The organism is Dyadobacter frigoris (assembly GCF_005280585.1).
Taxonomy (GTDB): domain Bacteria; phylum Bacteroidota; class Bacteroidia; order Cytophagales; family Spirosomataceae; genus Dyadobacter; species Dyadobacter frigoris.
In genome coordinates this window covers 1-57,671 of sequence record NZ_SZVO01000026.1, presented here as the reverse complement: position 1 = coordinate 57,671, position 57,671 = coordinate 1, and the positions used below count along the sequence as shown (strand labels likewise).

Here is a 57,671-nt window from a genome sequence, read left to right as displayed (position 1 = left end):
GACTGTTTTTGGAGCTTTTCTTTTTCTCCGGACTGGCCAAAGGGCCATAATCTTCTAAATTCAATTTTTTCAACCCGTGAAGCAACGTGTGAAAATATACCGTCTTCAAACAGGTAAGTGCAGTAAGAACCCGATCCCAACGCTAAGGCAATTAATAATGCTTTGAGCCATTTATGTGGGAGTCTGCGTGCATACTTATCCATAATTGTGGCCCAATAGCACTGGACACGGCTTATGTTCCCGGCAATTTTTCTGGCGATGCTATCCGTTTTAGAGTCATTCGGTTGTGGTTTGGTGGCCCTGTGGGCATTGAATCTGTAAAACATATTTTGGCTGTTTAAAAGTGAAGAATCAAAAACAGGCGCGCCTGCTGTCAGCGGTTTTGTACACTGATATCCTTGTTTTCAGTGGTCTCCCACTTTTCGATCAGAAACCCGTGCGGATTGTTATCGCTGCGGGAAATGGTGCGCAGGTATCCTTCGGTGATGAGCCTGCGTGAAACGATACTGGTAGGCCGGATGATGCGCTGCACCCCAATGCACTTAAAGTAATAGGGATAGACAGAGATATCCACTTCAACACTGTCGATCTGCACCTGCTGGCTGATGTTACCTGAAATGATTCCGGTGTAATACCCCGACTCTTTCAGGTTGTCATACTGCTTCTTTGCTGAGGCGTCAGCCAGGTAAAGTGCTTTGGAAACATTGGCGGCAATAGTCTTGTCGTCGGGGTCCAGGGTGAAAAACAGACGGTGGAAGGTGGCAACATGATCGCGTGCCTCGACTGGGATGTTCTCACGGCGCTGGGAGGCATAAGCGTCCAGTACCTTGCCCTCTGCAAGAATATAAACAGTCCCCTGCGCAGTCTGTACGAGCTGGTAGCTTTTGTAAAGGGCAAAACAGCAGAAGACCATGCTGCCACAGACCACCACTAGTGTAAAAAGCCGGATATGTCTGAATGCCGTATCAATATTTTTGGCTTTGGTAAACATGAGTTGGATGGTTTTATTAAATAATCAAAATCAGGGCCTCTTGGCAGGGGCAGGTAATCTGCCGAAACCACCCCCGGCCGGAAATGCGTAGTTACCAACGCCAGTTACCGTATTTCCCAAAAGTGCAGTGGTTTTATGCAGCAGCGCATTGCCTCCACCTGCCTGGATAATGTAACCTGCGACGGACGGGACTGAGAGATATCCTACAATCCCTATGATCAGAAATATCAGATAAGCCATATCGTTGGCACTAAAAAACGTGTCACCACTTTCCTGTACCTGCCGGATATCGAGTGCAATCATTTTCTCCTGGATTTTTCCAATGATGGCCCCGAAAATATTGGCAACAGGAAGCCAAAGGAAAATATTGATGTAGCGCGCAATCCATGCTGTCAGTGTATGTTGAAAACCATCAAATACAGCAATGCCAAAAGCAATGGGGCCGATGATGGCCATCACGATCAGATAAAAGGTCCTGATGGTATTGATGCAAAGCGCAGCTGCTTCAAAAAGAAGTCTTAGCACCTCACTGATCATGGCTTTGATCGAATTGCGGAAGTTGTATGATTGTTTGGCCATAAAAAACTTGATATCGTTGGGGATTCCTTCTCCAAAACCTTCCGAATAATTTTCGCCATACGTGTATTTCAGCCACATTTCCCGGCTGCCTTTACTGTCATCGCCCACATACATCTGCCAGAAATCGGATTGCTTAATTGCTTCTTCTTTCTTTTTTAACAGTACTGCGATCGCCTTATCGGAATCTTTGACCATCCCGGCAGTGCCACGGACAGTTGGCGATAGCACGGCATTGATCATAGCGATCACCGAAGGGAAAATCAGGATCGCAAAACCGAGAACAAACGGACGGAATAGCGGATAAAAATCAATAGTTTCGGCGTTAGATAAATGTCGCCACACCCGGTGAGCAATGTACCAGATGGCTGCAAAACCGGCAATACCGCGGCCGACGTTAATCAGTTTGCTGCAAAGCGGTAGCATCTCCTGATAGAGCGAGTCAAGTACACTGTTTAATCCCCGGATCTGCTCTGGAAACCCCTGGGCCATGCATAGGCCGGGCAATACAGCCGCTGCGATCACCAGTAGGATGATCCTGAATAACTTGTCCATACATGTTCGTTGTTTAAGGTTCTATATCGTACATTTTTTTTCTGAGCTCAATATCCGCTTTTTCAGAGGCTCTCTGAGCCCCCAGTACGGCGCTGTTGCTGTTAAAATGGCGCAGGAAGGTCAGCTTATCTGTCATGTCCTCGTAGATGCTGTCAATAAGCCGCAGCCTTTCGTCATCGGATGCCCTGAGTTTTTTGGCGGTTAGAACGGTTGTCAGCGCATCAAGATTTTTTACACTTCCCTGGATCAGATCCGTGTAAACGTCCTCCATATACGCGAGCTCATCCTGTGTAAAATTGTCTGTCGAAGAGAGCTTTTGGTAGGCTGTCCTGTATTCTTTTACCAGCGCGAGCTGACACTGAATAATGTCTTGTACCCTGGAATATTTTTTGACTGCTGGGCTGACCTGCAACAGGCCATCCAAAAAAGCTTCATGCAGCTTGAAGTTCCCGCGGGAAAGATCGCGTATCGTATTATACCCTTTGAAAAGAATCTCATAACCCGCTTTGAGTTCTTTGAGGATCTTTCGAAGCTGATTGAGCTTTTCAATGTTCAGGATCAGTTGAGTTACCTCAGCGGTCTGGGCCTCGGCCCTGGTGACTGGTACCAGCAAGAAAGCGAGAAGTAATAATGTCAATGATATTTTCATGTCGTTTCAGTTTATGCCATGCAGTGCACGGCTATTGTCAATATTATCTTGTTCTGATCTGCGCTGCGTTGAGAGAGTAGTAGCTTGCTCAAAGATTTGCCTGGCAAAAAGGTAAATTTGTTGCGACTGCCTGTAAAGCATTTCAATGCGCTGGACCCTTGCGTCGTCGGTCATTTTTAGTTTACGGTCTTTGGTCACTTCATCCAAATTATCCAGCACATCGACCCCGTCCCAAGCCAGCTGATCAAAAACGGATTTGATGTAGCGTTTTTCCTGCGAGGACAACCAGTCATTTGCCGCAAGCAGATCACCCAGCTGGTAATAAAGCCTGATCGTGTAGACGATTTGATATACCGCTGCTGAGGCCACCGGATGTTTGCTAATCGCTGGCTTGACAATACTTAGGGAATCAAACCTGTTTTTGTGTAATTTGAACTCGCCACGTCTAATATCACCAATCGTCGTTAGCCCCTCTTTTGCTATTTTATATCCTTTTTTAGTCAGTTCCAGATAGATTTTAAGCTGCGCGATCTGCTCGATCAGATACTGCTTCTGCGTCTTTTTCTGACGAAACCATTCCTTGAATTTCTGACAATACCCCGTATTGGATATCAATAGGAATGCCAATATGATCAGTCCCTTTTTCATTGCATATCATTTCAAAAGAAATCTTATTCTATCCCGTAGAGCTCTTTGACCACCTTGGCATCAAATTCGTCTTTTGCCCTGGAAAGACTCAGCCGCTTGTTTTCATTATTGAAAGTGCTAAGCTCGTCGTATACTTTATCAACCTGCTTTGCCGCCTGGTCTATGATCTCCAGCCTTTTAACATCACTCATCTGTGTAGTAAAGGATTTGACTACAAGCGTGAGAAGGTCAACGTTTTTGGTAGTCTCTTCCATAATTCCCGTATATACCTTCTGCATGTACAGCAGCTCAGAAGCGGTGAAATGCTTATCGTTTTGAAACAGAGACCAGGCCTTTTGATACTGCTCGACGATCATGGCTTCTTTCTGAGCAATTTCCTTAATACGGAAATAGTAAGAGATGACCGCTTTTACTTTTTTGAGCTCCTCGTAATATTTCCGGTACAGGTCCCGCTGTTTTTTAACCCAGTCGGCAATCTGCTCGAGCTTTAGTTTGGCCATCGTGTTTTCCAGTGCCTTCTGTGCGTTCTGCAATTTGATGACCTTATTCTGTCTTCGCTGGATCATCAAATCCACTGCCTTTACGACTTTTTTGATCGCTGCTTTGATGATCGCAGCCCAGGGATTTACCGCATGAGCTTCCGGAATTGGTCCTAACGTGGCACTGATCAGCACCAGCGTGAAAATGAATCGCTTTAACATGGGTGAGATACTGTTTGGTGAAATAATTGCTTATCCGCTCTGGAGCGCATTTCTTCTGCCAGAACCCTGATCCCGTTCTCGATACTGCCATACTTTTTAGAATACTCGGCTACCTTGATCTTTTCGGTCTGCTCAGTCGTGTAGGCCAGATATTCGCTCGGACTCACCTCGGTCCGGTAAACCCTGGATAATGTGCCGCCCAGGCTGATGAAAACTTCCTTGTATTTTCGAAGCGGGTCATTGGCTTTGTTAACCGACAGCACGAGCGCTTTTTCTTTTTCGGTCAGTCCTAGCAGTTCTTGAATCTGATCGAATTTGTTTTGATATTTGGACTGGTCCAAAAGGATCTTGCAATCCGAGTTATTGATAATGGCCTGCTTGACAATAGGAGAAGAGATAATATCTTCAACTTCCTGTGTGACTACAATCGCCTCGCCAAAAAACTTACGGACGGTTTTAAAGAGGTATTTGATGTATTCCGCCATGCCTTCTTTTGCAATCGCTTTCCAGGCTTCTTCTATTAATATAATCTTACGGATACCTTCCAGTTTTCTCATCTTGGAGATGAATACTTCCATAATGATGATGGTAACAATGGGGAATAAAATTGGATGCTCTTTTATATTATCTAGTTCAAAGACGATAAACCGCTCACCCAAAAGATCTAAATTCTCGGTAGCATTTAACAGATAATCAAACTCGCCGCCTTTGTAATAGGGCATGAGCACGTACAGAAAATTATTGATATCGAAATCCTGATCCTTGACTTTGTCTTGTTTGAGTATAATGGTGAACTCGTCTCGGACGAACTCGTAAAACGAATTGAAACTGGGGGGCATCGCCGCCTTTTTGTTAACGTTTGCGTAGTATAGCGAAAGCGCATTCGAAAGCGCCACATACTCAGAACGCCTGAAAACCTCATCATCCTTTTTCCAAAGTGCCAAAAGCAGCGTTTTAATACTTTCTTTTTTCTCGGTATCCAGTTGCCCGGTCGGTCCTAAATAAAAGGGGTTGAATTTGATGGGATTGTTTTCGTCATAAGTGAAATAATATCCGCCTACCATATCACAAAGACCTTTGTAGCTGTGGCCTACATCCACCAGAACAATATGTGCTCCTGATTCATAATAGCTTCTGACCATGTGGTTGGTAAAAAAGCTCTTACCACTGCCCGAAGGCCCAAGGATAAACTTATTCCGGTTTGTGCATATACCCATCCGGATAGGTTCATCGGATATGTCCACATGCACAGGCTTTCCGGTAAGCCGATCCCCAAGCCGCATACCCACCGGGCTGTCAGAGCTCCGGTACCCGCTTTCCAAATTCAGAAAACAGGCTGCCTGCTCGGCAAATGTGTCAAAGGTCTCGTTGATCGGAAAATCAGCGGCATTCCCAGGGATGCCCGCCCAGAAAATCTGAGCTGCACCTGTGGTTTCCACTTTGGCTGCAATATCCATCTGAGCCAGCGCAGACGATACCGTGCTTTTCAGTTCTTTGAGCCCGCTTTGTGAATCGGTCCAGGCCAGCACATTGAAGTGCGCTTTGACCGGAAGGCGCTGCTGGCTGATTGCCTCGTTTAAAAACTCGTTGGTAGCATCCAGGGCCAGCGAATTTTCCCTGGCATAAACCGAAAGGGATTGGAGTCTGAGCCTTTTGCTTTCGAGCCGTTTGAGGGTTTTGTCAGCATCCTCTATGAAAATAAACTGATTGAAAATGTGGTTGCAGTTCAGTAGTTGTCCCAGCTGTGATGCAAAACCGGTGCTGAACTTGGTTTTATCAGTTGAATACCGCTCGTAGGTAACTGATGGACTGCATAGTCCTGGCAGATCTGCCGCATCTGCCAAACTGTAAAGCTGGCAAAACCGGTCGCCGATCTGTATGCCTTTATCAAAGTGCATATCGCGGATTAGCCTTCCCTTATCCCCGGCAGTCAGATAGCAGTACTTCTCAATAAGCCCGGATGTATGCGCCTGACTGAAAAGCTCCTGCTCTTTAAGCTGACGCATCTTTACAAACCCAGAATCTTCCATGATCCTTCTGAACTGCCCGGCTGAGTCAAGAAAATCGTGCAACGACTGGGTGCTTAATGTCTGCTGCGGCACCAAGCTCGGCCGGATCAGATTGGAAAATAGCGAGCTCGATAGCTTACGATCAAGTGGCTTTTTGGTCAGCATGACATAGCAGCTGTGGTCCAAAAAAGGCCGTCCTGTAAAAAAGTCTTCGCTGCTGCGGCTCAGAAAACTGGCATCTGTTCTGGTTAAATCAGGTGAATACCTGCTATCAATAAACCAATCCTGTTTTTGAAAGACACTGCCTACGGGCAACATTCTCAAAGCTTTGACCCAGGTCTGGTGAAAGGCGCCGTACTGCGGATCAGATAGCGTAAATATCTCGGGCAGCTCAGCCTGGAAAACCATGGTCATGTCTCCTTGTTTGGAAAGGATACAGCCATGCTCAATATCAAGGACCGGTAATAAATCATCCAGCAACTTTTCCATCTCTACACTTGATTTATCTTGAAAAAAATGAAATTATTTGGCTGCGTAAGCCGGCTGGTCAATGCGCATCTGTCTTTCTGCCAGACTTGAAAACCTTGCGAGACCTGGATTTTAAGACCATGGGAACGCTGCGTTTAGCCAGGGCTTTGGTCAGTCCATGCTCTCCATATGTGGCGCTTAAATGGTAGATGCCCATGATCATCGCAGCACCCAGACACAGCGTAATACCCAGACAGATATAAGTATTGACTTTGACCATGTACATGACTGCATACAGGATTAAAAGTGCGAACATGCCGGCTCCCATGTACCATATGTACTGCGCGCGCAGACCCTTAAACACAATACTTTTGTTAATTCCTTTATTGATCTGGTAGGTGCTGTTTGCCATGGCTGTTACATTTTAAGTCCCTTTCGCCGGGGTGAATCGATTTCCTGCTGCTGATTTAGCGGCACCACATTCGTCTCTTTGATTTCTTTATCATTGTTTTCCTGCGGGATTGTGCCATCAAGCTTTTTTAGCTGGATCTTGATAGCGATCTCCCTTTCCAGATTTGAGAGCTGGTTTTTAAGATCTGCAAGCTCCTGCTCTTTTTCAAAAGGTTTTTTGGAAAGCTTCTCAAGGCCCACAGTACTTTTGTCCAGCTCAGCCAACTGTTTTTCGGTTTGCTCACGGGCACTGGTTACGCGGTCGATGGCATTTAGAAAGTACCGTGCGCTTAGTTTTGGATTTTCCGTATTGGGATGGCCTTTATTAAAGGTGTACTTTATCTCGCTACCATCCCGCTGGGCATAAAGACTATTATAACTCTCAAAGCGAAGTTTTCCTCTTTCATCTTCCCAGTGCTGTTGGTTCGTGCGGATAAAAAGATCAAATCCGTATAGCTTACCAATTCGCTGGTTATCCTGGTTGGCAGCCCGTGGCTTCCAATTTTGATACAGTGATAGAATATGATTGCCGGTTGCCTCGGATGTTTTTTCTCTCAATCCACTTAATTCGAGCGAGTTAGCCTTGGTGCCATCTTTTTCGAATTTCAGATTCCCCTTGTAAACTGCTTCGTCCGCTTTCAGTATCCTGAGTGTTTCCATGGTTTCAATCTTCTCTTTGACTAACCTGTCAAGCTGGAACCTGCTACGAGTAGATTCTTTGTAATGGGCTGATTTCAAGCTTTCGAGCACCGCCACTTTCTTTTCAAGTTTTGATTTTTCCAGAAGTGATGTGTCTCCTGAGAGCAGCGCGATGTATTCTGAAAAGTTCATCCCGCTTTTTTCATCCCCAGCGCCCTCGTCAATCGTGCGTACATGCAGTGAGGAGTTTTTCATCTGGGAAATAAAAGTCTGCTTGTTTTTTAAAAGGTTGAACTTGTAATTGTCAAGACTCTGTTCAACTGCATAAATGAAATTCTGGACCTTGTTTTCGTAGAACTCTTTTGCGATCATGTTACCCTGCCGGGCGCCGCGGCCATTGCGCTGCTCAAGATCTGAGGGCCGCCAGGGTATATCCATATGATGCATGGCGACGATCCGTTTTTGTACATTCAAACCTGTGCCTGCCTTTTCGGTACTGCCGATCAGGATCCTGATATCACCACTATTCATCCGTTTAAATAGTTCTGGCTTGCTCTTATCCGTCCAGTCATGGATGTAGCTGATCTGATGCTGAGGGATATTATAGTCTTTCGTTAATTTTTGTTTTAATGCGTCGTAAATGTTAAATCCTTCCTTGGTTTGTCCGGACGGGGGAGTCCCTATATCAGAAAATATAATTTGTGTACCCCTGTTCATGCTGCTTTGATGGTAGATTTGAGCAACCTTTTCTGCGCAGGTATTAACTTTGTTACCAGGGTGGTCTTCATATCTGGCATCATCGACCAGCCGCAAATCTGCCGCCATTTTCTTGGCATAGTTTGTAGCGATCAGCATCCTTCCTTTATCTTCCTGTGGCGAAAGTCTGCCACGCCCGATCCTTGTGCCGTCACCCGTCTGCGCAAAATGCATCAGGTTTTTAATGAAAACCTCCTGATCCGGTGTGGGTTTGATGTTCACCAGCTTTTCATCCAGTTCTGGCTTGTCCAGATTGATGTGTTTAGCTGTTTTGTAATCAGTGATCTCATTGTAAAAAAGAGCAAGCTCCGGGACTTTGATAAAATGGCGAAACCGCTCTTTAGCAATAATTTCATTGGTTACCGAGAACTCAAAATCAACGGTTTTACGGGCGAATACCGCTGCCCAGCCGTCAAAATTCTCAATGCGTTGCCGCTGCATTTCTTTTGGCCTGAGGTATTTAAAAAGTAAATACATTTCCGTCAGACTGTTTGAGATCGGCGTGCCCGATAAAAATGTGACACACTGATCCGCATCAAATTTTTCCTGGAGTGTGCGAACCGCAAAAAGCATGTTCAGCGCCTTTTGACTTCCTTCCATATTACCGAGACCTGCCACCCGGTTGTGACGCGTGGTAAAGGTCAGGTTCTTAAATTTATGGGACTCGTCCACAAAAAGGTGGTCGACACCCATTGATTTAAAATCAATACCTGTATCCTTTTTCTCTTCAATGTTTTTTTCAAGTTCCAGTAGCCTTACGCCCAGATTTTTCTTTCTGATTTCAAGGCCTTTGAGCATGCTCTTGGAGATGTCCCCACCAAGGTTTGTTACCGTTTTTAAATCTTTTTCTACGTGATCAAGCTCAGTTTGGAAAATCTCGCGCTGCAGCTCAGGCGACTGTGGGATCTTGCCAAACTGGTCATGAGTCAATACCACGCAGTCCCAATCGTTGTTTTTGATCTCATGAAACAATCTCTGGCGTTTGTCAGGGCTAAAATCGTTTTCACCTGGGGCGAGCACACGTGCTGACGGATAGGCTTTGCGGTAGGTTTCTGTGATCTGGTTGACGTTTGCTTTCAGCGCCAAAATCATGGGTTTACTGGCAATGCCGAGCCGTTTCATTTCATGGGCTGCTATGATCATCGTTAGCGTTTTACCAAGGCCTACTTCATGATCGATCAATGCGCCCCGGTTTTGAATGATGCGCCAGGCCGCATTTTTCTGAGAACTATACAGATCGTCAATACCCAGCGCTTTCTTGTCAAGACCCGGAAATCTCAGATGGCTGCCATCATATTCGCGCAGTACGAAACAGTTAAAGGTATCATTGTAAAGCTTTTCAAGATGCTTTTTATCTTCCAACGGGAGTTCTTTGAGCCAGTTTTGAAAAGCTGACCTGATGCTTTCAATTTTCTGGTTAGCCAGCTGTATGGCTTCATTATCCGGTATCCGTGCCTTGCTTCCATCGATTCTTTCCACTTCATAGGTAAAGAAGGGAGCCGTGTTTTCAAGCGCATGTTCCAGAATGGTTTCGCCATACATGCTGCGGCCGCTTTTTGGTGAGACCGCATACTCGCGCTGGGTTTTCAGACTGAACCCCTTGCTCTCTACTTTGAAAGTATCGAGTGAATCAAAATAGCTGATCTTGGTTTCCTTATCAAAAAGATTACTGGCAAACCGGTCATAGAAGTTGAGTGGTATCCAGCGCTCACCCAGATTGAAATCTAGCAGCTCAAAGGGGATCTTTTCGGGTTGAACCCTGCTGATTGCTTCCAGGCTCTTTTGAAGCTGGGCATCATTGAGATGCGCTTGTGTCTGAGCACTTCGAAGCTTTTCAACTACGTTTCCACTCAGATACTGATCACGTGTTTCCCAGCCAAAGGTTGCAGGGTTTAAAAAAATATGGCCTTCCAAACGTTTGATGACCTGTGCGCTATCCATATCTGTTGCCAGCGCGATAAAGGGCATATCCACTTTTCCCTTGTCGTTCAGACACCTTGCCAGGGCCTCGATCACATCATCAGTGCGAAATGCTTCCGGTTTTTTAAACTGGCTTCTCGTCAGTATATCTGCTTTCGCAAAGTGCTGATCTTGCTGCAGTTCCACAGAAGAGAGTATGGTTAAACCCATGCTATCTTCCAAAATAAGTTTCCGGTTCGAAGGGCTGTTAAGCTGGCCATACGCCAATACGAAATCCTCATATTGACTGTTTAGGCTTTCGCGGATAGTATGCTGGGGCTCTTTAAGTGCCGCTTCCTTTTCGATCAGCTCCAGATAAGCATCACGGATTCCGATATACCCTTTGTAAATATCCCTGTTTTTTAATAGATACTCAATAGGCTCAAACTGTGCTTCTCCCAGATTTTCGTTTATTCTGCCTAGCTTTCCGGCGCGTTCGCCATCGAAAACCAACGTACCTTCCTTGTAAAATGGTTTTGCCAGTTTGATGCTGCTGGCCGTATCAGAGTTCAGATTGAAGTTTGTTTGCAGTGTTTTATCACCTTCATAAAGGTAGTTGTACTGATACTTTTTAAGCTCGATAGCCAGCTGTTTTAAAGCCAGGTTCAAAGAAGCCCCGTTCATCCAACGCTGCGGCAGGCTGATTTCGGCAACATTCGAATACAGTTTGTAATTGTAAAAGGGTTTGTTAACCGCTTTGGCAGTCAGAAGTACAATGCTTTCATGGTCAGGTCGCTCTTTGGTTTTGACAACAGCTATGATCCTGGCCGTTTTCTTATCGACGAGTTTGGCGTCAGTTTCAGAAAGATAGTCCGCACCTCTGCTGCTGCTTTGAACAGGAAGTGTATCAAACAGTCCCATTTGGACGGGCAGCGCTTGAGTCAATACTGCCGGAACCGGCAGAAAAGTAAAGGTCTTGCCAGTCGGTGCAACTGGTATTATTTTCAGAGCTGGTTTTAAAAGCGCCGGGTTGTAGCGTGCCGCGAGATCGCCGGTTATCAGCTGGGTCAGTTTCTGCTCTATCCCACCAATATCTCCGTTTTGCCATACCACTTGATGCGCTTTTCCATACTGGTCAGTGCCTTCCTTAATCTGGTTGCCGACCAGGATTTCCGGGTGGTGTTTTACGTAACGGTTCACGTGATACGTACCGTAGGAATTGGAATCGGATACCGTCTGGGTCAGCAATCCTTCATCTTCTGAAAGAGCGGTTTTTGAGGAATTTTTCTGAACGATGAGAAGATGGCTTGGCGCCTGAGTTCCCCCGGTTTCATGCATCAAATTATCGGGCATGACCGAAAGACTTATAAAATCGGCCCGATCAAAAAGGTAGTCTCTGGCTTGTGAGTTAGACGGACTGTTCAAAAATCCATCCGTGGTGATATAAGCCAGTAGCCCGCCATCGGACAGCTTATCAAGGCCTTTGGCAAAAAAGTAATTATGGATCTTACCACTAAGCTCCCTGTTGGCAAAGTCCGGATCGTAGACGGCAAAATTCCCAAAAGGGATGTTGCTGACGATCAGATTATACTTTCCGTTATCACCTGTTGGAGTTTCTTCAAACCCTTTGATATGGACCTTGACAGGTATTTCACCTTGGCTTGTCAGTGCCTGTAATACTTTACCTGTCAGTAAATCCTTTTCAACGGCTGTGACCTGACTAACTGTTGGAAAGGTTTTTAATGCATGATTGATAAAAATTCCTACTCCCGCGCTTGGTTCATAAATATTTACGGGGCTTATTTCTTGTCGTTTCAACGCTCCAAAGAGGGTAGAGGGAATCACCTCAGGCGTGTAAAATGCCGTCAAAATACTGCTTCTCAGCGACTGGGTTATCTCTTTATACTGCTTTTGGCCAAGGTGCTTTCTTAGCAGATCATAAAACTTTTGCATCGGTGCATACAGTCTTATATCTGCCTGGCTGGCACCTTGCCGGATCCAGCTTTGCTCACTACCGTCCCCGTAAAGAATGGCTTTGATGCCTCCAAAACCCGAATACTTTTCCAGGCTGATCCGATCAGACGCATTTATTGTGCTTCGCCCGTCCCATTCCAGCGCAATCCGGATTGCCTCGGTGTTCGATTCGAGTTTATGAAGTGCATTGTAAGCCATTTCTTAAGTTGTTTAATGGTTTTTGCTGCTTAATCCGCTTGGCTTGACGGTTCAGTATTGCTGCCGAAGGTATTCGTCTATCATGCCTGTTATCGCATTATACACCTGATCCTCGTAAGCGTCATCCATGGTAAAGCCCAGCGCGTCAAAGGTGTCTTTGCAGTGCTGCTGCAGATTGATGAGCTCAAAGGTCAGTATGCCGTCTTGCTCCCAACTCTTAAAAAATGGACTGAATTCCTGTTCAAGCACATTCCACAGATAATTGAAGCGGTAGGGCCTCATCTCTGCTACAAGCGCATGAATACAGAGTTCTTCGATGATGTAGTCAGCTTTGCCTTCGCTGGTGAGCTGATCAAGCAGTGGCAGCACCGATTCGATTTTACTTTCCAGATAGGCGTTCAGATGATCCTGCTGCTCTAACTCAATGATGAGCCCTGGATTATTGACAAGAATATGTGCCCAGAATTTTTGTTTTAATCGCTGCTGCATGACGCTGTTTTTTAGATCCTGAAAAGAATTAAATTTTGTAGGCTCCACTGCGGGGTGGATGGGAGCCAGGGGCTGATAACCTAGTTTATTGACTGGTCCGCTCATTACTGTAACAGGTTTGGTACTAATAATTTTTTAGGTGTTTTAAACCGGCAGGAGACTTCGCATCTCCTTACCGGTTGCTCCATTTGTAACTTTGCGGCGCTCACAGACCCGTCGTGTGCTTTTTTGAAATCAAATAACAGCAACCTTCAAAGCTTGGCCTGATGCTTCAGGGGCAGGTAAATAAGGTGATGTGCTGCTGATTGCTTTCAAATGAAAGCTTTGGGATATATATCCGATGGCCTGGCCCGCATGTTAAAATGGAATTTCATTACTGGACATGCAGAACTATATTCCAAAGAAGGATTGAAGTACTGTCGCCACCACAACCAGGAATATACAGCTGCCAAACCAGGCGGCAGCTACCTTACCTGTATCCTGGTCGCCAGCATTCCACTTTTGGAAAACCTTAATGGCTCCGACCAGGCCCAGCACCGCTCCGATGGCATACATCAGGTTTGTACCGGGTTCAAAATACTCCCGGACTTTTGAATCCGCTTCTTCGATGCCCGCCGCACCATCTTGAGACCACGCTACAAGGCTTGCTGTCACCCCGGCTAGTGTCAATAGCAAACGATGTTTGCCTTTTAAAATCAATCGCCTCGCTCTCATACACACACTATTTAAAAGTTGAACATAATTTGCTCGGTTGTTTCCAGGCCGGCTTCCCGTCAAATAAGTCGGGAAGCCGTTCACCGGGAAGTCGCACTCCATCATCAGCCCTGCTTCCATATCACCACTTTATCTTCTTCACGCAGGTGGATGGAGCCGTATTTAGCACATTCCGTTTCGATCAGATTGTTGATCGCAGTCTGAAATGGTGCTCCCTGAAGAGCGGGGTATTCTTTTAATGTCATTTGTAGTAGCAGAATAAAATCCTGTTTGCCGTATTCTTTTTCGTGAGCCTCTTCTATTGCCTCTTTCAAATGGGCAGCAAGCCGCTCAACCTGATCGAAGAGTTCTTCATTCTGCCAGGCTGCTGGCTTCTGATCCGACTTATCGTTATCTTCCAAACTTGAAACCACAGTTTCTCCCTGTTCCGCTGAAAGCGAACTAGGTATAGGTGGATCCGGAACGTCGAGACCCTGCTGTGGTCTGGGCCCACTTGCCGAATCGATTCTCTTTCGGGCAATCTTTGCTTTTAAGTCGCGACCGTAGAATCTTAGGCCGATAAATAAGTAGTAACCTGCGATCAAAGGGGCGAGTATAGTGACATAATCACCCCAGGGGTTAGAAGTAAACATAAAGCATCAATTTTTACGGTTAAGAATTTTTCATTGCTGAGAGTTAAGACCAGCGACATAACTAATGATGGTTACAAAGTAAATGCGCGGACAGGGTTGCAAAAAAGTGGCGACTTTTTTGCAACCCTTCAGCAACCTTTCATTAATATTTGATTATCAGTGTATTGTGCATTTTCTCAGCGGGAAGCGAATTTGAAATTTTGCTGAGTTCGCCTTAAACTTGGGCGACAGTATATTTTGGATCTGGTACCGTGTCGGGCATAATACATAATGAGTCAAAGTAGCTTTTACACTGAGAAGTTGAAGTAATTGATAACCACCAGTTGATTTAATAATCTTCGGGGTATGCAGCCAGTAGCCTATTAATTATCTGCCGAAGATTTAGATCTTGATTTTTTTCAATACTTTGTCATGTGTCTTCAGTTAATGCACCTATTTCTAAGCCGGTGATTTATTGAAGTATATATTTTACGGAGATCTTTTCTACTTGTCATCTGATAGATATCTAGATATAAAGAACTACCAATAAAAAATGAGATTTATAATACTAACCGTGGTTAACTAAGAGGGTATATAAGAATGAATTTATTGCATATTTCAGGTGATGATATTGCTCTTTTAGAAGATAATGATTTTCGTGACCTGATCGGTTTACTGTGCGAAGCTGACTTGCGATGCTATCGTTTGTCTACAAGAAATGTTCTTTGGGGAGGGCATCAGGATGCGAAAGATGGTGGATTAGATGTTGTCGTTAGAGCTAATGGGATTTTGACAAATAATGAATTTCTTACGAACAGCGTAACGAGTTTCCAGGTCAAAGTACCGGATATGCCGCCGGCTGAAATTATCAAGGAAATGATGCCAGGTGGCAAATTAAGAGATGAGATTACGAACCTGGCGGTCGACAAAGGAGCATATATTATTGTTTCTGCAAAAGGATCTACATCGTTAACAGCCTTAAAAGTAAGACTTGCCGCAATGAGAAAAAGCATTGCAGATCTGCCGATAGAAGTGGACTTTCTGGACAGGGTACGGGTGGCTAGCTGGGTAAGAAAGCATCTGTTTTTAGTTTTATGGGTCAGAAATAAAATAGGGCGCCCCTTAAATGGCTGGCAACCATTCGGAAACTGGGCCTATGGTAATGCAGAGACAAAATATTTTCTCGATGAAAATATCAGGTTGATCGACAGAGCTAATCCTAATCAACAGGGTTTATCAGCAGAAGCAGGTATCGATAAATTACGGAGTATACTGCATGTTCCCGGAAGCTGCATCAGGTTGACAGGGCTTTCAGGTGTAGGCAAAACAAAATTGGTTCAAACGCTATTTGACGTTACCGTGGGAAATAACGCTTTAAATCCTGCTGACGCGATTTATACAGATTTTTCAGACTACGTGCTTCCCGATCCAAAAGCGATGGCAGAGCAAATCAATCTGCTAAAAGCACGTACTATCCTAATTATTGACAATTGTTCGTCCGCACTTCATAATGAGCTTGTCAAGGTATGCCACACTCCCGAAAGTTCAATTAGTTTAATAACCATTGAATATGATGTTCGTGAAGATGAACCGGAAGATACCAACGTATTTTTGCTGGAACCAGCTAATGATGAGCTTATTACGAAATTGATTTTATCCCGCTTTTCAAATATAAATCAGGTGGATGCTGGAACAATTTCCAAATTTTCCGGGGGGAATGCACGGATTGCCATGGTTCTTGCCAAAACGATTAGAGTTGGTGAAACGATAAGAGGACTGACAGATGAAAACTTGTTTAATCGCTTATTTTATCAAAGGAGTGAGGTAGATGCGGATCTGCTACTTTCTGCGCAAATTCTGTCGCTGGTGTATTCTTTTGAAGGAGAAGATGTCGATTCTGATCACTCTGAGCTCAAAATTTTATCTTCTTTGCTATCAAATAATGTTGATCAGTTGTACCGGCATATTCAAGAGTTGCATCGAAGAGATTTAATCCAGTCCAGGGGAGTTTGGCGCGCTGTTCTGCCGCATGCGATAGCTAATAGATTGGCACAGCGTGGACTAGAAATTATCCCCAAAAATAAGTTGTTTACGACTATGTTTCAGCCAGGCATGAAACGCCTGACAATTTCATTTACCCGCCGTTTAAGCTACTTACACGATTCAATACCAGCGCAGGACATTGTATTGCGATTGCTTGCAGAGGATGGATTACTTGGAGATATTTTATCCTTTGATGATTTAAAAATGTCCATGTTTGAGAATATTGCGAGCGTTCTTCCTGAGCAAGCACTTGAGGTTATCGAAAAATCCGGTGAGAAATTGATCGAAAAATTTGGACTCAGGAAAGACATGTATCATGATAGACTTGTCCGGTTGTTAAGGCTAATTGCTTATGATCCCAATTTATTTACCCGCAGTACATTTTTAATGGTATCTCTGAGTATGTCGGTAAATGTATCCGATAAGAGAAATGCTAGTTATGATCTACTCAAATCATTGTTTCCCATAAAACTATCAGGAACTTGGGCGGAGATAGATGCACGGTTGTTTGTAATAAAAAATTTGTGGGAATCAGGATTAGAGCAAAAGCAAGAAGTATCTCTACTGCTTTTAAGTGCTTGTTTAGAAACGATGCGTTTTGGGTCTGTTTCTAGCTTTTCGTTCGGTTCGCGGTCAAGAAATTACGGTTACTTTCCTAAAAGTGATAATGACATTGTCGACTGGTTTACCAAGACGATTCAACTGGGGACAGAATTCGCCCTTTCACCTTTTGGCAAGGCAGAGAACGCTAAAACACTGTTGGCTGACAAATTGCGAGGATTATGGGGCCAAAGGCTATTACAGGATGTGGTAGAACAGACTTGCTTAAATATCATGTCTAAGATAGGTTACTGGCGTGAGGGCTGGCTTGCCGTTGGCAAAACCATCATGTTTAATAAGATGAAGGGTGATTCAGAGGACTGGGAACGTCTGGAATCCTTACATGCAAAAATGAAATACGGTAATTTAGTAGAAAAGGTGCGAACCTATTTGTCGATCCATCCAGCTGAACGCACTATCAGCGAGTTAGAAGGGAATGATTCTTCTGCTTTGGATTTTTTTGAAACAGTGGTTGAGCTGGGAGAACGACTTGCAAATGACGATCCTGCATTTGCAATTTTACTGCCGGAGTTGGTTTCTGGTAGCAGCTTTTCTGTTTTTCATCTAGGCCGTGGACTTTTTAACGGCTCGAAAGAAAAAGAAATAATTTGGCAGAAACTTGAGGAGCAATTTTGTTTTACCAATCAGGAGTATAGAAATGTGGATATTTTACAAGGATGGCTACGCTCAGCTAACGAGTATGATACAAACCTTTTGGAAGAAAAGCTTGATTATATTCTTGCCAGCAAACATTTAAACCGATATTTTGTAAAACTTCAATGTGCAGTTCCGATAAAAAAATCAGGTTATTTAAGGGTGTGCCAATCACTACAAGAACATTTCGTTGATGTAAACGATTATGACCAGATTACATGGATGCTCGATTTTTCATCCGTTTCCTATAATGATTTGGCAGAATTATTGGTCAAAATTGCCGGTAGAGAAGGTGGTGGCATAGTTGCTCTTGAGATTTTACATAGGCACTTAAGAGGAAGTGAACCGCCATTAGACGAATCGATTAAACGTGTGTTAATTTCAGCTGCAAGAGGGATATTGGCACAATTGGAATGGGAAAATTCCAAATATTCGCAAAATTCTTTTGACTATAATTTAAGTCAGATTGTTGCAGATTGCCTAAATGGTGAAGAAGCATCTGCGGTAGCAGAAAATTTTGTCACGAATCTGATTTTCGCACTAAAACAAGAGCATATTTACATGCATGATTTTAATTATACTGTAAAAGAAATTATAAACAGTCAGCCAGCTGTGGTATTGGATATTTTTTTACTGAATGTGGCGAATTTTGACTGGGTGCAACAGAAAACAGACGGTTTTGGATTTTACGAAGACCGTAGCATCTTAGAAAGCTTTGACGATGGCGAACTTATTCTGTGGTGTGACCAAGAGCCATCAAATCGTTGTGAACTTGTACTTAAAATTATCTCGTTTTTCTATCTCGACAAGTTCGAAAAGGTGGCGTTCCGACATTTTTTCTGGTATCTAATTGAGAATATTGTTGATGTCAGCAAGGTGTTTGCCGCTGTTGAGAGCCAAATTGAACCGATGTCTTATTCTGGAAATTTAGCTGATATTTTAGAGGTGAGACTTTCTCTGTTTGCACAGCTATGCAAAAGTACTAATCAGGCTGTATCGGTTTGGGCTACCGGGATTTGCTCCCGCCTGCAAGCTAAAATCCTTGTTGAAAGAAAAAGAGATTTGAGCAATAGACGAGTATTTAATGGGTCTTTTGAATAGTATCACTGAATTCGAGAAGGATTGGGTACTTTATTTTTTATTTATTACTATCGCCGTTCCTGTTATGTTTGTTTGGGGAATTTCTGTGTAAAACAATAATCCCAGACAAAAACTTGCCTGGGATTAATCAATTAGCGTACTTATAAAATCGTATTATTCGACCAGGGCTCCCTCTTTAACCTGGTTGACAAATTCCTTGGATGGTTTGAAAAACGGAATGTTGTGAGCCGGAACGATGATTGTGGAATTAAGGGCAATATTTCTTGCCGTTTTCTGAGCCCGCTGTTTAATGATGAAACTTCCGAAACCGCGCACATAGATGTTTTCTGCCTGAGACAGCGAATCTTTGACGGTTACAAAAAATGCCTCGATTACCTTTTCAACCTCTTCTTTCTGTATTCCGGTCTTATCGGCAATTTTTGAAATGGTTTCTGCTTTTGTCATAACTTACCGGATTATGTATTAAATCTAAACGGCAAAGCTACGAGCTTTGGTTAAAAATCAGCGAAATTTCATCCGCACCTGGTGTGTCCTCACCGAAGTTACTATTACTTTTCATAGAACTGTAAGCCTATGTATACGAAGTGAATAAGCCGCATTAAATTTTTTCATTTTGGCGGTTTGGGTAAAGTCTGTCAAAATACAAATCTTATCCATAAACACTCGTAATAGTTGCTTTTTACCTGAGACATGTTATTACGAAGGGTTTGGTCGCATCCATGACGTTGAGTATCCCTCTTATAATGGCATGTTTATCTAGTATTTGTGTAGCTCCGTATAAAATATCCGACGCTTCGTATAAAACTTTTGTTCTTTACAATTCCTGATCCGAGCTTTGATGATAGCATCGTACCAGATCAATGAAATTGGTATAATATATCTTGAATTCAACCGTCTAAGCTTGTTAAAATCCGACTTTCGCGGATGTCTAAAAGTAGATATTTTTTGGCCCGTAAACCTTCAGAAGTATACAGTTTCCACTGATATGAGCCAAGAAATTACAGTTTAACTCAGGAAATGTTTCTCGTAATAAATTATCAACCTAATGCTATGGATATAATTTTCAGCGAAGTTAAAATGGTACTAAGTTTTAAATGATGGATTGGTAACTATTATTTATTGTGTGCCGTCCATCGGTAAATTACTCATCGTTATGAAAAGAATCTATACGGTAAAGCTGCCGACATCAATCGCCTCGGCGGTGGACACAACCCGAACAATTCCGTCCAACTGTTTTTATCCAATCAATTACGGAGACATTAAACACATGCAGTGGGCAGCAGGAAACATCCTAAGGCAGCGTGTTATCACATATGATTTTCTGATGGAGTGTTTTGAAATCCACTTGCAAGAGGATCTTGGTATCGAAGTAGCTTTTACTAAACCATCTTTGGTATTTTATTATGGATTTAGCGGGGCCATGGTATGTGAAAATCAAGAAAGCGGCAGCTCATTTACTTTATCTGCGGGTCAATATGGAGCAATCAATGTCCCCTTGGGAAAATATCGGTTGATATTAGCGCGGGGGCTGATGGCAGGCCTTCTGTATATTTTTGACACAAAATACCTTGACAATGTTTTAAAGATGGCTCCGTCTGATTTTCGGGCAGGAAGCCATTTCAGAATTGGTTCTCCGGATTGCCATAAGTTCCCATTTTTTGTGATTGAAAGCATTGATCAAATATTGGAGCAACTCCGGAGTACTAGCCTCGAGCAGAAGTCACTATCAATTAAGATGATATTAATTGTACTCCTGAAACAGTACGGAGAACAATTAGCCAGATATAAGAACAGACTGATCGGAGAGGCTTTTGACAAGACAATGTCTGCAAAAAAATTCATAGAAACAGACATCAAAAGCGGCCCTTTGCCAGCAGTGTCTGAAATAAGTCGACGGTTTCGCATCCATCCTGATACCTTAAACAGGGCTTTTAAAAGCAATTTCGGGGTCGGTATACAAAAGTATATTAATCAGTTAAAGATGCAGCAGGCGTTTCTGCTTTTGAGCCAGGACAAACAGCCGATCGTAATTGTATCAGAAATAATGGGCTACAACAGTACATCCAGTTTTAGTACGCAATTTCGCTCATACTACGGATTTTCACCCGGTCAGGTGGCTGCTAAAAACAAGAGGTAGCTGAACTGGTTACCTTCTTTCAAATTCGACACTTCCGCTACCATCTCGTGAAAGTCGGAAAATCGAACAAATCAAGTCGGAAATTCGAACAAATAATCTTAAAATAACTTGCGAACTTTGTTTCGGTCCTCCTAAACACATCAAAGATTTCATGGGGGCCATTGTGAATTTGTTTTAGGCTGATTATTTGCCGCATAACCGAACCAGCCAACGTTGCCGCAAATCCATGCGGAGTAAAGTTACTAATGAAGATTTCAAGCATACCGGTTACTAGTAACCTACGGTATTAATAAATTAAGTATTGCAGCACGAATCGCCATTCAGTCATAGGAGAGTAAAGACCATTTTTTATTCGAACTGATTGAAAGGAAAAGTTAGTTAACTGTAAAAATATCCTGCGTACAAGTGTTTCTCACCGGGTAAACGATAACCTATACCTAGGAGCGTTAGCTTGTTTGTGCTGGGTTTTAACTCGGCAGAGAGTTCATAAAGAGTGCTTACAAAGACTGACATTTTCTTTTCAGATTATAGATTTAGCCGCTGATTGTAAGATTTAAGCACCAGATCCCGCATTGTGGGTGGAAGGAATAATGTTGCTCATTAAAAAATTCAACCGTCATGAACTTTTCTATTTTCACTACCAAACGTATTACTTTTATTTTAGCAGCAGTGCTTATCATCCTGTTTTTCTACACGGCTGCAAGCAAGCTGGTAAATACGGAGGAATTCCATAGGCAACTCGCCAACCAAACGCTGCCCGTATGGTCTATCAGCTGGCTGCTGTGGCTGATCCCGATCACTGAGCTAGTTGTCAGTTTGCTTCTGATTACCGAGAAAACCCGGCGAGTCGGATTTTACGGCTCAGCTATACTGATGTTACTTTTTACTGGATACATCGGTCTGGTACTACTAAATGTTTTTGACCGGGTTCCGTGCTCCTGTAGCAGTGTCATTCGTCACATGGGATTTCCAGCTCACTTCTTATTCAACCTGTTTTTTCTGACCCTATCGATTGTAGGAATATATCTGTTACATCATCAAAGGAAAGGAGGATACGTGGCAGCGAGTGATTTATGAACAAAAGTCGGAAGGAAACGGCCAAGGGTTTTTTCTTTCTGCCAGGTAATACCTACTGCTACTGAAAACGGTGTAGGTGAAAAGTTATTTCATTTCAAATTTCAACGCTTCAAAGAAGCACAAATGCTCTATGAAATCTATTTTTAAATTGAAGTATTTACCCGTGTTTGCACTGGTAATGGGTGGTGGTTTGGCTTTGGCAGAGAATACCTTTAGGCCAACTGTGGCACCTCAATATTATTTTAATGGAGAAGCGTGGCAGGAATTAGGTTCAATACAACCTGGAACAACTACTGGTACTTACCGTTGCCAAAGCTCTCCAACAGAGCAGTGCACTGCGGAAACGTTAATTGCCGGTGTGCCAGGAGGAGTTACCCCCGGTGCATTTACCATCAATCCGTAGAAAATATGAAGTTAGTACCAAGGAGCTGTCACAAATTTGTGGCAGCTCCTTATTAGCTCTAGAACTTATTCTCTTGGATTTTGTTGCAGACCATTCATTAATATCTCGTTATCTGGAATCGGAAATACATATTTAACGTCATTGGGCGACAAAGAACTCGTGTGACCTCCAATCCTCCTCGTATGTGTTTTGGCGAATCGGGCATCTAAATTGAGTCTTCGCAAATCCGTCCAGCGCAATCCTCGTCCAACCAATTCCTTTCTCCTCTCATTTATTATTCGAAGCAAAAGTGCATCTTGTGAATCTTCCTTTACAGGTGTAAAGCTTCCTTTTTTCCATCTTGAGGCTAATAGAAAATTGAGATCGTCCTGAGCCTCTGCTATTTTTCCAGACCGTGTAAAGCATTCAGCCCTTATCAAGTAAATTTCATCGGTCGCCAGACCAGCAAAGCCGTTATTAAATGAATTATAGGATCCCTTAAAAGTAATGATACCGTTTCCCCGATTATTAAAAAATAAAACACGCCGAAGATCCTCATGCGCGAATGACGAAAATACCAAAGGGTCAACAACGACAGTGGGTATTGTCTCGAACAGATATGGCGTCTTTGCAGTGTGAAAGAGAACTTCCACGTTACCGTTTGGCAAGGCTGAGGGAAAAGGACTTAACGAAGTTGAATCCAGTAGCGAATAGTCCATTAATTGACTATTAATTTTTAAGCTAGAATCTGCATAAACCAAAGATTTCTCAAAATTCCCCATAGTCAGATACAACCGGCTAAGCAAGGCAAAAGCAGCCGCCTTGGAGGGACGGCTTTTATAGTTTGTCCTTTCAGGAAGCAACTCGACTGCCATTAACAGGTCCTTTTCGATTTGATCATAACTCTCTTTCAGACTTGACCTTGTTGATTTCTTTTCAATACCCTGGTCTAATCTAAGTGGGATACCTGGTTGGCTTGCCTGATCGCCGGAGCCATATGGACTGGCAAATATCTGGACCAGATGGTAAAAAGCAATGGCTCGGTAAAACAAAGCGCTGCCATGTAGATTCTGCCATCGGGAAATTTGTGCCATATCCGGTTTTAAAGCGGAAAGGCCATTTAAGACAATGTTAGCATAGAATACCTGTTGATAAGGATAGTTCCATTCGACTGATGGCTGGGATCCGAAAAGATCCGGTTGCCATATGTAACAATTTTTCTCAACTTCAGATAAGACTCCCCAGGCAGCTTCGGTTGCCAAGAAATCATCCGCTGAGACTTCATTCAACCCAGGGGCTACATTCATAACCGAAGTGTTATCCAAAATCGCTTGAAAGTCGTCCAGCGTTTGCGGGACCACCAAAGCCTTATCGGGTCGAACATCTAAAAATTCGTTCTCACAGGACATTAACACGCACAGGCAAATAAGGTACACGAAGGGTTTTAAGGTAATATTGATCTGCTTCATAAAAGTGTTTATTTGAATGATCATCGTTTTGAACACAGCACAACATGCTATAAATCGATTTTAACACCAAATGCCAGGGTCATCTGCGGTGGGCCGTCCGGATAATCAGGGTCTAACCCAGAATTGTTAGATTTCCAGATCAGACCGAGATTATTAGCATAAAGGTATAGCTGCATATGACTGAAGGGCATCTGTTTCCACTGACTTTTAAGGATGTTATAACTTAAATTTAAATCCTGAAACCTTGCATGGTCACCTTTTTCCATTAAGGTGGACGAGAATAGGTAAAATGTATTCCTGCTGGTATTAATGGCAGGCGGGATGGAAGGTACGTTGGTACTGAGTTCATCGCCCGGACGCTGCCATCTGCGGGTATAATCTGCGTGTCCCCCCTGTCCCCTGAGCACCGAGTTGTAGCTCACCGATGAGCGCCGGAAATAATACCCCAGGCGGTAACTCATATTAATTGAAAGCGAAATATTCTTCCATGAAAAACTATTTCGGAAAGCCCCGAAAACCGCAGGTCTTGCAGGGCCGGAATAAATCATGCTTTCGGTTGTAGTCCCAGCTATTATTCTTGAGTAATTATTGCTGGGTTGCCCTTCAAGCACGCCCATGGGATCGCCGGTATTCGGGTCGAGGCCTGCCCATTTGTAGCTGTAAAAGGCATACATAGGACGTCCCTCAAGTGGGTAGGTGCCCGCACCTGCTCCTGATGTGATGTAGATATTGGGACTGGTTTTGACAGGGTAGTCAATGACCTTTTCTGAAACGTAGCTAAAAAAAAGATTGGAATTCCAATTAAACTCTCCCTTTACATTATGTGTATTAAATACCAGATCTATTCCTTTTCCCTTGGTGCCAGCGGTATTGCCTGTGTATGTTTCTATTCCTGTTGAGGGGGCCAGAGCAATGTTGCCAATCAGATCTTTACCGTTTTTTTGATAGAATTCTAAGCTTCCCCCAATTCGGTCGTTAAGAAATTCGAAATCAATCCCAAAATTCAACATCTGTACTTTTTCCCATTTTAAAGTTGGATTGGGCGGATTGATGATGGTGGTATAAGGTAAACGCGTGAGGTAATCAACACTGCTACCAAACCGTGCGGTAGTCAAAGCACTCACACTTTTGTTTATGTTACCGTTGAAACCATAGGTAAGCCTTAATTTGAGATAAGGCAGTGATGAGACATGGTAAAAAGATTCTTTGCTTAAATTCCAACTACCGCCCGCCGACCACAGAGGCGCCCCTTTCTGATTTGTTTCTACCCCAAACAGATTACTCTGATCCAGGCGCGCACTTCCCGTCAGCGTGTACCGCTGATAGAGCGTGTAGGAAAAGTTAGCGTAGTAAGACAGATAATGATCTGTCAATTCAGACTGAGTATCATTATTCAGGATGGTATTGTTTGTGGAAGTGGGGTTTATATAAGATGGGAAGGTGGATATATAATCTACCTGTTTACTGGCTGCGTGAGTATTATCGTAACCATACAGTCGATAACCGTTGGTTGAGCTGTGATAATCCCGTGCCTCAAATCCGGCCAAAGCCACAAAGCGCTGATTGGAACTCCATTGTTTTTCATACGCAACCTGACTTCTTAGGCTTTTGTTAATAGACAATCCTGAATTTTCATCTTTGATGCCACCCAGTGGTATGGGACGTATAAGTGAGCCGCCGCTTCCCGGTTGAGTGAATCGGTTGATCAGATTCCTTGCATAATAACTATCCTGACTCTGCAGGTTTCGGGTGCGTGTTGTGCTCCGCGCATGCTGATAGAGAATTTCAAACCTAAAAGCGTCCGTTATTTTGTACCCCATAGTTGCGTTGAAGCGGTAATCGGTTAGCCCTGACTTGTTATCTGCAATCCTGATTTCGTCAAGAGGCTTGTAGTCCCAGTTCAGCAGCCCTTTCTGCATGGCTTGCTGAGTAAAATTGTCCCGATAATCTTTTGCTATTGCCAGGGGATTGCCCATGTCATCGGCCAAGCGGGCGTAAGGATACAAAGGGGATGTACCAGTTACGCTGCTTAGGCTAATCGCACCGGGCCCAGGATTATTCTGCCGGTTGGAATTTTCCGTATAATAAATACCGAGATTTAATTCCAGTTTCTTTCTGTAAAAGGTGAAGCCATTTGTGAAATTCAGGGTGGTACGGTATTGCTGGTTCCCAATCAAATTACTCAGATTTCGGTCATGACCGGCGGAAACCAGAAACTGATGATTGTCGGATCCTCCGGTCAGATTCAATGCATATTGCTGACTAATACTTTTTCGATAAAAGAACTTCTCGATGTCCTGGCGAACATCTTGATTTTTAAGGCTTTCGATTTTATTTTGGGCCGTTTCTTCACTTATTATCCCGTCCCGTTGAGCCACAAGAAGTTCTACCACAGGAGTGAGGGGATATTTATTTACCGATAATTCACTGCTACGGTAATATCCCGTTGAAAAAAGCCTCTGCTCTATGTCGATAAAGTCAGCAACCGGCATTTGCTGTCTGTAAAATGGATCAGGCTTATTCCCAATCTGAACATTGCTGTTAAAACTGACCTTAAAAACTTGGTTTTGCCTGCCCTTCTTCATGGTGATGACAATAACCCCGTTACCTGCCCTACTTCCCCAAATAGATGCTGCCGCTGCATCCTTTAAGACAGTTATACTTTCGACATCGTTGGGATTAAGGTTACTTATATCTCCTTCGTATGGGAAGTTATCAATAACGATTAAAGGTTTCGCATTTCCGAAAATGGTGCTTTGCCCACGGATACTTACTGGGTTAGCCCCTGCGCCTGTATTGCGGTTGAAAACTAACCCTGGGGTGACATCTGCCAGTCTGTCCAAAATTCCAGCGCCTGTCCTGCGGTTCAATAGTTCGTTATCAATAAACACAAATGATCCTGTTGCTCTATCTTTGGGAATCATTTGATAGCCCGTAGCTACTACCTCACCAAGTTGGTTTGCATTTTCGCTCAACTCGATTTGCTGTACTCCTGCGGTAAATGTGTTGACTGGTATTTGTATCGATAAATACCCTAAATAGGTTACTAAAAGCGTATCCTGGCTCGCAGGTCCAGAAATACTAAAACGTCCTACAGGGTCGCTTATGGTAGCAGCACCATTACTTTTCAACTGAATGGTTGCTCCAGGTAGCGGTTGCCTTCCCAGTTTGGAAACTACTGACCCTGTTAGTGTTTCACGGTTTTGGGCGATCGTACCAAAGCAAATAGCAATGCAGATCACTCCGAAAAATAGACTTTTTCTTATCATGTGGATTAAATTTTAAGCTCACAATTATTCTGGATCATGATCGGCTGAACCGGCTTCACAAGATTCTATTCTCAATGACCAGCATAGGTATTTCACCTTCCTGCTCCACAATTTTCAGGTCATATTTTTCTAGTGCCTGATTTAAAGATTCAACGCTTGACATATTGGCTTGGATCTCCATATCTACATTTTCATTATAATCGGTCAGATTTAGGAAAGGATATGGCAGGCGCTGCAGGTAAATAACATTGAGCTGGCCGCTAAACTGGCTAAGTGGTTCATTGCGTAACTTGCATCCCATGCCATCGAAGTTACTCTGGGAAGGCCCTCCGGCACTTTTAAGAAGATCCCTGGCCGAAGTCCGTATAAGTGCGTAGAACTTCGTTTTGCGGAGTTTCATTTCTGCTTTGTAGGGTCTTATGAGCCTATCCAGGTCTTGCTGCATCATCTTGTATATTTCCTTTTTTAAAAAGGGCGGGGCGATGACCTCGTAACAAAAAGTATGATTGCTTCGCCATTCACGGTAATGTTGATCATTGTCCGCAAGCGCGCCGGTTAGAGATAAAGAATCCGCAGTTTCAAAAATTAATCTATTCTTTCCCAGGTATGTTTTTCCTTCTCCATAGGCAAGGCAATATATTTGTGGTAAAGAGAGGTTGCGTACCGAAATTTTGGATGTGAGATAGTTATCTTCTTTATTTCGGGTTAAATTGTAGCCATTGCTTAGGCCTTCTGTGAATCCGGTAAAGGCTGCATGGAAGATCAGATTTTCCCCCTTTCCGCCATTCCCATCAATCAGAAAGGGCTTGTCTCGATTGTAGGGTATGGCCATATCATCCTTTTTTTCGGCCATGGATGCCTGGCGGGCTTTAAGAAACGATTCAATATTTTGGTTGTTTACTTCCTTCATCCCCGTCACAGCCTTAACTATGCCATCCTGATCAATCCATATATAGTGTGGAAGCGCATTATGATAAAAAAGCTGGTTTAAGATTTTGTCTCCGACAACTTCCGGTATAGGTATACGTTCACCCCGCCTGCTGGCAAGTTTGGTCATAAATGCAGCGACTTCCTTTTCACTTTGGTAGGCCACTGATAGAAACTGAACCTTCCCTTCAAATTGCTTTTGAAGCGAATCCATCTTTGGGATCATCGCCACACACGGGGTGCACCAGGTGGCCCAAAAGTCAAGAATCAGAAGCTTCCCCTTAAAATCAGAGAGTTTAGCCGTTGGCGTTTTGTAATGCAGGATGTTGTTGATTGTTACATCAGGGACCGTATCACCGATCTGCAGCGGTTTGTAAGCTGCAACACTTTGCCCCCGCGCCGGTTTCCAGCACCAGAGCAGAAGATAAAATAGCGAAAAATAGAATAGATAGGGCAGTATTCTGCCTGGGGAGCAAAAACGTGAGTTCATTGCAACTGTTATTTAAGGAGTGAAAAAGAAATCGAAAAACTTGGCGATTTGTAAAAAGTAGGCAATAGGATTCCATAGGCCAGTTCTGCTGCGCGACAGAGCTGGGATTACTTTACCAATGCTCGAGGGGAACATGAAAGCAGAAGAATTATTCCGGTTTACGAATAATTAAGCGAAAAATGAGATTCGGATATTGGTTCATTAGACATATTGATTATTTGAATAATCTCAATCAATCTAATGGCGAGTTAAACAAAAAAGGCACAGGCCTCTACTCGCCATCCGCACCTGCCAGGATTGGAATATAGCAAGTGAGCATCCTGCGCCTTTTTCATTTATACAAATATACAAATGAGGACGCAGGGCTTCACTCGTCGTTTCTGGATTCCGTAAACTTGGCAGGTGCGGCCAGAAACAATCTTGAAAGCCATAAAAAAGGCTACAATTCTTAAAAAATGTAACTATTCATATAATATTATCGTAAATCGTTATACCTCAGCAAACTAGGTAAACCTGTTATAAGAGTATTACATGTCAAAGATAAAACATATTTTACATGCAGACAAATATAAAGATACAAAAGACAACTAATAACATCCTATTTTATGGGGGTTTAGCAGTTACGAAGTGGAATATTTGCTCTATGACAAAACGGATTGGGCAATTGATAAAGAGCGTTGCCGAAGGTCAAGGGCTTTCGCAACAAGGTTTCGGTGAAAAAATCAATAAAACTAAACAAGGTATTGCAAGTATTTATAAACGGGGCACAATTGATACCAATCTGTTGAAAGAGATATCGATAGTTCTTAATTATGACTTTTTTGTGCATTTGTATGATGACCCTGATTTGAGGAAATTTAAGGAAGCAGAGTACTCAATATGGCAAAATAAAATTGACATACTTGCTGAAAAACTTGATTATAGTATTAAACTAACTGCCTCGAAAGAAGAAACATTAGCCACTCAACGAAAGTTAATTGCCCAACTTGAAGAAAAAATACGAATGTACGAAGATGAAACTGAATAAGTTTATTTCTATTCGGATATGGGATACGAAATCCTCGGCTACACCTACCAATTGAGCAATTTTTGCGTTATCAAAAGTTGTTTATTTAAGAAGAGATTGTGTAAAAGCTAGATTCTTTTCGTATTCTTCGAGACAAGTGATTATAGATTTGGTTATAGTATTTAAACCGGAAATGAAAACTATTCAACTCCACCCATCTTTGCAGGATTATAGCGGGAAAAAAGTAAAAACTCCTTAGAGTTTTCATCAGTCAAGTTCACCCCGATCATATATGCCAAGGCTTGCTTTTTATCTCTGGCCTGATCATAATAACTTTTACAAATCTTGTAACCAACGTAGTAGCCCAGATCCCGACAGCTCTTGCCAGAAATTTCCTTTTCAGCGTAAAGCCACCCTTGTGTATTACCCATATCCTGGTACATATCTTTCTGGAATGCTTTCCATACATCTCTTTCATATTTTTCACCAAAAGCAGTGTGTCCATCAGGGAACCGCTCAGCTAAGCGTTGACCTAATACCAGTTCTGATACAAAATCGGCCATTCCTTCTCCAAGACATTGGCCTAACAGACTTTTATGAGAATCCATGTATACTTTGGCTGCTTGCTCGTCTTTGATAAGTTCTTTAATATTTCGCTGGGTCCATTGCTGGGTATGAACAAATTCGTGAAGAACAAGGGGAACAGCCCAGTCCCCGCTTTGGTTTGCCGAAATTTCTGTACCAATGTAGACAGTGTTATCCCGGATTGTTCCGCCGGAGTTGTTAATGCCAACACAAAAGTAAATGTCACCGTCCCGAAAATCAGGATAGATAATTTTAAACTTTTTGATTTTTTTTGATATCCTGGATTCCTGGTTAATAGCGGATAAAATATACGGTCTCTTTTCGAGTAGAGTGGATCTGCTGTTAGTCATAAATTTAAGCCATTCCTGCGTGTTGCCGCCCCGTAATTGCATAAATTCGACAAGCCCTTTACTGGCCTTGTCGACATATAGTTTTTGAACGAATGAAGCCTGTTTTATTGTGTCCGTCGTAGTCATTACGCTATCTAACGCCTGGTAAAACCGGGGAAGATCTTCTGTATGCAACCTGATCTGGGAATAAGTATCTTGTGGCGCCAAAAGTAGGAATGTAAAATATATTGATAAGGTAATTTTTAAAAGCTCTGATTTCATGTTTACGGGCTTGGATTTATGATTTTTGGAATGTCAAACAATGGTGCCATAGACAAAATATCTAATTTGCCGCTGTAAAGCGCACTTATAGTTGAAATGGATGTACGGTAGTGAACAATTAGTGTTCGATTTTGTATGTAATATTTCACTAAACCTGGGGGATAGCCAGTTATTGGAAGCTTAAAAGCTCAGTCACAAATTACCATAGTAATCACGTATATCGATTTTAATATGCGGATTGTCTGTTGTAACCTCTTTTTCGTACATATTAGCAAAGTCGGTGTTTTAACGGTGCTTGTATTCCCTGATCCATTCAATCATGGACTCTAGCATCTTAATCACGACTTGTTTATCACGCTCCTCGAAATTATAGGACTTGTTGCGTAAGCTTTCAGCGGAAAGCTGTGGTGCGCGCGGTGTGGACAAAAACGGAACAATGCTTTCAAATACCAGGGTAAGCGAACGCGCCTGAACTATTCTCAGACCATCGAGCGTACGCAGCAGCAGGCCGATTTGGTCAACAGAAAGAAAACACATGACTTTGAACGGTTCTGGTTTGCTTTCTTTAATATGTTCAGCAGCCGAAGTAAGCGGGCTTACATCCCATTGGTGCTTTTTTTCCAGGTAGGAGATTTCCTGCGCAAACCAGTTACCCACAACCTTTTTGATGTCTCCATAATGCGGGTTCAGCCTGATGCCCGGTTTTCGGTGCATTTGGTTAAACTCCTTATAAAAAAACAGCAGTAAGTCGACTTTGTCCTTTAACGGTCCTGGTGCATTTACTTTTTGGGCAATCTTACGGGTATAGTAGTTCATAAACGCCCTGCTGTTAAAATTTAAATAGATCAGTTGTTCAATCACAGCATCATGCACCCGTGACGGGTCTGTAATCTCACTTACCTTTTCCAGTTCACGGACTAGTTCTTTTTTGTAGAAAATCTCCCGGAATGTGACAATCCTTTTTTGAATCTCGTTTGTGAAATTATACAGTGCGTGTAGTAGGATGTCAGTCAGGTTCTTATTGCCGACGTTGCTGACTAAGCTTATTTTCAAGTTGTCTATGCGGCCTTTAAGGTCTTTTTTCGTTTCAGAAAGGTAAGCTGCAGGGGCTCTTTCATCCAGTCCAATATATTCCCCAAAGCGCTGCTCAATAAAAGAGAGCAGCTCGTGAATGCATTCAAGCACGGCTTCGCAGGTGGTTGCCACTACTGTATTTCGCCCGTCTACCTGTGCAACATTTTCATATGCTTTGTCCAGTAGCACTACCAGGGTGCCATGATATTGTTTGATCAGAAGCTGGATCTTCCTTCGGTCGAAAAGGCCGAAACTAAGGTCCTGGATAAGGGTTTTATGCTTTTCCTTTTCCTGAACGGCCTTTTTGACAATGAGTTTGGATTGTTCAGCACTGAAAGAAGTAAGGTCGGTTTTTGAAGCGTTTAGCGTAACGGTGACGATAAAATCCAACCATGCGAGAGTATATTTTTGCTCCATATCACGTTGAGTTTATTGTAACTGGGAGTCAGCGGGGGGAGTATGAACCGTGCTGAGAATCAGTACATTTAAATGTTTTAGGCTAATTTCCTAAGCAGGATTGAGATCAGCAAAAGTTTTATACAAACGTGCCGAAAATTTATATAAAGACCATTCGTTGGATATTCCGTTGATGCTGACCCCGTACCGGGCATACTGACCCCCTTAATTTAGGTTCTGATCTGAGAGATTCTGATGGGCTGACAATTTTACCGTTTTTTTCTTAAACTTTCACCTTTTAGTTCGATCCGGTATGAAGTATGGACTAATCGATCTAATATCGCGTCGGCAACCGTTTCCTCCCCAATTACATCATACCAGTTTGCAACCGGTAATTGACTTGCAATAATGGTGGACCTTTTCGCGTGGCGATCCTCAATAATTTCCATCAGGTCCATGCGCTGCTGCTGTTCTAGCCGGGTGAGTCCAAAGTCATCCAGAATAAGGAGTTCAGAACGTGATAGTCTTTCCATGAGCTTGTAAATGCTTCCGTCGACCCGGCTTAGTTTCGTTTTCAACAACAGCTTTTGCAGGTTGTAGTATTGGACTTTATAGCCCTGCGCACAGGCCTGGTGGCCAAGAGCCGATGCTAAAAAGCTCTTTCCTGCGCCTGAAGCGCCACTGATCAGGATGGCTTCGCCTTTGGAAAGATAATTGCCGGTAGCCAGTTCTGTGACCAGCGAACGGTCAAGTCCTCTGGAGCTATCCATATTTAATTCTTCGACGGAAGCCTGGTAGCGGAACTGCGCGTTCTTCTGTAACCGTTCAAAACGCTGGTCACTACGCTGCTGGTGTTCTGCTTGCAGAAGGAGTTCAAGACCTTCGGCAAGATTGAGCTCATGATGTCTTCGGGTTTCCAGCAATGCCTGCCAGCTGCTGCACATACCATGCAGACGTAGTTCTTTAAGTTGCACTTCAATTTTCATTTTGTAAAAAGTTAATGGTAGACTGTATGTAATAATCTTTGCCCCGGATGTTGTGATGTGCCGGTAGTGTTTGCGGCTGGGTTATCTCGTCCTGATGATCGGTCATGTTATTTTCCAGGATCTTCTGAATGAAGCGGTAAGAGTAAATTCCGTTATCAATGGCAATCTGGCAGGCCTTTGCGAACTTATCCGGATTACTATCGCGGTGCAGACGAAAAAGACCGTCGCAGCTGCGGTAGAGCTGCTCAGGATAACGGTCCTGCTGGAAGATCTGCTCGACCAGAAGATATAAGTCTTCGGATTTACTTCTGGCCTTTTGAAGGTAATAAGCAGGGCTACGGTCCAGATAGGCCTGATTCTGAGAACTCAGATGTTCTTTTACAGAAGAATATCCTCCCTTTAAATAGCTGCGGATATGGACAGCGACCATCTTGCCGTGCGCATAAATGTTGACCATATTACGGGTATAAACAACCTTTACCTTTATGCCTGTCAGCGCGTAGGGAACACTGTAAAAGTGCTTCATGATACAGACGTGACCACTATGGGCAACCTTGGGTTCACAGTAGTACTTCAGCTCAAAGTGCTGCTCAGGCAATGGTAACAACAGAGGTTTTTCTACGGCCAGGAATCGTTCCTGACGGCAGTAATCCTTGCGCTGCATGCGTGTCTGGTTATGCTCGTTGATCTTTTCTTTTATCGCTTCATTTAAGGAAGTGATATCAAAAAACTGACGGTTACGAAGCTTGGCATAAACCCGGGTGTATAAAAGCTTGACCTGGTTCTCAACTTTACTTTTGTCTTTAGGTTTGCCCGCTCTTGCCGGTACCACCGACATATTATAGTGATTGGCAAAGTCGTCCAGGCTCTGGTTAATCTGGGGTTCATAACGGTCAGCTCTTATCACGGCAGACTTTAAATTATCAGGGACCAAAGCTTTTGGTACACCACCCAATTCGTTCAGGCAACAGGAAAGAGCGTACAGGAAGTCGCTGATCCGCTGGCTGGGAACCGCCATAGCAAAGGCATAATCCGAGAAAGGTAAACAGGCAACAAACACCTGACAGGCAATCACTTCACCAGTCTGCTTATCAATATAATGCATCGCTTTGCCCGCAAAGTCGACCATGAGTTTATCTGCGGGCTGGAAAACAAGAACCGAAGACGACCTGGCAGCCACAAGCTGCTGGTGTAAATGGAAGCAAAACTGAGAGTAGCCATATCCTTGCGGAAAGGTCTGAATGTATTCTTCCCAAAGTAATTTTTTGGTTACCCCGACCTTTTCAAGCTGGCTCCGGAAGTAATCAAGCTTACCCTTCAGATGCACATACCTTGGATCTTTATAAGCGGGATTGCCTGCATGAAACTTGTTTTCCAGTGCAGGATCTTCCAGCTGCAATAAGTCTTGCGGCTGGATATTGACGGATTCCAGTTTGCTTAAATACGACTTCACAGTATTCTTGCTAATACCGAGCGTACGGGCGATAGCCTTAATGGAATAGCCTTGAGAATGTAATCGTAAAAGTTGTTTAATCTGGCTCATAGGTCTTGGTTTTCCAGCCATCAGTGATCTGCTTTTAGTCATTAAAAGATCACTAAATAAACCAAAACCAACGCTAAGAGGGGGTCAGTATGCTCCGGTACACCATGTCGAAATCCGTTTTAGAGGGGTCAACATGCTCCGGTACGTTCCGTTCTCAACTTTTAAGGGGGTCAATATGTGCCGGAATGGCAGGCGATTCCAGCGAATCAGGCTACTTTAACATTCCAAAACATTCCGGCTTTTATGGGGTCAACATGCTCCGGAATATCCAATTCGTCGAATAACAGAAGGGGATTTGCAGCCTGATAATGCGTACTTTTTCATCTCGTCCGCTCATTTATAAGGCAGTAATAGAGATGCGTTACACCAACAGCATCAGTGTAAACAGTAACACATAATGTCATGCGGCACGATAAAGACATTTTTAATTAATAATTGCGAATGGTCGGTTGGTGCTGGAAACTGGAGAATTCGGTGTAATTGACCACCTAAATACTTTTATGCTGGGCTTTCCATCAATTTGGTAAACAATATGCGAGCATAATTACTTCATTGAAGTGAAATCAGTCCTGCTGTAGTTTTTCTTTTAATGGTTTTCATGAGAAATACCGCCAAGCCCAATAGTCCGCCAAGCTTTAATGCAAAGCAAACGTGTGATTTATTGTGCGAAATATTTCACTTCTTAAATATGGGCAATGGGTTTGTGGGATGTTTTAATAAATTCTTCAACGATTCTTTTACAAGGAATGTATGAAAGCCCAGGTTTGGAAACCTTTTTCTGTTTTCACTGATTTTCTTCTTGTCAGATTTGAAAGTCAGTAGCCCTAATGATACATCTATCCAGTCCGCTTTTCTGAATGTTTCTACCATGTGTTCGTGTGTACCTTGGTATTTACTCATTTTATGGTGCCAATAGATCATCAGGGAAATTTCGGCTATCCAGTCTGTCCTATCGATTTCAGTCAAATGAATTCTGGCCTGCTCTATCGAAGGATATAAATAGTCAAAGGTATGGTCAGTCCAAATGCCTACGTCATGCAATACTGCTGCAATGGCATACTTATCCTCATTATCTTTTTTATTATCGATTAAAGTGCAGTTCAAAAAAACACGGTATACGTGGTTTTTGTACCTTTCATAATCTACACCCATGAGCGACTTGAATTTCGACATGAGATCTTCAATAATTTTATTTGAATACTCCATCGGTCAATAACACAACTTTTGATGCTTAGTAGTGCCTGGTCACTGTAACTGGAATTCTTGCAGGCCGGAATTAGTAATTGATCGTCCTGCCGTTCTTGCCAGTTGCACTGTTTGTTTGCAATCTCACAAGGACTGATACCACTCCAGGATATAATCAGCCACCTTTTCCCAGCCTGGTTCCCCGCAAATGAAATGACTCTTGCCTTCAAATATTTTGACATCAACCTGGCTACTTACGTCCTTGTATCTACCCGCAATTGTCCTTGTAAGGTCAGGAGGGAAAATGTGATCGCTGCCGCCACCAACAAACAAAACCGGAACGTGCGCTTTCTTAAAGTCTATATTTGAAAAGGAGTCAAGGACCAATTGACGACTTACTTTATAACTTTCGGGTACCGCAAATTTTTCGAACGCTCTTGCTTTTTCTGCATCAGGGATCGTATTGAAAAAGGAATTGTCGTACCATTTACGACTACCCATAAAGTACTTATTGAACGAGAAAAATCCAAAAGCCGGTAATACTGTTTTAAGCGTTTGAATTGGTGGAAAGACATTTTTTGGCGGTGCTCCGTCAATACTTACAGCCGCAGTTGCCCTTCCCATTTCCATCAATTTCAATGCCGCCATTCCCGCCATCGAGTGGCCAATAATCAATGGTTTTTCCGGTAGAGTATTGATTAATTCGGAGATGTTATTTACAACATCAATAAACCCGGTTTTAACAAGATCAGGATGAACTTTTGCTCTTAGATCAGCAGGATTGCCATCGTGTCCAGGGTTTGCGGGCGTGTAAACCTTATAGCCCTTTTGCTCATAATAACTTTTCCATTCTGCCCAACTGGTGTTGTTTACGAAGTTTCCGTGAATAAGTATAATAGTCTTAGATTTTTCCATATTAATTAATGTTAAAAAATTAGGAATTGACATTATGGATTTTGACGGTTCAATTGAAACCTACATTAATTGACTTTCTGATATAAGTTCGATTAAGGATGACTGGATCAACCTATTTCTGAAATCGGATTAAGAATTGCCCGGCAATTACTCCCTGGTGGTGGTATTTTAGATACCACCACTAAGGTATATTATTTGAATTCAATATAAAGATTATTCTTTAAAGTAAAACGGTGTTGGGTATACTATTCGCCATATTACTATTGAATGTGAGGTTTTCCTTTGAAATTTGGATGAGCCCAAATTCAAACATTGAGAATCAAACCCAACTTTCCCGGTTTGGCTGTATGAGAGTTGGCTGGCTATTAAGAACAGCAGATTATATGCCCTATGTAATAGTGGGCAAAAGATGTATTTTGTGATCTCCGTCAAACTTCGGCTACTATGAAAAGTGATAAGGTTTTACTGTAGATACTCACCTTCAAACAGCATTGAAAAAGCAACGCTGATCGATTTTAAAATAGCGTAGGATTGACAATAAGCTTCGGTAATCAAGGGCTGCCTTCAGGCCAGCATGCTAATGATGTGTAGAATCTCCTGATTAATAATTCTTTCCTCGAGAAAAATGATCTGCTCTGCATAAAAAAACCTTTCGCTACTTGCTTTGTCGTCGCTTGCTGACATAGCAATTCGTTATGAACCTGAAGAGCTGCCGAAGTACTTTTCCCTGGATTTCGCTGGCATCACTTTACCTTTCCTCAACATAAAAGCGGTATCACAGATTAGCCATGATACCGCTTTAAGAATGACAGGGTTGTCTCGTCTTAGATAACCGCCCGGCCAGTTACCATCCCTGGGTGCAGGTAGTACCACTGGTGGTCATCGTTGTTTCCCTGGGCTTTTGAGTAGCCGCTCCTTTGGCTTTCTCCAGGCGGGAAATCGTAAATTTTTTAAACGGAGTTTCCTGGCTTTTTACCGTAGGTTTCATAAGCATTGTTTTAAGTGATTTAACATTGATACTTATCAAAGCAAATCAATAGACAAATGCGCCGCAAATTTATTATACCAGCCGCCGGAAGATTTATATTAGTTGTCGGTTTTTTTCGATAAGGGGGTTTTCAGGATTACCGAAAAAGTTTCCTCATTTTGATCGATTTCAAGATGGTGTCTTTTTGGGAAATGCAGCGCCAGTGTCTTTCGGATGTTGTCCAGGCCAATGCCTTTGTGCTTTTTTTGCCCGATATCAGGTTCTTTTGTGTGCTGCGGCTTGCTGTTTGTTATTCTGAAATCCAGCCAGTCGCCACAGACCTCGCTGGATATATTGACGTAAGAAAAGCCGTTTGTTGCATACACGCTATGTTTGAAAGCATTTTCTACCAGCGTGATCAAAAGCAGTGTCGGTACCTGGTGTGTTTCCTGAATTTCACCCTGCATTTCAAATACGATTTCTGAACGCCGACTGGTGCGGATCGATTCCAGGTCAACGAACTGATGTACATAGTGAAGCTCTTTTTTGAGCGGGATAAATTCCTGCTCTGCATCATACAGGGTGAATCGGATCAGGTCTGCTGCCTGGATCAGGTATTTACTAGCCTTCTTATTGATATATTTCAGCTCTGCCTGAACGGCGTTGAGCATATTGAAAATAAAATGAGGTGTAAGCTGCGCACGCAGGTAGTCCAGCTCAGACTGGACCCTGTCTTTTTGGTCGCTGATTTCTTTGATATCCCGCGCCACGATGTGCTTGATGAGTTTAATCCCGACTGGCAGCGTTAAAAACTGCATTTCCAGAAGATCGTAAATAAAAACAAACCAATCTGTACTCTCCCTTGTAGAAAACGGCTTCAGATAACGCATTCCGAACGTGGTGAAATTGGCTGGAAGGTTTGCAAGGCCTATATAGTGCTGGCAGTACAGGTAGAAAAGAACCGTTACTATATGTGTTACTGCAAGCATACAAACCAGCAAGGCTGCAAACAGCATTAAGTCTTTGAATATTTTTCCCAAAGCGCTGTAAACGAGCCGTCCCAGGTAAAAGACTGGAATAAACCTACCATAATAGAGCACGTAAGCGTACAATACCTGTGGATCTTTGATCCTTTCGATAAAATCAGGGAAGAAAAACAGCAAATGGTTAACGATAAAGAATCCCCAAAAAATAACATGTATCAGCACGCGCTTGGCGATGCTCAGCGGAAAAAGGATATTCCGGTAGTTGTAGAGATTTTCTGTTAAGATCTTCATGCCTGTTTTCTGTTTTGCATAAGTAAATTGACAATCCTTTCGCGTTCAGCACCTCGCCCTGCGAGAGGGCATTCCTGATCGTTAATCATAGTCACGGAATTTCTTTCGATTGACCTGACCGCAAAGCGGTTGATTACATAGGACCTGTGTATTTTGATAAATATGTCTTCGGGCAGTTTGGTCGTTATTTTCCCAATGTTGCCATGGGTGACAATGGTGCCGCGTTCAAAGGTCACCCGCACATAATCCTTCAGGGCCTCGATCGCAATAATTTCATTGTAACGCAGTCTGACTATTTTGCCAGGTGTCGGAAACCAGATATCACCCGCGGTTTGTTGCTGATCCTCATCGGCAGCTTGAAGGGTGATGACGGTAGTCTCTTGTTTGATTGTTTTAAGTATTGCTTTTATGAAGCGGTCTTCTGCAATCGGCTTGAGAAGAAAGTCCGTCACCTGGTGATCAAACCCATCCACTGCGTACACGCCGAAAGCGGATGTTAAAATGAAATGGGGCCGCGGATACGGTAGCATGTTGATCAGGTCCAGCCCTGACTTTTCAGGCATCTGCACATCGAGAAATATGATGCCTGGCTGCACGCTGGCGATCATGTTGATTGCCTCCATGACGCTATAGCAGCTGCCGCAGTGCTCAAGCCATGGTGTTTTTTCGATCAGTTCGCCAAGGGCGATGTGCGCTGACTCTTCATCGTCAACGATCAGGCACTTCATTGTGGTAGGTTTTTTCTTTTCCATTTCTGTCGATTTTATTGGTTAATAAATCCATGACACAGAGGGGGCTTCAGAAAAGGTTCAACATGCTTCCATGCAGGTTGTTACCACAAGTTAATTATTTTATGAATTATTTCTACAACTTATGGGAGTAAAGTAGAACATTAGCTTCACTGGATTTTTCGTTTATTTATTGAATTATAATATTTAGTCAAATAGTGATAGGTAAGCAGTTCCTGCTCCCTGGATTTTGATATATACAGTCGATTTAAAAACATGTGCGCAAAACTGATGATCAACTGATGATCAATGGGTTTACCGTGATTTTCGCTATTCAAATGCGACCGGATTTTCATAGACCGATTCCCGAGGATTTCGGTAAGCTTGGGATCCATTGTGGATTTATCCTGATTTAGCGTAGCGTAGACCATGCCCTTGTGTTTTCTGTACTGGCTGTTGAGCTGTATTGTCAAGGAACCGTCGCCTTTAAATTCTTGGAACATACTTGAATAAACGTTCTGGGCTAGCTCTTGTTTTTCTTCTCTATTCAAACCGAAATCATCTAAAAGACGGTCCACCCCGCAAAGACCCGCCAGCCACCTGGCATCCGGGTCCAGCGCCCGCAGAATTTCAAGCATCATCAGGACCGAGTCGCTGTCGGCATGGAAGATGGATTCTGTGTGCAGTGGGTTGAGCCCAGCGTATCGTTCAATTTCCCTTTTGTAGGTATCTGTCTGAAACCTGTTGACAGTCAGGTTTTGCATTTTTGATTTTAAAAACTCATGCAACGATTCAAGGACGTATCGCCAGAAACCGGGCCGGCTGCCGTGGTAGAACCTCAGACGAATATGTGGGGCAGGATCCCGGTAGCGGATAAAAAACCATTTTTCTATCCTTCCTGATTCAAACAGCTTCGTACAGAAGGGCCTGATCAGGTCAACAAGAAGCTCGTCGGCAGTTCTGGTTCCGCAGTAGAGCTTCACGTAAAGCCAGGCGCTTCCGGTTGGGAAATCCCTTTCAATTTTTATACTCTGTTGTGAAGATTCTACTGACGGGAAAATAGATTTTGCAGGTGTTGATTGACCACGGAATGGAAGGACAATTTCATTGGTAAAATGATTGTTGTCATGCACAAGAAGCCCTTGCTTTGGCTTTTCTAAAAATTCAGTGAGCCTGATTTTTTCTTCCTTTTTAAAGATATCTTTAAGAATCAGCAAAGAAACGTCGCTGCAACAATCAATCAAAAGCTCGTTGTCTGCTTGAAAAAGGATTAAAAAGCGCGGTAAATTCAGTAGGTCACAAACCCGTTCCCATGCTGTCCGAAAATCTGGGTCATTTAATAAAAGCTGAGGGTAAAGCGCTTTTTCCAAAGTCCAGACGGCTCTGCTAATGATCCAGTGCTTGCACTCAACTCTGGGAAGAAAATGACGGTTTTTCAGTTGGCCCCAATTCCAGCCATGTATCCTTGGGCTGTCCTGACCGGAGACTTCACATAAAAATCTGTACACAGGAAGGCCGGTTGTAAAGTTGTGGGCTGTCGACATCCGCGGGACAATTCTTTTGTTTAGCCTTTTGCTTCGCAGGACTACTTCATTTCCGTTCGGTACGCTTACCATCAGGTCACTGGAATGGATCTGATGGTGCTCAAATAATGTACTTTGAGCCAGATAGACAATTTCGTATCTCCCTAAATGCGGGCGCTGAAGAATATTGCCTGTCCTGGGCTGGGGCAGGTGAGCAATCTCGGCAAAAATGGTTTCAGAGTTCTGATAGTGTTCTCCGGTTGCAGACTTGACCAGCGTTTCAAGGTCCGGATCAGCATGGCAGAATCTGCCTATTAGCTCAAAGCCACTGGTGCCGCCTGCTGCTCTGAGCATAAATTTGAAGTTTCCTTTATCAAGCTCCTTCAAACTGGATGTTATCAGACTGCCCATGAGGTAGAAATCTCCTGGTTGGTGGATAGGTCCGCTGCCGGGTTGAGATAGATCCTCATTTGTCAGACAAACCGATACGCTTTGATTAGTCAAAACCCTTTCTATAAGCTGTTGTTTTAATGCAGACAATGGCTCAAAATCTGCGGCTTGTTTGGTCTCAGGAAGACTTATATTGTCAATTAGCGGTAGCTCGTCACCGCTACCTGGCAAAATGTCCCCGTAACCGATTCCAGACTCATTGTCTAGTGCCTCCAGCAGTGGGATCTCCCTGTTTTCATATCGCTCATAGAAATCGTTCTTGAAATTTTCAAGCGCGGTGACCCGCTCAGACGATAACAGAAACCGGATAGGCTCAAACTCACTTAATAAAATGTCAACACAGCCTTGACCGATTGTGCATTGCCTGGTTTGGAAGCGGACATCAGTCTGAATGATCGTATTAACACCTATTTCGGGGAAATTTTCACGAAGCAGATTTTTCGCCATAACCAGGTTTTCGACGCTGGGTGATCTGTCATCGATCAACTTTTTAAGTTTTATGAGCCATTCAGCTTCCGCCTTAGCCTGTATGTTCCCAAGCTTTTCGACGAGAACCTTTTCATACAGCGGTCCTGTCACATTGGCTTGTAGTTCACTGACCAGAAGCTGTGCCTGGATGGCCGCAGAAATCAGGTGATTTGCCTGCCCGATTGGCATGGTCTTGTTCAGTGTTTCTTCCATTTGGGCAATAGTGCAGCCCTTACGCGCAAGCGCGATAAAACAGTCCAAGTTCTGATTGGCTTCTATGCCTGACAGCACATGCGTTGTAACATCATCGGTCTCCACTGCCTCCACGTACCGATAGCACCCGTGTAAATCATAAAGGCTGGAATTGACATAAAACCTTATATGTTTACGAATGTGTTCCCTTTGCTCGAAATCGGAAATTATTTTGTGCAAGATTGCCATGTCCAGACGCGTGTGTGTTTCAAAATGTATGTCCTGTTCACCGAATTCAATGGCACTTTGATCAGAGAGGGTACCTGTGGCAATGCCGGCAAACAGCCCGTATGGTGTAGCCCGGCTACACATCCGTACCATGTATTTATATAATGTCAAAAACAGTTTGGCTCCCACATTGCCTTTTCCCTCCTTGCTTTTTAAAAAGGCCTGGTAAAGTCCGGGAGAAGCCGTGAACAGCGCCTGAGAAGCAAGCGGCTGCGAGAAAATTCTGGTTAGTTCGGGCTCGAACAGTTCTGGGAAATCGCCCACCTTCGCATTAAAATCATAAAGTGTTTCAAGTGGAAACATGGGTCTCCTGAGCATAAAAAAGCCCTGCGCGACAGTGTCCATAGTCAGATTTAAGTAGTACTGCTGCGAATTTCACCACCCTAAAACGCCTATGAAAATCTTTTATACCGGCTGTAGGAAATCTTCTACCACACCGCCTGAAGTGGCAATAAATGCGCTTCGTATAATAATATGGGACGCTGGTATAAAAGATTTGACAATCTGATGTGTTTATGCGAAGATTTACTGGCTGATTAACAAACAACCATAAAGATGGTAGGTTCCCCTGGTTTTTCATTTGATGCGGAAAGTGTCCGCACTACGATTGACGATCTTTATTATGTGGTGAATACTAAGAGTATGAACCTGAGCCGTTTTGGTTTTCAAAATGGTCACCTGGGGATTGCTGTGTTCTGTTATCTGTACGGGATTCATACCGGTAGTGAGATGCACCAGAAGCAGGCTTCCGTTTCTTTTCAAATAGCATGCGAGCATATTAATTCAGATCGTAGGATTTGTTATCCCGTCGACTTTCCTGATTTGGGTATTGTGGCGCAGTATCTGATCCGGGGTGGGGTCTTGGATCTGAGCCCTAATTACTATTTGCAAGATGTAGATAATTATTTGCTCGAAATGATGCGGGCTACAATAAGCCAACAGAAGATCGCAGGCTTTTCAACCGGCGCGGTGGGGTATGGACGTTACTTTTTACACCGCGCCCCGCATGATCCGGGCCGTTTTACAGCTATTGTCAATGAGCTGGCCACAGCCATTTCTGAATGTGTTCTTAGCAGCAGCCAAGGCTATTACTGGATTTCATCACCGGCCTGGCTTGACAAACCCGTTGATCTTTCGTTATTAAGTGGAATGTCATCTGTTATTCTGTTTCTTGCCAAAGCCGCTGATGGCGAGTTTATCAAAAAAAATAGTGTCTCAGCGCTCCTTGACAGGGCTGTACTCTTTATTTGTGAGCAGATTAATTTGGTGGAGCCGGGTCAGATCTGTCCTGGATTTCAAGATGGAGATTTGGGTTCGGGTTATGCGGTTATGCGGGCTGGGATGGTATTTGGAAATAATAGCTGGTATAACAAAGGACAGCAGATTGTGGAGCGGTGTGCGGTAGCCTATTTGGGAAATAGTGATTTAAAAATGGATGGCTGCATCCAAAGGGGCAGCTGCGGTTCGGCACTGGCTTTTGATAAAATAAACAGGCTTTCTGCTAACCCATTGCTTGCCCAGGCTGCCGGTTCCTGCTACAGGCACGGGCTGAAAGCCGCCATATCTGCTGGTGCAACAGGGGTAGCAAACGTGTCTTTTTCAGAGGGTATGGCTGGAATAGGGGCGTGCCTGATCAAGGCAATTAAGAGAAACCAGGTTGATTTTGATGAGTTGTTATGGCTATTATGAGTGCTGAATTACGATTGAGTTTTTCAAACTAAACATGTAGATTATGAAAACGGATTTTTTAAGCCTGACTGGTTTTCAATGGCAGTGTATTACTATGGTTTTAATATCTCTGGTTATCCGGTTTATCATTGGTCGCCGCCGTTTTAACCGTCGTGGGCTGGGGGGCTTGCAGCAGTACAGCAGCTACTCGAAAGGACTTGTCGTGGGATTTATCGAAAGGTTTTTAATGATGCTTACCGGTGTTTTGATTGTGGTCTGCACGGTGCTCTTTTTAACAGGTTACCCCTAATATAAAGGGACCTAAAGCTCTTATACCGGTTTTTTTCTAAATGTTCATGTGATATCTTTCATTAGTCAGCCAGGCTGTGCATCTGGTAACCAGCTTATGGTGTGTCTTAAAAGTGCGTGCATATTGATGGCGTTTTAAGAGAAATCAATACTGGTCCTTTTGTATAAGTCAGGGCATTCCCTTTTGAAATCTTCCTCTTCGTGTACGATAACTTTAACGTGTACCCCCTGTTTTCCATATGTTTTTGAATGGTGTTCCACGAAAAACAGCCCTTCTTTCATATAATTTTTAAAGTTATCTATTGTAGCTGAATCTGTCGTGAATTCCGTTATTTCAAAACTAACAACATCGCCAGGATCAGGAATTACGGCCGGATTGATAATCGTTAACACTTTTGATTCCCTATAATTCTCTGAGAATAGTCTGGTGTTCGCGAAAATAAAAGTGAGTTTGTTTCGAAGGTAAGTGACGACAGTTTCCATGTTGAGTGGATTTAATTGAGTTACTTGTTTTGCTGTACTAATTTAGGAATTTCAGTTACAAATCTCAATAGGGCCGATAACTTGGATTGAATAGCCTAATGGTCTCAATCAAGGTTCAATGCCGATCTTTCAATTAAAACCACTGATTTATGTTACATCCTTTCGCTAATTGGCGGAATAAGCAGCTTCGGCTCAGTGTTGTAGATAACCGATGACTTGGTTTGTCGGGATGGTTTATACATTTCCACTTTCACTATCTCTGCTCGTTGGCAGAGATAATGAAAGTGGAATATTTTCTATTAACCAGCTTTCATTTATAAAAAATTAAGGAATATTTTCAATTAACTATCAGTTTTCTGTGATTAATTTCAGTTAGTCTGTTTCTTTTGAGAACTAGTGAGACACGATAATTAGTTTTGCCGCTTCTGGCTCCTCAAATGCATTACACTGCCTCAGGTAAGTTTCCATCTCCTGCTCATCTTCACCATAGATGTTTGAACTAAATTCAAAAGTTCTCAAAAGCATCCTGATATAGGCTCTGGGATCATGTTGCCGGGTAAGTTTTCGCAGCGCTCCCATATAGTCCTCCCGGTATACGGTCGGTATGATTATTTTAGAAAGGCCTGCGCTGGAAAGTTCTGCATTCATCATAACACGGGCAATCCTTCCGTTTCCATCCAGAAAAGGGTGGACCTCGCTGATTAAAAACATGATGTAAGCTGCCCTAGCAAACGGATCTTTCAGCAATGAATACCAGTCAAAGCCTTTTTTTAATGTTCCGGCTACCAACTGCCAGTCCACAAATTCTGTATTGCCTGCCCGGTTGTTTTTGTCTTTGAACTGTCCCGGTTTTTTAGGTATCCTGGCCCTTAGCAAAGTAGCGTGCCTGCTCCGTAGCAGTTGCAACAATTCATCCGGACTTTTCGGGGTCAATGCCATTTCATGCCGGTCCGAAACGATCTGATAAGTGCCCAGTACATCGTGTGAATCTTCATCACGCTGTGGAAGGGGTGTTTCTGTCTGTATAATTTGCTGCGCTTCGCTAAGTGCGAATTCAGTGCCTTCAATGTAATTAGAAAAGTAGCTTTCAAAGAAGGCAAAATTACGATAGGCTTTCAAAGAGGAGTTTTTGTCATGATAGACAGGGAAAGTATTACCGCTCAAAGCTCCATAAAGCGTTTCAAACAATTTGATTCTGCCCGGATCAAAAGGTTCTCCGAGTGCTCGGGCTATGGCCAGGGGCGAATGAAGACTTTTTGAGTCACCCGTTGTCAAAAGTGTACTGATCAGCTGAGTCAATTTGGTAAATTCTTTTTCCATTCCCAAAACAGGGGCTAGCCTTCGGGCATTATCACGAAGTTCATTGATCGCATCTTCTCCCCTTGACCTGATAATCAAATCAAGTCTTTCCTCAATTTGGCTGATTGAAAGTGTTTTTGACACATCACCTCTGTCCCGGCTTTGCTGCATATTTTCCAGAAATGCACGGGCTTCTTGCGAAGCAAACAGATTTTCAAAAAAAACGTTATCATTTTCCTGTCGGGAAGGACCTTCCAGAAAATGGATGGTTAGACCAGGCAGCCTGTTGTTACGGGTGTAAGTGTGTGTGACAAATACATGGCCGCCCTCAGCCGGGACAAATTCCAGCGCAGTTCGATGACTAAGTACAACACCAGGAAACTGGTTGGAAAGTATCCTGAACCAATTTCGCTTGATGATCACTTCAGGTGCTTCTTCCAGATTTGAAGAATATATTCTGGGTGCAATCTTACGAATAATCCCCTTTCGCTCCATGGCACCAATTTTGGCTGACTCAGCCTTGTCGGATGATCCGAAAAGTAATTCTTGTAGTCTGATCATCGGGATTTTTTTCAATTAAGCCATACATGTAGGTTAGTAAACAAGAATATTTTCTATTAAGTTCTAAAATTGAAGGAATATTTTCAATTAGTGATTATTTTCTTGAAGAAGGTTGTTAAATTGTTTAACCCACAGAAACAAGTCCAAAAGTGCAGCTAAGGTAGTGTCCCCCATTATGCAGTCTGCCGTTAAACCGCCAAAAGGTTCGGCATAATGGGGCACTCATTTTTGTAGTTTTCTTAAAAACAGCCCCACCCTTCGGGACTTATTCCGCGTTCCTTTTGGCCTGAGAAGGGGGCCACTTAACCAGAGCTTTCTTTTTTTCTTGTTTTTTCTACTATATAACTATTTTATGCAGCCTCAGTTTTAAGTCGTTTCAGGGCTCTTTCAAGAGTGGCAATGCGCGCTAATTTGAATTTTTCTTTATATTCTTCCAGGTCAAACGGGTGAAATTTCTGCTTGTACCTAACCATCCGGTAATAAATGATCGCGATTTTTCGGGCTGTTGCCACGATGGCATATTTGTTCCCACCTTTCGCTTTCATTCTGCGGAAATAATCTCCCAACCAATTATTAGCCGATTTTAAACTATTGGCACCTATGCGAAAGGCTTGGGCTGCTAAATTGGGACGCTTTTTCAGTACCTTGCTACTAATGAGTTTTCCTCCTGATATTTTTCGGTTCGGACACAGGTTCAACCAACTGACAAATTTTTCTTCCGTCGCCCATTTGCTCAAATCTGTACCTGTTTCTGCTGTTGCCTCTAATGCAACGGTTTCGCTGACGCCATATATTTCCATAACATCCGTTTGATGAATTCGTTTTAAATACTCACGAGTGTTAAACACTGGTTGATTTTTAGTCTTTTTTCTCTTGGAGATTCTTCCAGATGGAGTGGAGGGGATAGGGAATTTTTCTATAATCCCATCGTTGTTCTGCGCAACTAACTGTTGAAGCACGCCTTCTATTTCATTTTCGCAAACGGTAATTTGTTGCCTTATAAATTGATACATAGTGTAAGACTGCTTCAATAAAAAGAGGTGCTCAATCCGCCAATTACCCTCAAGTGATTTGCGGATTGTTTCAGAATCTGCTTTGATCCGGCTATCAACCAAAGGCAGGAAATTTTCCGGGTTTCTTTCTCCATTGATAATGGCTTCGACAATGGCGGTACCAGTTTTTCCAGTTAAATCGCTAATTACGGTATGTATCTTTAAATTCATCAATTCGAGGGATTTTTGCATTCGGAGAATATTGCTGGAACTATCATTACTTAAATTTCTTCTGTGACGTACGAGGGTGCGCAAGGATTCAATTTTATCGTCTGGTAAAAAACTACTGCTTAGTAAACCGCAACTGTGAAGTCGTTGTATCCACTGTGCATCACTTTCGTCCGTCTTCTTTCCCGTAATATTGCGTGTCTGGCGGGCATTAACCAGATATACTTCAAAACCGTTTTGGACCAACATACTAAACAGATTTTTCCAGTAGACGCCGGTACTTTCAAGTGCTACCGTGTCTATCTCACATTGCCTCAACCAGGCAACAATTGCTTTGAGATCACAGGTAAATGCTCCAAATGTTCGTACACATTCTGTATCTCTGTCTATCGGGACAGCAACAGCATGAATAGTGTCCCCAATGTCAATTCCTGCCGCATTGGGATTGACTAATGCCATTTCTACAAACCTTTTGGTTTTTGGGAGATTATCATTTTTCATTTTGCCAACGGTTTAAGTTTAGTAAAGTACTCTGCTAGGTTGCTTCAATGACATTACTCTACTATACGAACTCTGGCGTTCAATTTGAAACTCAATAAGCAACCAAAACCACACTTTGTGATGAACTTGGGTTCAGTAAAAAACAGGTCTAACTGCAGAGAACTTTCACAAAGTTATTATTAGCGAAACAGAAATCCTTCTTGGGGTACTTTGTGGGAAAAACAATTGTGTTTTTCAGCAGGCAGATTGCAGAGAAAGAGAAAAAAAACGAAAACTATTTTTTCACTAACAATCCTTGTAATCATGGAAATCGTAGCGCGCATTGTTTCGGATGCACAGGTATCAGAAACGAAATCAGGTAAAAAAGTGGTCAATTTTCCGGTCGCTATCAACGACTATTACAAACCAAAAAACGGCGAAGGGGTGCAAACCACCACCTTTATACGCTTGTACCTACTGGCTAAGTGAGGCTATCGCGCCGCGGCTTGTCAAAGGGGTTTTGGTTGAACTCTACGGGCGTATCGGTGTGGAGGCCTATACCAATAAATCCGGTGATCCGGTTGGCGTGATCAATTTTACGGTAAGCCGTATCAAAGTGCATTCAACCAAATCGAGCGGCCTAGCGGCGAGCGGCCCAGCGGCGAGCGGGCATGCTGCAAGCGCATCTGTGACAGGGGGCGGGAGCTCAGCTGATGCGGATGACGATCTTCCTTTCTAATCAGTAATCAATATTTCCCCAACATTAACTTTCAAACATCATGGCACATAACCTTCATTTCGACGAAAATACAGGAAAACACAGTTTCTTATCGGTCAAAGAAAAAGCATGGCATGGATTAGGGCAGATTCTCGACGAACATCCGACCAGTGAGCAGGCAATCAAGCAGGCAGGCCTTGACTACGAAGTAGTAAAAGCACCGCTTTTTATACATACAAATCCGGTGCGTATAGAGCCAGGCGGTGATTTGGCTACCGAGTGGGAGACACCCGTTCCCAACTTTTTTGCAACCAAGCGCATGGACACCGGTATGCCCCTTGGCGTGGTGGGTAAAGACTACCATATCGTGCAGAACCGTGACGCTTTTTCTTTCTTTGATTCCATTTCAGGTTGTGGTGACATCCTGTATGAAACAGCGGGAGCACTTGGAGGTGGTTATGGAAAGTAAAAGATTATGTAAAGTAGACTGCCTTAACCGCCAATTTTGGGGATTTAAATGGTTAGTTGGGCAATTCTACTTTACATTATTTTATCTCAAAAGCTTTTCAACCAGTCCAATAAGGTTTCGTTGTTTCTCCATACAGGCACCTCATTTTTAACCACATTGATGTAAGCTTTTTCAATGGCCTCTCGTTTCTGTTTAGAATCGACCCTCGCATACACTTCGGTTGTTGTAACCGATACATGCCCGAGAATATCACGTATATATACAAGGTTAACGCCTGCTTGCAGCAGGTGCATGGCTTTGGAATGACGCATATGGTGAGCTCACCATATGCGTCAATATGTGGAGTATTACAATATGGGGAGTGTCCATTAAAAACATACTTGTAAACGGATTTTCATCAAAATAACTCCCCATATTATTAGCTTGTAACCCTATTTACACAAGTCTTTGAGCCAATGCATCAAACCCGTGTCGTTTTCCCACTTAGGCAGTTCATTGCAATGAAGTTCGCTGTAAGATTCTTCTAGCGCCTTACGTTTCATCTCACTGTCTGCCCTGGCATATACCTCGGTAGTGATCACATTGGTGTGACCAAGAAAGTCCCTGATGTAGATCAGGTTAATGCCGGACTTTAGCATTCCCATAGCTTTGGAATGGCGTAGTACATGTGGTGTAATTGAGAAATCCACGTTGAAACCAGCATGTTCTTTTGCCAGTTCAACATATGTGTTTAGAATATATGAAATTCCCCACCGCGTTAACTGTTGGTGCTTTTGATTAAAAAAACTGGTGTATCTGCTATGGCGACACCCCATGCATATTTTTTGTGATCTTCCAAATATCCGGTCAGAAGTTCCTTTGTTCGTCCAAGGATAGGTACGTGCCTGGTTTTATTACCCTTGCCATGCAGGGTTATCACTGCAGGTGAATTCAACCGGATATTTTTGACCTTCAAATCGGCCAGTTCCTGTACCCGGGCTGCACTGTCATACATCAACACGAGAATTACCAAATCCCGTTTGCCTTGCTTTGTTCTTATGTCAGGCTGTTGAAACAGGATTTTCAGTTCATCTTCTGTCAGGTAGGGGACAATGGTTTTGGTTACTCTCTTGGATGAAATCCCCAATATCCGTTGCAGTTCAAACAGGTTTTCCGGCATCTGCTTTTGGACATATTTTAAGAAACCGTGTATGGATGATAAACGCTGGTTCCGGGTAATAATACGGCATTTGCGTTCTGTCTCCAGCCAATCAAGATACTTGAGGATAAGCTCTTTGGTGAGTAGTGAGATAGTTATCCGGTCAGGGGCCACGTCCATCTTTTGTTCACAGAATAAAAGAAAGAGCCGGAAGCTATCCCGATAAACAGCAATGGTATTGGTGCTCAGGTTTTTCTCTCCGGATAAGTATGCTGTCAGAAAGCGGGACAGATACCAGGAGAAGTCATTTGCTTTTTTCATAGACACCTCCCTTCTGGAATGATATATCCTAACGTAGCTTCCGTCTTGCTTATAATGTCCGGGTAAAGGTCTGCTGTCAGACGAAGATAATATTGGGTTCCTCTAAAGTCAGCATGTCCCAGATAGGCGCTCAGGTAAGGAAAAAGATTAGTGAGGTCTTTCCCCGTTAAGACCCATCGTTTCAAGCAATGAACGCAGTACGCATGGCGAAGATCATGGATTCTTGGCCCGCGACCCGAATGAGGGATACCGGCATGCCATAGATACTCACGAAACCTTCTGTATGCAGTACTGTTGTCCAAACGCCGGTTAAATGTGCTTTTAAAGTAATAGGTTTCCTGGTCACTGAACAGGTGCATTTCTCTATTATACTTCTTACATCTATCAACCAGGCTTGCTGCCATTGGGATTTTCCGGTCTTTATTGTTTTTAGAGTGTAATATGGTCAGCGTTCCTTCGGTAAGATCCACGTCTTTAAGTTTAAGATTGAGCGCCTCCGACAATCGTAAACCGCATCCGTAGATTAACCGGAACATAACATGGTCCACAATATGCCGGTTACTTAATCGGTGTGACGGGTAGGTGTCTGCCGCCCGAAACAGGTTCCCGAGTTCTTCTTGTGAAAAAATATAAGGAGTATAAGTGCGTTTTTTTGGTGCCGATTTTCTCGGACAGATATAGGACGGATTCCCAATAGTGCATAAATGTTCGGCCAGTCCGCTCAGCAGCTTTTCTTTTTGGTATCTGGTAGATGCCTTCTCATAATATACCCCGTAACAAAAGCCATTGACCAGTTCAGCATCTAACCCGTCACCGGTGAAGCCAACATCATAACAGTATTGGTCAAACATTTCCAACATTCTTCCTTGTCTCTTGTATTGGAAACCCGTCATACGCATCAATACTAAGTATTCCTGCATGTGGTCAGCTATGCTGCTTTTCCATCTATAGTTATTCATAGCACACCTCCCTCCTCCGGATTAATTACACAGTTTCTCAGACCGTTCATGTCTATTTTCAAATAGAACCTGGTAGTTTGGACACTTTGATGCCCAAGTACCTCAGAGATAATTGGAAGCGGGGTCCCATTTTCAAGTAACGTAAGTGCAAGAGTACTTCTCAAAGAATGAAGCCCATGTTTTTGATCATTCATTGTTTCAATTTTGGCACTGACCATGTGCCTTACCAACATTTTATGCAGGCAATTATGGTCTGCAAATCCATTATATGGGGCTTTGTGACGAATAAATACAAAGTTAGAATCGGTCTGGGGACGTCCATTTCTCAGGTAATCAATGATGGCCCAGCCCACATCGTCAAGCAAAGGCAGCTGTAGTTGCTGCCTAGTCTTTTGCATGATAATCGATATTAGGTTACGGTTCCAATTCAGGTCTGATAATTTTAATGTACGGATGTCCCCTACACGTAAGCCGAGCCGGGTTACCAGTAAAAGAATGGCATAATCACGTTTCCCTTTGGGATTTTGGCGATCAATTGATCCAAGCAGTTTTTTTACATCAGTCTGCTGCCAAACAGAAGGTATAAAGGGGTTGCGTGTAATTTTCATATGCGGGAGGCATTTGCACAGATCATGTTCAATAATACCTTCCTGATAAAGAAACCGGAGATAATTGCGAAGCCTGGAAATCGTAGTGGCAATATGCCGGGAGCTATAATCCTTTTGTGATGTTAAAAACTTCAATATATGGATACTCCTCATTTCCCGGGAATCCGTAAGCCCCTCTTGTTTCATGAATATTAAAAACCGGTGCAGTGACCAAAACAAAGATGCCTCGCCCATTGGCGCATAACTCCTTGATTTACAAGCAAGCTTAAAAGATTCATAATCTTTGCTAAATACGTCCGGACATTCAAAAGGTTTTTTCCCTGACCCTCTCTTTTTTATCAGTATACCATGCTCCGAATAATCCGAAAGCGTTCGCAATGCCCTGATAGAAGCAGCTACGTTTGATCGGTATTGATGATAAAACCCGTCGATAACGATGCCAAATTGATGCTGTACGTAGTCAACAGCAAGTGTATTGGAATAATACGTGACATTTTTTCCCTGAATGAATTTTTGCACGCCATTATAACAATGGCGGTAACGACCGATGGTATAATCAGAATACCTTTCCTGTTTTAGGCCTGCAAGGACCCTATCCATGACTTCATGGATCTTCAATTTTTCTTTCATAATAAGCTTTTGTTTTAATAAAGTTTATTATAAATATGGGGAGTGATTTGAGGATAAAACAGGTTTAAGGAGATATTTCAATGGACACTCCCCATATTGTAATACTCCACATATTGTCGGAGCGAATGACAACTGATCTTTTCCGGAATAAGCCCGGTATTACACTTTCGGGCCATTGCTGCATATTTGTGCAGGATATGCGTTATACCTGCCCTTGTCAGTTTTTCTCTGCGAGTGTTGTAAAACAATGGGTACATTTCGGCGTAAGGTTCTGATAAGCCATTTTTGGACATGTAATTTTTTAAGTGAACTACTTCTTCATCCATCAGCGGCACAATCCGCGCTTTATTACCTTTGCCAATGAGTTTGATGGTATAAGGCTTGTTTGACCTAATGCTTCCGGGCATAAGATCAATGATTTCCTGTACCCTTGCCCCACAATCATACATTAGTGCAAGCAATGCCAGATCGCGTATTCCTTTCTTTGTAGACAGATCGGGCTGGCTTAGCAAAAGTTGGATACCTTCAACGGTAAGGTAGTTGATCGTGCCTTGTTTTGCTTTTTTTAGCTTTATGGAAAGTATTCTCCGGCATTCGTCTAACTGTTCCGGCCACTCATACTGTACAAAGTTAAAGAAGGCGTGCAATGCTGCCAGCCTCACATTTCGGGTCGATACACTGCATTTTCGTACCTGCTCCAGGTAATTCAGGAACTCTTCAATGGATTTCTTTGTAAGGTCGTTAAACACCAGTTTTTGGGGTTTGATACCTTTATACTCCTCCATAAACGAGATCAATAGTATGAATGTAATCCTGTAGGAAGATATCGTGTTGCTGCTCATTCCTCTTTCGCCCGGCAGGTATTTAGTGAGGAAGTCGGCAAGGCTTTTTGGAAAGTCAACAGTTTTCATCGTTTGCTTCTTCATAGATTTCCGGGAATAAATAAGGACAGATATTATTGACTTTGGTGATAATGGATGGGTACATATCGGCTGTCAGCCGAACATATCCATCTGTACTGGCAATTGAACTATGCCCCAGGTAAGTTGAAAGGACCGGCAGGGAATAATACAGATCGGAACCTGCTTCCGCCATTTTTGCTAACGAATGAACACTAAAGGTATGCCTTAAGTCATGTACGTGTGGCCCGTAGTGCCGGCCTTTGTGCGGAATGCCCGCTTTATATAACACTTTTCTGAACCAGGCATAAACGCGATGATTATAGCAGCAATCACCGTTAGGGTGTACAAAAAGAAGATCGGTTTTTCTCACCATAGGAAACCATTTGCGACAATTCAGATATTCGGTAATCACGTAGGTTACGGAATCAGAAAGGGGAACCATTCGGTCAGTCCCGTTCTTGGTATTTCTGAGTACGATATATTGTTCTTCAAGATGAATATCCCTACAGGATAAAGCCAAAGCTTCGCCTACACGCAGCCCGGTACCATAAAGTACCCTGAACAAAGCGGGAAGAATAAGTACCATAGAGTTATAGCAGGTACTAAAAGTGCTTAACTGGTCTGTTGCTTCAAATATTGCTGCTATCTCCTCTTTGGTATAGATGTAGGGTTTATAGGTGCTTTTTTTGATTTTGGGCAGTTTCGGCAAGTACGACACGTGATCAAGCGTGTTTAGAAAAGAGGAAAACTGCCTCATGGTCAGTATTCTGTTATACCATGTTTTCTCCGATTCATTCGGTCGCCTCGTACACCAATAATCGCAAAGCGCTTTGGATATGCTAATATTGGTTTCTTCACGGTCGTAAGCCAGTTGATCGAACTGCATCAACGGATATTCAATATTGATGTATTTGTAACCGAGGTGTCTCTTCAAAGCAACAAATTGTTCGATATAAGGCTTATATACGCTATAATAATTGATGGTACTCATGAGTTGAAACCTCCTTTCTGGCCATAAAAGCCGGACATCACCATAGGTACATCGAGCGCACACTGCTTAAGTTGTGTTTCATCAACACGTAGATAGAACATTGTCGAAGCCGTTTGGCTATGACCAAGCACCTCCGATATTACCGGCAAGGGTATTTTGTTTGCAAGTAAATGAGTGGCGAAACTGTGCCGCAAGGCATGGGCACCTTTACGCCTGCCTTCAAGCGGGATACCCGAACGCCGTATATGCAGGCCTATTCTGCCCGCAACATCGTCAGCAGTTATTGTTTTATAGGGGTAAATGTGCTGTACAAAACAACATGGTTGGTCGCAAACCGGGCGTGCATATTTCAGATAGTCGATGATAGCATTACCCACTTCAGAAAGAAGTGGAAACGTAATTGCCTTACCTGTTTTGAATTGAATGAACTCAATTGTGCCTTTATCCCAATTAATGTTTTCAAACTTTAACCGTGCTATGTCTGAAACTCTCATTCCAAACTTTGCCGCCAGCAATACCATCGCATAATCTCTCTTACCCGTTGCGTTGGCCCGGTCAACTGCATTTACTATAAGGCTTACTTCTTCCGGCGAGAAAAACGAAGGTAGTCTTGGTTGCTGTTTGCAATTGGTACGCAGGATCACTTTGGAATAATCTTTACCAAGTATCTGTTCTGTATGTAGATAACTTAGAAATCCCCGAATGATGCCTAATTTGCTGTGGTTGACCGACAATGTTTCAGGGTTAAGGCTTTTTATAAAGGACAGCAGGGGTGCTTCTTTGACCTGATTAAGATTTCCTACTTTCTTATCGTTCAAAAAAACAAGCAAGCCATGCAAGGCATTGAGGTGGTTATTGATAGTGGATTTGGATAGCGTAAAGGTTGCTGATTTATAGTTAATGTAATCTTGCATCGCAAGGCCGATCTCTCCGGTTAATATTTTCGGTGGATTTCTCCGTAACGGCGCAGTACCAAAAAAGATCTGCCCGGTTGATTGGAATACATAAAGTGCATCGACGACATTTACTAACCGCTTTTGCATTTGATTAAGCATGTTATAATCATAATCACCTAATCTCGACTTAATGAACTGTTGGCCAACAGATTGATTATAATACTCAATATTGTGAGCGGCCATGAAAAGTTTTAGAGGTTTCCAGGTTTGCCAGTACTGGCGAATGGTGAACCTGCTGCGCTGCAGCGTAAGGAGATGTTTTTCAAACTCATTTACAAGTTCATCGATGGTTTGATTTTCTTTCATTATTACATTATTTACGGTTATGGCACTATTGCCATTAACAAAATAATGGAAAGTGGAAATAAGACTAAGCTGCTGAATTTGAGATATTCAACGGTTTCAATGGCACAACTTTACATAATATTTTACTTTCCATAACCATCTTTATGGAAAGCTTTGCATAAGTCAGGTGAGCGTATTTTTATCACTGCCAAACTGCCGGGTTACATGCGGGTAGGGGACGACGATCTGATTGAGCGCTACTTATTTTTGACAAATTCACACGATGGTTCTGGAAGCATCACAGCAGCGTTCACACCAATCCGTGTAGTATGTCAAAATACGCTGAATGCAGCCATGCGAAATCTTTCCAATGTGGTCCGCATCCGCCACACGGCCAATGCCAACCTTCGCTTGCAGCAGGCGCACAAAGTAATGGGTATTGCAAATCAGGTTTCAGCGGAGCTTGAACCCGTTTTCAATCAATGGGCAAAGGTGCGCATTACTGACGGGGAGCTTAAAAAGCTGATTGAAATGGCCATGGCTCCCAACCGTGAAGTACTAGGCAAGCTTAAAGACAGCAAGCTGGAGGAACTGTCTTCCCATTATACCAACATGGTTGAAAGTGTGTACGAGTATGCGCTGAGCAGTCCTACTCAGAATATGCACACAACCGCCGGTACTGTCTTTGGTGCCTATAATGCTGTGATTATGGAAAGTAAAAGATTATGTAAAGCGGCTGAGTAAAAGCACTGAAAGTACCTGTGTTACAGGCGCTACTTTGCATAAACACTTTACATAAGATTACTCCAGTTATTTGTGATGGCAATTTTGCCATCACAAATAACTGGAGTATCAATGGAAACATTCGAAGAATTAATTAAGCAATGCATTCAGCATTTTGAACGGCAGCGTTTTTCTACTGGCAGAATTAACATGTACAGATTCCTATGGCTGAAAAAATTAATGCCATACATGATAAAGGAATCGGTACCGTATTACGACGC

The 57,671-nt window shown here is 43.0% G+C and carries 48 protein-coding genes (1 of these 48 running past the window's edge); 11 read left to right on the top strand and 37 right to left on the bottom strand.

Going from position 1 to position 57,671, the window contains the following annotated elements:
• The 12 genes from FDK13_RS32995 to FDK13_RS32940 all read right to left on the bottom strand — a co-directional run.
• Positions 1 to 326, bottom strand: partial view of a hypothetical protein gene (locus FDK13_RS32995; protein ID WP_137344291.1) — the 5' portion only. The gene continues 82 nt to the left of window position 1, outside the view; the window shows 326 of its 408 coding nt (coding positions 1–326); the start codon lies at positions 324 to 326; its stop codon lies beyond the left edge, outside the window.
• 47 nt (positions 327 to 373) lie between these two features.
• On the bottom strand, positions 374 to 991 hold the full coding sequence (traK, locus tag FDK13_RS32990) for a conjugative transposon protein TraK (protein WP_137344290.1): 618 nt from the start codon (positions 989 to 991) through the stop codon (positions 374 to 376).
• A 30-nt stretch (positions 992 to 1,021) separates the two neighbouring features.
• On the bottom strand, positions 1,022 to 2,122 hold the full coding sequence (gene traJ, locus FDK13_RS32985) for a conjugative transposon protein TraJ (protein ID WP_137344289.1): 1,101 nt from the start codon (positions 2,120 to 2,122) through the stop codon (positions 1,022 to 1,024).
• Between the two features lie 13 nt (positions 2,123 to 2,135).
• Positions 2,136 to 2,771, bottom strand: a complete 636-nt coding sequence (locus tag FDK13_RS32980; RefSeq protein ID WP_137344288.1) for a TerB family tellurite resistance protein — start codon at positions 2,769 to 2,771, stop codon at positions 2,136 to 2,138.
• Positions 2,772 to 2,777: 6 nt separating this feature from the next.
• Positions 2,778 to 3,419: a hypothetical protein gene (locus FDK13_RS32975; RefSeq protein WP_137344287.1), complete on the bottom strand. Its 642-nt coding sequence runs from the start codon at positions 3,417 to 3,419 to the stop codon at positions 2,778 to 2,780.
• A 23-nt stretch (positions 3,420 to 3,442) separates the two neighbouring features.
• Positions 3,443 to 4,120, bottom strand: a complete 678-nt coding sequence (locus FDK13_RS32970; RefSeq protein WP_137344286.1) for a conjugal transfer protein TraI — start codon at positions 4,118 to 4,120, stop codon at positions 3,443 to 3,445.
• Positions 4,114 to 6,618 carry a TraG family conjugative transposon ATPase gene (locus tag FDK13_RS32965; protein ID WP_137344285.1) on the bottom strand — a complete coding sequence of 835 codons (2,505 nt, stop codon included), beginning with the start codon at positions 6,616 to 6,618 and terminating at the stop codon, positions 4,114 to 4,116. The genes FDK13_RS32970 and FDK13_RS32965 overlap by 7 nt, the downstream gene beginning before the upstream one ends.
• Before the next feature lie 58 nt (positions 6,619 to 6,676).
• Positions 6,677 to 7,009 (bottom strand): DUF4133 domain-containing protein, encoded by a 333-nt coding sequence (locus FDK13_RS32960; protein ID WP_137344284.1) that lies wholly within the window; start codon positions 7,007 to 7,009, stop codon positions 6,677 to 6,679.
• 5 nt (positions 7,010 to 7,014) lie between these two features.
• On the bottom strand, positions 7,015 to 12,513 hold the full coding sequence (locus FDK13_RS32955; protein ID WP_137344283.1) for a helicase-like domain-containing protein: 5,499 nt from the start codon (positions 12,511 to 12,513) through the stop codon (positions 7,015 to 7,017).
• Between the two features lie 51 nt (positions 12,514 to 12,564).
• Positions 12,565 to 13,107: a hypothetical protein gene (locus FDK13_RS32950; protein WP_137344282.1), complete on the bottom strand. Its 543-nt coding sequence runs from the start codon at positions 13,105 to 13,107 to the stop codon at positions 12,565 to 12,567.
• Between the two features lie 285 nt (positions 13,108 to 13,392).
• Positions 13,393 to 13,716, bottom strand: a complete 324-nt coding sequence (locus tag FDK13_RS32945) for a DUF4134 domain-containing protein (protein ID WP_137344281.1) — start codon at positions 13,714 to 13,716, stop codon at positions 13,393 to 13,395.
• A 104-nt stretch (positions 13,717 to 13,820) separates the two neighbouring features.
• The gene (locus tag FDK13_RS32940) at positions 13,821 to 14,348 is read right to left on the bottom strand and encodes a hypothetical protein (protein WP_137344280.1); all 528 of its coding nucleotides are present in this window, start codon (positions 14,346 to 14,348) and stop codon (positions 13,821 to 13,823) included.
• 579 nt (positions 14,349 to 14,927) lie between these two features.
• Between FDK13_RS32940 and FDK13_RS32935 the strand changes: the two genes are divergently transcribed.
• Positions 14,928 to 18,725 carry a hypothetical protein gene (locus FDK13_RS32935; RefSeq protein ID WP_137344279.1) on the top strand — a complete coding sequence of 1,266 codons (3,798 nt, stop codon included), beginning with the start codon at positions 14,928 to 14,930 and terminating at the stop codon, positions 18,723 to 18,725.
• 153 nt (positions 18,726 to 18,878) lie between these two features.
• Here FDK13_RS32935 and FDK13_RS32930 read toward each other — a convergent pair whose 3' ends face one another.
• The gene (locus FDK13_RS32930) at positions 18,879 to 19,169 is read right to left on the bottom strand and encodes an HU family DNA-binding protein (RefSeq protein WP_137344278.1); all 291 of its coding nucleotides are present in this window, start codon (positions 19,167 to 19,169) and stop codon (positions 18,879 to 18,881) included.
• 658 nt (positions 19,170 to 19,827) lie between these two features.
• Here FDK13_RS32930 and FDK13_RS32925 point away from each other — a divergent pair.
• The 3 genes from FDK13_RS32925 to FDK13_RS32915 all read left to right on the top strand — a co-directional run bounded on the left by FDK13_RS32925 (position 19,828) and on the right by FDK13_RS32915 (position 22,342).
• Positions 19,828 to 20,862: an AraC family transcriptional regulator gene (locus FDK13_RS32925; RefSeq protein ID WP_137344277.1), complete on the top strand. Its 1,035-nt coding sequence runs from the start codon at positions 19,828 to 19,830 to the stop codon at positions 20,860 to 20,862.
• 618 nt (positions 20,863 to 21,480) lie between these two features.
• The gene (locus FDK13_RS32920; protein WP_137344276.1) at positions 21,481 to 21,939 is read left to right on the top strand and encodes a MauE/DoxX family redox-associated membrane protein; all 459 of its coding nucleotides are present in this window, start codon (positions 21,481 to 21,483) and stop codon (positions 21,937 to 21,939) included.
• 148 nt (positions 21,940 to 22,087) lie between these two features.
• Positions 22,088 to 22,342: a hypothetical protein gene (locus FDK13_RS32915; RefSeq protein WP_137344275.1), complete on the top strand. Its 255-nt coding sequence runs from the start codon at positions 22,088 to 22,090 to the stop codon at positions 22,340 to 22,342.
• A 65-nt stretch (positions 22,343 to 22,407) separates the two neighbouring features.
• On the opposite strand, the gene FDK13_RS32910 is transcribed toward FDK13_RS32915, so the two are convergent.
• Genes FDK13_RS32910 through FDK13_RS32900 form a run of 3 tightly spaced genes read right to left on the bottom strand, consistent with a single transcriptional unit; the run spans position 22,408 to position 28,476 of the window.
• Positions 22,408 to 23,790, bottom strand: coding sequence for a RagB/SusD family nutrient uptake outer membrane protein (locus FDK13_RS32910; protein WP_170982984.1), 1,383 nt, complete (start codon positions 23,788 to 23,790; stop codon positions 22,408 to 22,410).
• Between the two features lie 47 nt (positions 23,791 to 23,837).
• On the bottom strand, positions 23,838 to 27,059 hold the full coding sequence (locus tag FDK13_RS32905) for a SusC/RagA family TonB-linked outer membrane protein (RefSeq protein WP_137344273.1): 3,222 nt from the start codon (positions 27,057 to 27,059) through the stop codon (positions 23,838 to 23,840).
• 55 nt (positions 27,060 to 27,114) lie between these two features.
• Complete coding sequence (locus tag FDK13_RS32900; protein ID WP_137344272.1) at positions 27,115 to 28,476, bottom strand: TlpA family protein disulfide reductase; 1,362 nt, start codon at positions 28,474 to 28,476, stop codon at positions 27,115 to 27,117.
• A gap of 556 nt (positions 28,477 to 29,032) precedes the next feature.
• On the opposite strand from FDK13_RS32900, the gene FDK13_RS32895 reads away from it, so the two are divergent.
• On the top strand, positions 29,033 to 29,503 hold the full coding sequence (locus FDK13_RS32895; protein WP_137344271.1) for a hypothetical protein: 471 nt from the start codon (positions 29,033 to 29,035) through the stop codon (positions 29,501 to 29,503).
• Positions 29,504 to 29,682: 179 nt separating this feature from the next.
• Here FDK13_RS32895 and FDK13_RS32890 read toward each other — a convergent pair whose 3' ends face one another.
• From FDK13_RS32890 to FDK13_RS32850, 10 genes are all read right to left on the bottom strand, one after another.
• Positions 29,683 to 30,678, bottom strand: a complete 996-nt coding sequence (locus tag FDK13_RS32890) for a gliding motility protein GldB-related protein (RefSeq protein WP_137344270.1) — start codon at positions 30,676 to 30,678, stop codon at positions 29,683 to 29,685.
• A 285-nt stretch (positions 30,679 to 30,963) separates the two neighbouring features.
• Positions 30,964 to 32,169 carry a hypothetical protein gene (locus tag FDK13_RS32885; RefSeq protein WP_137344269.1) on the bottom strand — a complete coding sequence of 402 codons (1,206 nt, stop codon included), beginning with the start codon at positions 32,167 to 32,169 and terminating at the stop codon, positions 30,964 to 30,966.
• A gap of 248 nt (positions 32,170 to 32,417) precedes the next feature.
• On the bottom strand, positions 32,418 to 33,134 hold the full coding sequence (istB, locus tag FDK13_RS32880) for an IS21-like element helper ATPase IstB (RefSeq protein WP_137344268.1): 717 nt from the start codon (positions 33,132 to 33,134) through the stop codon (positions 32,418 to 32,420).
• Positions 33,124 to 34,719 (bottom strand): IS21 family transposase, encoded by a 1,596-nt coding sequence (gene istA / locus FDK13_RS32875; protein ID WP_229216322.1) that lies wholly within the window; start codon positions 34,717 to 34,719, stop codon positions 33,124 to 33,126. The genes istB and istA overlap by 11 nt, the downstream gene beginning before the upstream one ends.
• Positions 34,720 to 35,352: 633 nt before the next feature.
• The gene (locus FDK13_RS32870; RefSeq protein ID WP_137344267.1) at positions 35,353 to 35,850 is read right to left on the bottom strand and encodes a phosphohydrolase; all 498 of its coding nucleotides are present in this window, start codon (positions 35,848 to 35,850) and stop codon (positions 35,353 to 35,355) included.
• A 156-nt stretch (positions 35,851 to 36,006) separates the two neighbouring features.
• Complete coding sequence (locus FDK13_RS32865; RefSeq protein ID WP_137344266.1) at positions 36,007 to 36,777, bottom strand: alpha/beta hydrolase; 771 nt, start codon at positions 36,775 to 36,777, stop codon at positions 36,007 to 36,009.
• An 844-nt stretch (positions 36,778 to 37,621) separates the two neighbouring features.
• Positions 37,622 to 37,765 (bottom strand): hypothetical protein, encoded by a 144-nt coding sequence (locus FDK13_RS35655; RefSeq protein WP_170982983.1) that lies wholly within the window; start codon positions 37,763 to 37,765, stop codon positions 37,622 to 37,624.
• 98 nt (positions 37,766 to 37,863) lie between these two features.
• Complete coding sequence (locus FDK13_RS32860) at positions 37,864 to 39,021, bottom strand: sensor histidine kinase (RefSeq protein WP_137344265.1); 1,158 nt, start codon at positions 39,019 to 39,021, stop codon at positions 37,864 to 37,866.
• Positions 39,018 to 39,773: a LytR/AlgR family response regulator transcription factor gene (locus FDK13_RS32855; RefSeq protein ID WP_137344264.1), complete on the bottom strand. Its 756-nt coding sequence runs from the start codon at positions 39,771 to 39,773 to the stop codon at positions 39,018 to 39,020. Before FDK13_RS32855 ends, FDK13_RS32860 begins: the two co-directional genes overlap by 4 nt.
• A 146-nt stretch (positions 39,774 to 39,919) precedes the next feature.
• On the bottom strand, positions 39,920 to 43,015 hold the full coding sequence (locus FDK13_RS32850) for a lantibiotic dehydratase (RefSeq protein ID WP_137344263.1): 3,096 nt from the start codon (positions 43,013 to 43,015) through the stop codon (positions 39,920 to 39,922).
• Between the two features lie 210 nt (positions 43,016 to 43,225).
• Between FDK13_RS32850 and FDK13_RS32845 the strand changes: the two genes are divergently transcribed.
• Together FDK13_RS32845 and FDK13_RS32840 are read left to right on the top strand one after the other, a co-directional pair.
• On the top strand, positions 43,226 to 44,359 hold the full coding sequence (locus tag FDK13_RS32845) for a lanthionine synthetase LanC family protein (protein WP_137344262.1): 1,134 nt from the start codon (positions 43,226 to 43,228) through the stop codon (positions 44,357 to 44,359).
• Positions 44,360 to 44,402: 43 nt separating this feature from the next.
• Entirely contained in the window at positions 44,403 to 44,648 is a 246-nt protein-coding gene (locus tag FDK13_RS32840; protein WP_137344261.1) for a hypothetical protein, read from the top strand.
• Positions 44,649 to 44,782: 134 nt separating this feature from the next.
• Here the strand turns inward: FDK13_RS32840 and FDK13_RS32835 are convergent, their stop codons facing one another.
• The 3 genes from FDK13_RS32835 to FDK13_RS32825 form a co-directional block, all read right to left on the bottom strand.
• A complete protein-coding gene (locus FDK13_RS32835) occupies positions 44,783 to 45,130 on the bottom strand; it encodes a hypothetical protein (RefSeq protein WP_137344260.1) in 348 nt (115 codons plus the stop codon).
• Between the two features lie 393 nt (positions 45,131 to 45,523).
• A complete protein-coding gene (locus FDK13_RS32830) occupies positions 45,524 to 46,990 on the bottom strand; it encodes a Fic family protein (protein WP_220417493.1) in 1,467 nt (488 codons plus the stop codon).
• Positions 46,991 to 47,340: 350 nt separating this feature from the next.
• Positions 47,341 to 48,711, bottom strand: coding sequence for an IS110 family RNA-guided transposase (locus FDK13_RS32825; protein ID WP_137344258.1), 1,371 nt, complete (start codon positions 48,709 to 48,711; stop codon positions 47,341 to 47,343).
• Positions 48,712 to 49,014: 303 nt separating this feature from the next.
• On the opposite strand from FDK13_RS32825, the gene FDK13_RS36820 reads away from it, so the two are divergent.
• From FDK13_RS36820 to FDK13_RS32810, 3 genes are read left to right on the top strand one after another with little or no spacing between them, the layout of a single operon-like run.
• Positions 49,015 to 49,179, top strand: coding sequence for a single-stranded DNA-binding protein (locus tag FDK13_RS36820; protein ID WP_137344257.1), 165 nt, complete (start codon positions 49,015 to 49,017; stop codon positions 49,177 to 49,179).
• A 58-nt stretch (positions 49,180 to 49,237) separates the two neighbouring features.
• A complete protein-coding gene (locus FDK13_RS36815) occupies positions 49,238 to 49,429 on the top strand; it encodes a hypothetical protein (RefSeq protein WP_137344256.1) in 192 nt (63 codons plus the stop codon).
• A 40-nt stretch (positions 49,430 to 49,469) separates the two neighbouring features.
• Positions 49,470 to 49,877, top strand: a complete 408-nt coding sequence (locus FDK13_RS32810; protein WP_137344255.1) for a DUF932 domain-containing protein — start codon at positions 49,470 to 49,472, stop codon at positions 49,875 to 49,877.
• Between the two features lie 86 nt (positions 49,878 to 49,963).
• Here FDK13_RS32810 and FDK13_RS32805 read toward each other — a convergent pair whose 3' ends face one another.
• From FDK13_RS32805 to FDK13_RS32770, 8 genes are all read right to left on the bottom strand, one after another.
• Positions 49,964 to 50,188 carry a tyrosine-type recombinase/integrase gene (locus FDK13_RS32805; protein WP_137344254.1) on the bottom strand — a complete coding sequence of 75 codons (225 nt, stop codon included), beginning with the start codon at positions 50,186 to 50,188 and terminating at the stop codon, positions 49,964 to 49,966.
• Positions 50,189 to 50,308: 120 nt separating this feature from the next.
• Positions 50,309 to 50,692: a tyrosine-type recombinase/integrase gene (locus FDK13_RS36470; protein ID WP_137344253.1), complete on the bottom strand. Its 384-nt coding sequence runs from the start codon at positions 50,690 to 50,692 to the stop codon at positions 50,309 to 50,311.
• The gene (locus FDK13_RS32795) at positions 50,635 to 51,336 is read right to left on the bottom strand and encodes a tyrosine-type recombinase/integrase (RefSeq protein WP_137344252.1); all 702 of its coding nucleotides are present in this window, start codon (positions 51,334 to 51,336) and stop codon (positions 50,635 to 50,637) included. The genes FDK13_RS36470 and FDK13_RS32795 overlap by 58 nt, the downstream gene beginning before the upstream one ends.
• A complete protein-coding gene (locus FDK13_RS32790) occupies positions 51,333 to 52,256 on the bottom strand; it encodes a tyrosine-type recombinase/integrase (protein ID WP_170982982.1) in 924 nt (307 codons plus the stop codon). The genes FDK13_RS32795 and FDK13_RS32790 overlap by 4 nt, the downstream gene beginning before the upstream one ends.
• Before the next feature lie 35 nt (positions 52,257 to 52,291).
• A complete protein-coding gene (locus FDK13_RS32785; RefSeq protein ID WP_137344250.1) occupies positions 52,292 to 53,533 on the bottom strand; it encodes a site-specific integrase in 1,242 nt (413 codons plus the stop codon).
• 77 nt (positions 53,534 to 53,610) lie between these two features.
• On the bottom strand, positions 53,611 to 54,459 hold the full coding sequence (locus FDK13_RS32780) for a tyrosine-type recombinase/integrase (RefSeq protein ID WP_220417492.1): 849 nt from the start codon (positions 54,457 to 54,459) through the stop codon (positions 53,611 to 53,613).
• Positions 54,431 to 55,426 (bottom strand): tyrosine-type recombinase/integrase, encoded by a 996-nt coding sequence (locus FDK13_RS32775; protein ID WP_137344249.1) that lies wholly within the window; start codon positions 55,424 to 55,426, stop codon positions 54,431 to 54,433. The genes FDK13_RS32780 and FDK13_RS32775 overlap by 29 nt, the downstream gene beginning before the upstream one ends.
• Positions 55,423 to 56,688, bottom strand: a complete 1,266-nt coding sequence (locus FDK13_RS32770) for a tyrosine-type recombinase/integrase (protein ID WP_137344248.1) — start codon at positions 56,686 to 56,688, stop codon at positions 55,423 to 55,425. Before FDK13_RS32770 ends, FDK13_RS32775 begins: the two co-directional genes overlap by 4 nt.
• A gap of 153 nt (positions 56,689 to 56,841) precedes the next feature.
• On the opposite strand from FDK13_RS32770, the gene FDK13_RS32765 reads away from it, so the two are divergent.
• Positions 56,842 to 57,411 (top strand): DUF932 domain-containing protein, encoded by a 570-nt coding sequence (locus FDK13_RS32765; protein WP_137344247.1) that lies wholly within the window; start codon positions 56,842 to 56,844, stop codon positions 57,409 to 57,411.
• The last annotated feature ends 260 nt before the right edge of the window (positions 57,412 to 57,671 follow it).

Coding starts and splice junctions, on each gene's coding strand:
- FDK13_RS32975 (WP_137344287.1), bottom strand. CDS start 3,419: ATGAAAAAGGGACTGATCATATTGGCATTCCTATTGATATCCAATACG.
- FDK13_RS32970 (WP_137344286.1), bottom strand. CDS start 4,120: ATGTTAAAGCGATTCATTTTCACGCTGGTGCTGATCAGTGCCACGTTA.
- FDK13_RS32960 (WP_137344284.1), bottom strand. CDS start 7,009: ATGGCAAACAGCACCTACCAGATCAATAAAGGAATTAACAAAAGTATT.
- FDK13_RS32885 (WP_137344269.1), bottom strand. CDS start 32,169: ATGGAGCAAAAATATACTCTCGCATGGTTGGATTTTATCGTCACCGTT.
- FDK13_RS32830 (WP_220417493.1), bottom strand. CDS start 46,990: ATGATCAGACTACAAGAATTACTTTTCGGATCATCCGACAAGGCTGAG.
- traK (WP_137344290.1), bottom strand. CDS start 991: ATGTTTACCAAAGCCAAAAATATTGATACGGCATTCAGACATATCCGG.
- FDK13_RS32900 (WP_137344272.1), bottom strand. CDS start 28,476: ATGAACTCACGTTTTTGCTCCCCAGGCAGAATACTGCCCTATCTATTC.
- FDK13_RS32775 (WP_137344249.1), bottom strand. CDS start 55,426: ATGAGTACCATCAATTATTATAGCGTATATAAGCCTTATATCGAACAA.
- FDK13_RS32845 (WP_137344262.1), top strand. CDS start 43,226: ATGGTAGGTTCCCCTGGTTTTTCATTTGATGCGGAAAGTGTCCGCACT.
- FDK13_RS36470 (WP_137344253.1), bottom strand. CDS start 50,692: ATGGGGTGTCGCCATAGCAGATACACCAGTTTTTTTAATCAAAAGCAC.
- FDK13_RS36820 (WP_137344257.1), top strand. CDS start 49,015: ATGGAAATCGTAGCGCGCATTGTTTCGGATGCACAGGTATCAGAAACG.
- FDK13_RS32790 (WP_170982982.1), bottom strand. CDS start 52,256: ATGCAGGAATACTTAGTATTGATGCGTATGACGGGTTTCCAATACAAG.
- FDK13_RS35655 (WP_170982983.1), bottom strand. CDS start 37,765: ATGAAACCTACGGTAAAAAGCCAGGAAACTCCGTTTAAAAAATTTACG.
- FDK13_RS32895 (WP_137344271.1), top strand. CDS start 29,033: ATGCAGACAAATATAAAGATACAAAAGACAACTAATAACATCCTATTT.
- FDK13_RS32810 (WP_137344255.1), top strand. CDS start 49,470: ATGGCACATAACCTTCATTTCGACGAAAATACAGGAAAACACAGTTTC.
- FDK13_RS32910 (WP_170982984.1), bottom strand. CDS start 23,790: ATGAAGCAGATCAATATTACCTTAAAACCCTTCGTGTACCTTATTTGC.
- FDK13_RS32770 (WP_137344248.1), bottom strand. CDS start 56,688: ATGAAAGAAAATCAAACCATCGATGAACTTGTAAATGAGTTTGAAAAA.
- FDK13_RS32890 (WP_137344270.1), bottom strand. CDS start 30,678: ATGAAATCAGAGCTTTTAAAAATTACCTTATCAATATATTTTACATTC.
- FDK13_RS32805 (WP_137344254.1), bottom strand. CDS start 50,188: ATGCGTCATTCCAAAGCCATGCACCTGCTGCAAGCAGGCGTTAACCTT.
- FDK13_RS32945 (WP_137344281.1), bottom strand. CDS start 13,716: ATGAGAGCGAGGCGATTGATTTTAAAAGGCAAACATCGTTTGCTATTG.
- FDK13_RS32940 (WP_137344280.1), bottom strand. CDS start 14,348: ATGTTTACTTCTAACCCCTGGGGTGATTATGTCACTATACTCGCCCCT.
- FDK13_RS32920 (WP_137344276.1), top strand. CDS start 21,481: ATGAACTTTTCTATTTTCACTACCAAACGTATTACTTTTATTTTAGCA.
- FDK13_RS32860 (WP_137344265.1), bottom strand. CDS start 39,021: ATGAAGATCTTAACAGAAAATCTCTACAACTACCGGAATATCCTTTTT.
- FDK13_RS32965 (WP_137344285.1), bottom strand. CDS start 6,618: ATGGAAAAGTTGCTGGATGATTTATTACCGGTCCTTGATATTGAGCAT.
- FDK13_RS32795 (WP_137344252.1), bottom strand. CDS start 51,336: ATGAAAAAAGCAAATGACTTCTCCTGGTATCTGTCCCGCTTTCTGACA.
- FDK13_RS32850 (WP_137344263.1), bottom strand. CDS start 43,015: ATGGACACTGTCGCGCAGGGCTTTTTTATGCTCAGGAGACCCATGTTT.
- FDK13_RS32870 (WP_137344267.1), bottom strand. CDS start 35,850: ATGTCGAAATTCAAGTCGCTCATGGGTGTAGATTATGAAAGGTACAAA.
- FDK13_RS32855 (WP_137344264.1), bottom strand. CDS start 39,773: ATGGAAAAGAAAAAACCTACCACAATGAAGTGCCTGATCGTTGACGAT.
- FDK13_RS32950 (WP_137344282.1), bottom strand. CDS start 13,107: ATGAGCGGACCAGTCAATAAACTAGGTTATCAGCCCCTGGCTCCCATC.
- FDK13_RS32865 (WP_137344266.1), bottom strand. CDS start 36,777: ATGGAAAAATCTAAGACTATTATACTTATTCACGGAAACTTCGTAAAC.
- istA (WP_229216322.1), bottom strand. CDS start 34,719: ATGACTAAAAGCAGATCACTGATGGCTGGAAAACCAAGACCTATGAGC.
- FDK13_RS32905 (WP_137344273.1), bottom strand. CDS start 27,059: ATGATAAGAAAAAGTCTATTTTTCGGAGTGATCTGCATTGCTATTTGC.
- FDK13_RS32835 (WP_137344260.1), bottom strand. CDS start 45,130: ATGGAAACTGTCGTCACTTACCTTCGAAACAAACTCACTTTTATTTTC.
- FDK13_RS32930 (WP_137344278.1), bottom strand. CDS start 19,169: ATGACAAAAGCAGAAACCATTTCAAAAATTGCCGATAAGACCGGAATA.
- FDK13_RS32780 (WP_220417492.1), bottom strand. CDS start 54,459: ATGAAGAAGCAAACGATGAAAACTGTTGACTTTCCAAAAAGCCTTGCC.
- FDK13_RS32785 (WP_137344250.1), bottom strand. CDS start 53,533: ATGAAAGAAAAATTGAAGATCCATGAAGTCATGGATAGGGTCCTTGCA.
- FDK13_RS32825 (WP_137344258.1), bottom strand. CDS start 48,711: ATGAAAAATGATAATCTCCCAAAAACCAAAAGGTTTGTAGAAATGGCA.
- FDK13_RS32935 (WP_137344279.1), top strand. CDS start 14,928: ATGAATTTATTGCATATTTCAGGTGATGATATTGCTCTTTTAGAAGAT.
- FDK13_RS32955 (WP_137344283.1), bottom strand. CDS start 12,513: ATGGCTTACAATGCACTTCATAAACTCGAATCGAACACCGAGGCAATC.
- traJ (WP_137344289.1), bottom strand. CDS start 2,122: ATGGACAAGTTATTCAGGATCATCCTACTGGTGATCGCAGCGGCTGTA.
- FDK13_RS32840 (WP_137344261.1), top strand. CDS start 44,403: ATGAAAACGGATTTTTTAAGCCTGACTGGTTTTCAATGGCAGTGTATT.
- FDK13_RS32980 (WP_137344288.1), bottom strand. CDS start 2,771: ATGAAAATATCATTGACATTATTACTTCTCGCTTTCTTGCTGGTACCA.
- istB (WP_137344268.1), bottom strand. CDS start 33,134: ATGAAAATTGAAGTGCAACTTAAAGAACTACGTCTGCATGGTATGTGC.